Genomic DNA, 56125 nt, shown 5'->3' with positions numbered 1-56125 from the left:
TCCGCCGGGCTCGACCTTCAAGACCATCACCACCGCCGCAGCCCTGGCGTCCGGCGGGGTGCAGCCGACATCGCAGGTCCCGTGTCCGGGACGGACGACGATCGAGGGGAGGACGATCCCCAACGAGGACGAATTCGATCTCGGAACCGTCCCTCTACCAACGGCTTTCTCGCGCTCCTGCAACACCTCCATGGGTGCGCTCGCAAACAAGCTCCCCGCCGACGCGTTGACCTCGATGGCCCGCAGGTTCGGCATCGGCGCCGACTACACCGTTCCGGGCCTGACCACCGTGACCGGTTCCGTACCGAACGCCGACACCCCCGCCCTGCGCGTCGAGAACGGCATCGGCCAGGGCACAGTCACCGTCAGCCCGTTCGGCCTGGCACTGGCCGAGGCGAGTCTCGCGCGAGGTGAGACCGTCACCCCGACGCTGGTCGAGGGACGAGGAACCACCGGCGACACCGAACCCCAGCCGATTCCCGACGATGTGGTGCGCGCGCTGCGAAGCATGATGCGCGACACCGTCACCCGCGGAACCGCCACCGCGCTGCAGGACATCCCTGGCCTGGGCGGCAAGACCGGGACGGCTGAGTACGGCGACAACAAGAACCCGCACGGCTGGTTTGCCGGCATCGTCGGCGACCTCGCCTTCGCGACGCTGGTCGTCGGCGGCGGATCGTCGGCGCCCGCAGTTCAGGTCAGCGGCGAGTTCCTGCGGCCGCTGAGCAACTAGTTCAGCTTCTTCCTTGACCGATGCATCCCGATCGGTTCAGATGAACACATGAGCGACGAACTGTTCGAACACGAGACCAAGACCACGCTGACCCGCGAAGAGGCGGCGCAGCGGCTTCACGAACTCGCCGACGCGATCGCCCGGCACAACGAGGTGTCGTACGTCGAGAACAACAAGACCGTGCGTATCGACATCCCGGCGCAGGTGAAGCTGAAGGTCGAGTTCGAGCGCGGCGAGGACAAATCCGAGATCGAGATCGAGATCTCCTGGTAGTTGGATCTACAGGACCAAGACGCGGGCCGGTGACGGGTTGTCACCGGCCCGCGTCTTCGTCAGATCTGGCCGAGCTTCTCCATCACATCGAGGGCGACGTTCGACGTCTGGAACAGAGCATTGATCTCGGCCACGGTCACGCCGCGGGTTGCCGGATTCTGCAAGCCGAAACTGTTGACGAGTGCAGCGGTCCGGGTCGACTGGAAGAGGAGCGTCGTGGCCTGGCTGTCGCCGATCAGGTCGCCGACGAACCATGCGGTGAAGAGCGGCCCGAGGTCGACACCGTAGGTGCGCTTGACGTCCTTGACGATTGCCGGCGTGGCGTCGACCAGCGCACCGCCGAAGGTGTAGAAGTCCCGGGTGTGGCCGACGGTCGTGTCGATGTTCTCCAGCGCGTACGGGAAGTCGACGAGGAGATGGGCGAAGATCTGCCCGAGCAGGACCCGTCCCGGGCTGCGGTCGCACGCGGTGGTCAGAGCGAACGCCTGCGCCCAATGCGCCTGCGGCTTGCCGCCGATGACGTACTCGTGGAGGTTCCCGACGTAGAGGCGGACTACCTCCACCGCGAGATCCGAAGCCCACTCCGGGTGCTCGTAGATTCCGGACTCGATGCTGGGTCCGACGAGCTCGAGGATGTTGTCGAAGGCGATCGGGAACGTGCCGAGATAGTTGTTCGACTTGCTGAGCTCACTACGCAGGTCTCGCTGATCGTGGAGCGTGCATCGTCAAAGGTCTTGATCTCGGACGGATCGGTCAGTTCCGAGAGCCGCTGCGTCGTCTCAGGGGTCGAGGCGGGGGCACAGCGACTCGCGGGAGCAGCGTTCGCCGCCGGGGCCAGTACTCCGGCACCACCGACGAGGACAGCGACTGCTGCGAGGCCCGCACAGAGGGCGCGTCTGGCATTCATGCCGACGGAGCGTAAGGAGCTTCTCAACCGAACCAAACGGCTGTGAAGCCGGTGGACTCAAATCTTCTCGCCTTAGGTAACTAGGTCCCGGCACCCACACGCCATAAGTCCACTTATCCTCGGGACCAAAGTCCCATAGGGCGCGCGATCTCGTGCCAAATTAGGGCAAACGTCCTGGTCGGCGGCTTCTGTTTGCCTTGTCGAAGGCCGTCGTTCACCGCTGCCATCGTCTGTACGGGTCGGTTAGGCGATGCCGAGTTGTCGGGCGACCTGGGGTCCGCCGACCTCCCGCACGAACTCGGGATCACCGCAGACCACCAACTCATCACGGGCCCGCGACAATCCGACGTAGAGGCGTTCGCGAGACCGGTCCCACGCCTTCGTCTCGTTGAGCGCCAGCACCACGACGCGCCGTTCCAGCCCCTTGAACCCGAGGACGTGACCGTAGAAGACCTGCTCGCCGTCCCAGAACGACTCCCAGTACTCCTTGGTGCCCTCGGCCTGGCGCGCCTTCTGTTCGGCGTGGCGACTCCCGGTGGTCAGCAGCGCGATGTCCTCGGGACGCCATCCCTTGTCGAGCAACGGGTCGATCTGGTCGTCGGCGACGTCGACCGCCTCTGCTGCCGTGCACGGCACGAAGGTCACCGCCGGACCATCACCGCCGTGTAACTGCATTCGCTGTCCGACAAGCGGTTTGAAGGTCTGGGCGATCTGTTTGGTGTTACGCAGATTATGGTCGAGGACCAGCGGCACCAGGTCCACCGGCGGCGATCCCTGCCGGGCGAAGACACGTTGCGCCTCGTCGCTGAACACGTAGATGCCGCCGGACTCGGTGTCACGCAGGCACGCGAGCATCGGTTTCCACCAGTCGTCGGCGAAGTCCTGTGCCTCGTCGACGACGATCGAGTCGAAGCGCTTCCCCGGCGGGAGTTCCTGTGCGAGTTCGTCCATCAGTTGCGGCAACGTGTGTTCCCAGAAGTCCTGCGCCGCTTGGGTTCGTTCCTGTTCGTCGGGGCCGGTGGGCGCACCCCATTCGATGCCCAGCTCGTGGAACTCGCCGACGTACGCGGGCCGTTCCTTGTGTTTCCACGTGCCGGTGAGTCGACGGAGGAACGACGCCAGCCCGTGTGAGTAGCAGACGAGGGCAACCCTCTGCCCGTCCTTCGCAAGGCGTCGTGCCTGTTCGACGGCAAGGAATGTCTTCCCGCTGCCGGCACCGCCACGCACCTCGACGCGATTGAGCTGATGGATCGCACGGAGGATCACTGCCTGGTGGGAGGTGAGCGTGTCGGCGACGCTCTCGTTCTCCAGAGCACGGGCGACAACATCTCGTTGCGGTAAACCCCTGCCGCTCAGCGCGAGTCGAAGTCGACCGATCCCCTCGGCATCGATCCCGGGAACCTCGACGTCCTTCTTCAGCAGGACGTTCCGGATCAGGGGCATGAGCTGGTGGAGTTGGGTGCGGTCGACGACCTTCCATCGCGGGCACTCGGGAAGTGCGAAGGTGGAATCCACCTCCGAGTGCGGGAACACCACCACGTGATCCCATCGCACCCGCCCCTGCGTCCACCGGGGATCATGCTCGACGAAATCACGCAGCGAGTAGCAGCCGTCCCTGACCTGTGCGACCGGGTCGATCCGCTTCGGAGCCTGCCCGATGCGCTCCTGCCACCACGACTCGCCGTCGTGCCACACGTCGCCGCCCTTGACCTCGACACACACGACCCCGGCGCCCTCGATCGCGACGACGAAGTCGATCTCGTGATCCTTCGAGTGGTCGGTGACCCGCTGCCCTACGACGAGCAGGTCCTCGTCCAGGAGCTGCTCGTTCAGCGCGTTGAAGACGACTTCCTCGCTCGCCGCCGCGAACCGCGGGTTCTCGGGGATCACGCTCGGCATGGCGGGATCTTTCTTCCCAAGCCCCCACCAGGGGTGTCGTCCGTAGTCACTGGTCACCCTCGTGTCGTCGGTAGCCGGCCTTGCCGCAGGCTACCGCGCGGTCGCGACATGCCCGCCGCACGACCGGCAGGCAGATCTCGATTCCTTCGTTCGAACCAACTGAACGCATAGGTGGGCGCGGGTGCCCCTACGCGCCCAATCGTTCGGGGAGCGCCAGGCCGTTCGCTCCGCCGTGAAGATCGGCGAACCGAACAACTGCTGACCGGCCGGGCCGATCATCATGCTCCGGTTGCGGACCGCCGCCAAGACTTCGGCTCAGGATGACGCTGACTGGTGATCGCGGCGTCGTCGCCGGATAGCTTCGGCGAAGATCGACATTCTTCGCGAAGGAGCACCATGACCGAGACCGCCACCCGCCTCAACGACGTCGACATCGCAGTTGTCGGTCAGCTCGTCGAAGCCATCCGGGCCGACGACACCAAGGCTCAGACGACCTGGGCTGCTCACGTCCAGTGGAATGGCGCGTTCGCTTCCGAAGCCCGTGTCCGCAACTTCTCGCCGGTGGCATCCGACGAGCCGGCCGCGCTGGGCGGCGGCGACACGGCACCCAACCCGGTCGAGCAGCTCCTCGGTGCGCTCGGCAACTGCCTCGCGGTCGGTTACGCCGCCAACGCCACGGTGGCCGGCGTCGAACTGAAGGATCTCCGCATCGACCTCAAGGGCGACATCGACCTTCGCGTCTTCCTCGGCCTCGCCGAAGGTCACGCCGGTTTCAACTCGATCACCGCGAACGTCACCATCGACTCCGACGCCCCGCGCGAGAAGCTCGACGAACTGCACGCAAAGGTTCAGGCGAGCTCTCCCGTCGGCCATACCCTCGGCAGCGCAGTGCCGGTCGAGATCGTCTTGAGCTAGTTCCCGCGGCCTCGGGCTCGGCGACCGTTCGGCCGGGACCTGAAAGACGTTCGGCGAGCGCGCTTCTGCGTGTTCGCCGACCGTTCCTTTGAGTGGCTTCCAGATCACGTTGCGATCGGTGCCGCTTTCCGCGACAAGACGCAATCTGTAATTGCAGACCCGTCGCCCAAGGTGAGCGCAACTTACACAGTCAGTCACTCCGGGGTCGCCTGCTCGTCGAATAGAATGCGACCGTGCCGCATCCCACCGACCCGCTCGCCCTCGGGCAGCAACTGGTGGCGATCATCGAGGGTGGCCGGCGCACAGCAACGTACAAGCTAGCCGTCCTGATGGCTCTGCTCGACCTAGCAGTTGAATCCGTGCCCGACAACCCGGACGCGGCTGTCGACGTCGACCTGGATGATCTGACCAGCCGAGTCATCGAGCTGTACTGGCGCCAGATGCGACCCCTAGACGGCCATCTCCTGCGACAGTCCGCCGACGGGCGAGGAGTCATCTTCGATGCAGTCTCGGATTTGCGGGCCAAGGCCACGACTCACCGGACTCAAGGCCTCGATCTCGTTGTCGCACACGAGTCAGAGCGCTACAGGGCGACGCATGCCGTCGTCAAACGGACGCTGGTGCGGTATCCGTTGAAGCTTCTTCAGAACCTCACCTCGGGCGGCGAGCAGGATCGCTTCCTGTACGACGACTCCTGGATGGGTACGGACTCGCAGGGAAGAGTGGCTGACCACGGCAACAAACTGACGCTGTTCCCCGGCGTATGCGTGACTCTCGCGCGCCTTGCACCGTTGCTGAAGCCGGCCTTCCAGCTGGCGTGGGTCGATGACGTTCGAAGGATGAACAAGAACCTCCTCGACGAGGGTCCCGATCTCGCCCACCACCTGTTCGGTGCGGATCGTGTGTCCTTGCAGCGAGCCGGTGACGCGCTCACGGACCGGTTTGGCCGTGCCTGCTTCTACTGCGACACAATGCTCTACCGCCAACGCCACGTCGACCACGTTCTGCCGTGGTCGCGGGTCGGCATCGACGGGCTCGCGAACCTCGTTGTCTCGTGCCAGGGCTGCAACTCGAGCAAGTCAGACCGGTTGCCCGCGCCCGCGCACGTCAAACGCGCACTCAACCGAGGCCGGGATACGCTCGACGGTCTCGCCGCCGAGATCAATTGGCCCAGTCAGTACGACCGAGTGCTCGCTGCCGGTCACGGACTGTACTCGACCCAACCAGCCGGAACGCCGATCTGGCAGGGACGCAACCACATAACGTCACTCGGCCGCGTCGACATCAACTGGTTCGGGTAATCCCACCGGAACCCGCGGAGGCGAGCACGTGCCCGCACACCACCACGACGGCGCTGACTCCCGCGGCCACCGCGAAGACAGACCAGAGCGCAACCTTCACCAACAGCGCACCGACCAGGGCACCCACCAGAATCGTCACGATCGCAGCCAGCCGGCGGTTCAGGATCGTGGCCCGGCTGGGCCGGGCGAACATGTCGATCGCCCAAGCGGTGATCGTCGAGGTGACGACGACGGTGGTCACGTCTGCGACACCGATGTTGCGCGCCACGGCGGCCTGCATGCCCATCGCACCCGCCGTCATCCCGATCGCGAACATCACTGCGACGTGCTCGGTCGGCTGCAGCCAGACCAGGACCGAGGTGCCGGCGACCAGCGATGCCGACACCACCAGCACCGCGGTCAACCGCGGACTCCATCCACGCCGCCCCGAACGTAGGAACAGGCTCGCGATCCCGGCGCCGACGATGAACGCAATCAGGGCGAGGGCCAGCGAGAAGACCGGCAGTCCGTCGGCACCGGCCGCACCCATACCGAGGATCAGCACGTTGCCGGTCATGTTCCCGAGGAACACGGTGTCGAAGCCGAGAAAACCGCCCGCGTCGACCACGCCGGTCGCGAACGTGAGCACGAGCATCAAGGCGAGATTGCGCGTCGCCTCACGGTCGACGCCGACATCGGGGGGCCTCTCACTCATCGCCACGCGCGGCTCCTTCGGGCCCGGACTTCCGCCGGCGACGCTACGCGGAACGTTCGTGACCAGCGCTGTTGATCGCCCGATCGTAAGGCCGAGATGGTCCATGTGTCCTGCGTAGGCCGTTTCCCGCGCGAACTCGACCCGACCCGGTCCGCACCGCCGGGTATCGTCGTCGTGTGGTCGGAAGCGTCGACGAATCCGCGCGCGGGACAAAACGTTCCGACCACACCCCGCTCGACAACCCGGCCCGGGCCGCCCTGGCCGGCCCGCATGCGCGGTTCGCCGAAGGAGTCGGCACCGCCCTGCGATACCACCCCGACGTCTGCCCGATGGCTGCCCTCCCCGACGGCCCGACCGCCCAGGACTGGGCCGACGCCGCCCGTATGGTCGGACCGGGAAATTCGCTCTTCATCCCGGTCGTCGCCGACACCCCACCCGCCGACTGGCAGTCGAAGATGCATCTGCCCGGAGTCCAGATGATCGACGCCGGGGTGCCCGCGAGGCCCGACGACGCCGCGATCCGCCTGACCGCCGACGACGTCCCGCAGATGGCCGACCTGGTCAGCCGCACCCGTCCCGGGCCGTTCCGGAAACGGACCATCGAGATGGGCACCTACCTCGGGTTCCGACGCAACGGCCGGCTGATCGCGATGGGCGGCGAACGACTCACCCTCCCGGGATACACCGAGATCAGCGCAGTGTGCACCGACCCCGATCACCGTGGTGAGGGCCTCGCGTCGCGGCTGGTTCTCGCACTCGCGCAGGGCATTCGGGACCGGGGCGAAACCCCGATCCTGCACGCGGACGCGACCAACGTGAACGCCATCCGCCTCTACGAGCAGCTGGGATTCGAGGTCCGGAAGGAGGTCCTGTTCCAGGTGGTCACCACACCCTCGTAAGAGGTCCTACGATGCGTCACTCCGCTTGAGCGACTTCGCCAGCGGGGCGATCTCATCCAGGTAGATCGAGGCGAGGACCTCGGATTCGTCGGCCAGGTTGCGGACGCGGTCGCTCTCGGCGCGGTCCCACTCCGCGTCGACGACGTGCTCGAATTCGTCTATCGCACTGACCCTGTCGAGCCAGGCCTGCTTCTCCTGGCGCTGTTGGATGCGGGCGACGATCTGCTCGTAGCCGGCGAATGCCTCCAGACGTTCGACGAGGCCGTCCAGTCGCCCGGACAGCACCCGCGACTTCTCGGCGAAGGTGGCGATAACCTCGTCGTCGACGCCGAGGTGTCCCTCGGGTTTGTCGCCGAGGATGTCGAGCTGGTCGCGCAGTCCGGCGGCGGCGGTGGCGATGGAGGTGACCTCGCCGCCGAGGTCGACGCGGACCGCATGGCGGTCGAAGAAGTCCAGCTGCCAGGCCGGTTGACGGGCCACGCTGTCGGCGACCATCGCCGTCGTCCAGACGATCTGTCCGACGCGGTCGCCTCTGAGTTTGTCGAGGTCGCCGCCACCCCAGATGTCGAGAGCGAGGGAGACGTACTCGGATGTCTCGTTCACCTCGTCCTGCAGACGGCTCTGCACGGACTGGCACGACGCCCATCGGCGGGCCTGTGCCAGCCGCATGTCGTCGGCGAGCTCGGCGAGCGGGTCGGTCGAGTTCGACGCGACGGGGTCTGACACCGAGATCGGCGAATCACCGCGCCCAGCGCGCCGACGCGCGGAGTCGGCCTTCATCTCGCTGAACATCGCCGAGAAGGCACCGATGGCCATGGACATCAGCAGGACGAGCGCCACCGCGACCACCACCACGAAGACGGCCACCGCGACGAGCATCATGCTTCCAGTGAACCACTCCGCGCTGGTCCCGTCGCCGGTTCGAACTCAGGTCTGCGCACGCCGGGGATTGTCGGACCCGACCTCTAACGTCGGCGACACACATCAGCACCAGCCGGAGGCCGCACATGTCCCCCACCGTCACCCGGAACCAGTTGGAATTCGCTTTTCCCGATGTCCACCCCGACGCCCGACTGCACATCCGCGTGCATCGCACCCTCCGCGTTCCCGACGACGAGACCACCTACGGGCTGCCGCCCGGAATCGGCTCGTTTTCCCTGATCAATGCGGGCACCGTTGCCCACCGGCCTCGCACCTGGGCCGGCTCTGACGTACTCCTCCCCATGTGGCAGGCCGAGGCCGCCTGGTTCAGCTTCAACTCACCCGAGGACTACCCGTTTCTCGTCCGGATCGCGGTCGGCGGGATCAACGCGGTCACCGGCGACGACTTCTCCGACGCCGTCGACTTCCTGGGCGAGGACTACTTCGAGGTCCCCGAGCAGCCCTGGCTCGACGGCTTCCGGGTGGACGAGAAGACCGTCCGGCAGTTCGTCGCGATGCCACTCGGCGGCGGCTACACCGCTGCGGAACAGCTCAGCGGGGCCGACGACGGAAGAGTCCGCATCCAGGTCACCCCGCTTCGCTCGTCGACTTGGAACGAACGGGTCGCCGCACGACGCGTGGCGCTGCCTCTGCCCGCTCCCGACATGATGAAATTGTGCGCAGAGGCACCCGAAGCCACCGGCGCGATGGGCATGGGCGCAGGTGGATCGATCACGCAGACCATCGCGACGCCCGTCGAACCACGCACCAACTGGGACACCGACGCCACCGGCGCGGCCGTCCTGCGGATCATCAACAGCGCGGACTGGGAGGGACTGACCGGAACGGCTCCGCACCACGCGCCTCCCACCATCGAGGAGTATCTGCAGTACGGCTATCCGTGGTTCGAGTGGTACGACGACTCGCTCGCGCGGCGCGGCGGCTCGAAGCTCACCGACCTGAAGACAGTGAAGGAGATCGGTGACTCGAAGGGCGAATCGCCTCTCCCCGACAACCCGAGCTTCGATCCGCCCGCACCGCACATCGTCACGGCGTGATCACCCACCGACCCCGACCACCCGGCTTCGCCGCGGCCTTCTGAGCGTCGGCGACCCAGTCGAGCGGAAAGGTTCCCTCGACCCGGATCGGCAGGTCACCCACCGCGGCGAGTTCCAGCAGCCGCGCGAGGCGGTCGTCCGCGTGAGAGTCGACCACGTCGACCGTGATCCCACGTTCGGCGGCCGGGGCCCGACCGGGCATCACCCCGACCAACCGACCGCCGTTCTGCACCAGCGCGAGGGCGTCTTCCTGCATCGCGGCGGCATCGGCGACCGCGAACCAGCCGCCCAGCGGCCAGTCGAGGAAGTCCGCACCGAGACCCCGCACGAAGTCCTCGTCGGCCGGTCGGGCGAGCCCGGCCACGTCCCACCCTCGACGCCGGGCCAGAACCAGGAGGTATCCACCGACCACCCCGGCCGCACCGGTCACGAGTAGTCGGTCGCCGCCGGGCCCGGGCTCGCCGAGAAGGTCGAGGATCTGCTCTGCGGCAAGGGCATTGATGGCAACGGTCGCCGCGGCGACGAGGTCCAGCGATTCCGGCACGACTGCCACCGCGTCAGCCGGGACCACGACCTCGTCGGCGTAGGCGCCCGTCGAATGGTCGAAGCCGGGCAGGACCCCGGCGACCCGGGTACCCGGTGCGAGGTCGACGCCGACGCCGGACTCGAGGACCGTGCCCGCGAAGTCCATACCCAGCCCGACGGGCGTGTCGCCGCTGATCACCCCCACCGAGTGGAAGAACCCGGACGAGACCGCCAGGTCGACCGGATTGATCGACGCGGCAGCGACGGCGACGCGCACCTCACCGTCCGCGGGTTGCCGCACCGGGATGTCGACGATCTCGATCGAATCGGGTCCCGACGGCGTGGTCACGACGGCGGCGCGGAAAGTGTCTCGGTATGTGTTCATGACGTTCTCCTCCTTGTGTGTAGCCCTCCTATGAACCACCATGAGAGAGCAACTCTCTATTGGGAAGTAAGCACTTCGAAGTGCGTTACGCACCGGAACGAAAGGTGCCACCATGCCGACACAGACCGCGGCGGACAGACGGGCGGAAGCTCGCGCGCAGTACGACGCATTCCTCGCGCAGTGCCCCAGCCGCCAACTCCTCGACCGCATCTCCAACAAGTGGGTCGCGCTCATCCTCGCCGCGCTCGGAAGCGATGGTCCCGCGCCGGGCAACGACTGCCCGGGCGGCCCGCGGGCGATGCGCTACTCCCAACTCGCACAACGCCTGGCCGGCGTCAGCCAGAAGATGTTGACGCAGACGCTGCGGTCGATGGAACGCGATGGACTTCTCACCCGCACGGTGACTCCCACGGTTCCGGTCACCGTCACCTACGAACTCACCGACCTCGGGCTGTCCCTGCACGGCGTCATGGCGTCGATCAAGACCTGGGCCGAAGCCCACATGGACGAAGTGCACGCGTCCCGCGACAGATACGACACCGCGCACCAGTGACCCGGCCGCTCTGCCGCTCGCACGCCGCCGAGCCCGATCCGACCCCAAGCAATCGCTTGGTTTGTTACGTTCAGCGACGATGGGATTCCTGAAGCAGACCACGCCGGACATCGATTTTCCGACCTGGAGCCAGGGCACGCGGGCGGAGAAGATCCGACCGATGGCGCGACACTGGGCCGAGGTCGGATTCGGGACCCCGGTCGCCTTGCACCTGTTCTACGTCGGAAAGATCCTCGCCTACATCCTGATCGGCTGGGCGATCGTCATCTCGACACCCGGCATCGACGGCTTCTTCGCCGTCACCGACTGGTACAACGAGCCGATCGTCTTCCAGAAGGTCGTCCTCTACACGATGCTGTTCGAGGTCGTGGGCTTCGGCTGCGGGTTCGGTCCGTTGAACAACCGCTTCTTCCCGCCCTTCGGTTCGATCCTCTACTGGTTGCGCCCCAAGACGATCCGCCAGCCCCCGTGGCCGCGCATCCCCTTGACCACGGGCGACACCCGAACCCCGGTCGACGTCGCGCTCTACGGCGCGCTGATCGTCGTCGTGCTGATCGCGCTGTTCAGCCCCGGGTCCGGCGCCGTCCCCGCTCTCGACACGACCGTCGGAGTTCTGCCGGTGTGGCAGATCTGGACGATCCTCGCACTCCTCGCCGCGATCGGGCTCCGCGACAAGACGGTCTTCCTCGCAGCGCGCGGGGAGGTGTACGGCGCACTCACGGTGACCTTCCTGTTCAGCGGCGTCGACATGATCATCGGCGCCAAGCTCATGTTCCTGTGCATCTGGCTGGGTGCGGCGACATCGAAGCTGAACAAGCACTTCCCCTTCGTGATCGCGACGATGATGTCGAACAACCCGATCTGGCGGTCGCCGAAGATCAAACGCAAGTTCTTCGAGGACTTCCCCGACGACCTGCGCCCCGGACGACGGTCACGCTGGATCGCCCACTTCTCCACGGCAATCGAGGGACTCGTCCCCATCGTGCTGTTCTTCTCGCACGGCGGGTGGGTCGGCGGGATCGCCGCCGCGATCATGCTCGTCTTCCACTTCGGCATCCTGTCGTCGATCCCGATGGGGGTCCCGCTCGAGTGGAATGTCTTCATGATGTTCGGCATCCTGGCGATCTTCGTGGGACACCCGGGCATCGGCCTCACCGATCTCGAATCACCCTGGCCGATACTGTTGTTCGCAGTGTCGGCGACGACAGTCGTCGTCGGCAATCTGATGCCGCGCAAAGTGTCCTTCCTGCCGGGCATGCGGTACTACGCCGGCAACTGGGACACGGGGCTGTGGTGCATCAAACCGTCGGCGTCGGCGAAGATCGAAGCCGGTATCGTCGCCATCGCCTCGATGCCGGCCGCTCAGCTCGAACGCTTCTACGGCAGTCCCGAAGCCGCCCAGATCCCGCTGTACATGGGATATGCGTTCCGCGCCTTCAACAGTCACGGTCGGGCACTGTTCACATTGGCGCACAAGGCGATGACCCCCACCCCGGAGGAGCAATATGTCCTCACCGACGGTGAGCGGATCTGCAGCACCGCGATGGGCTGGAACTTCGGCGACGGCCACCTCTCGAACGAGCAGCTGATCGAATCACTGCAGCGGCGTTGCCACTTCGAGCCGGGTGAGGTCCGGATCGTCCTGCTCGACGCCCAGCCGATTCATCGCCAGACCCAGGAGTACCGCCTTGTCGATCCGGCCACCGGCATCTTCGAACGCGGGTACGTCCGGGTCGCCGATCTCGTCACCCGCCAACCCTGGGACGACGAGGTCCCGACGACGGTCACGTGGCGCGCCGACGGGACCCACACCGGCGTGCACAGCTAGGTCTGCGCACCTAAGTCGACGCCAGGTAGCTGTGGACGAAGGTGACCGCCATCGCCCCTTCGCCGACGGCGGATGCGACGCGCTTCACCGAGTTCCGGCGGACGGCGCCGGTTCTGGTGTCCTCGACACGAATCGACGTCAATCCCTGCGCTCCGCGGAGGCCGGCCACCCGGGTGTTCGTCCTGATCTCGACATTGGGCTGTCGGACGACCCGTTCCTCGAGATAGGCGGACAGCGTCGCTGACAAGGACGGCCCGCGGACCAGCATGGTGACGCGCTTGGCGTACGCCGACAAGTTCATCACCGCCTGGCCGGCGGAGTTGCCGCCGCCGACGACGAACACCTCGAGGTCGGAGCACGTCGGCGCCTCGCTGGTCGCCGCCCCGTAGAAGAGGCCGCAGCCCATGTAGCGGTCCTCGTCGGGGAGCCCGAGGCGCCGCCACTCCACGCCGGTCGTGCACACCGCAGTCCGTGAGACGACGGTCGTCCCGTCGTTCAGCGTCGTGTACACCCGGTCGTCGGCGAAGCGGGTCTGCATCCCGTCGCGCATGAGGAGGAGCTCAGCCCCTCCGACGCCGCGTAGACCGCTGCGGACAGCCCCGCCGGCCCGGCACCGTAGATCGCGACGTCGTATTCCTTCAGCTTGGGTTCTTGGACCCACCCGAGCCGGTCCGCGAGCTCGGCGACCGTCGGGGAGTGCAGCCGCGAACCGTCGCTCAGATCGACGATCGGGAGGTCTGTCTCGTCGAGCGGCACACCGAAGTGCTGTGTGCAGTCGACGTCGGTGTCGATCGGGATCCATTGGAAGTGGACGACGCTCCGGCTGAGGAGGTCGCGCAGCTCGAACGCACGCCGGCACTGGCTGCGACCGTAGACGCTGACGAGGTCGGTGGCGTGTGAGGTGAAGGCGGTGGACATGAGGGGCTCCGTGGTTCGTGAAGTGCGGTGGCGGGGAGGGTTTCGGGATTCAGCGGGCGTGCGCGTGGTTCAGCTGCCGGACCCAGTCGTCGGGCACGCGACCGTGTCTATCGATGTGTCGTTCATGGTGAGAGCCCCTCTCGCGCAGTGTCACCGCGGCGTCGGATTCGTCCTGGTGAGTCCTTGAATCGGTGACTACAACACTCGTCCGATGGGAACCAGATGTCGTCGATGCTGACCGCCAACCCGACCGGAGGCTGCCCGGTGACGGGATTACCGGTTAGCCGGTATCAGTGCTCCCCCGAACGAACGAGAACGGCGTGTCCGAGGTGCGGAGGCGCGGGTGTTGAGCCATGATCGGTGCACACGACGAGATCGCGGTCGAGCACCCGATCGTCGTTCGCGTCGGATCGGCGCCGGCTCCAGCGTGTGCAATCCAGTACGCATGTATCGTCAATTTTGTTGCTGTTCAACATTTTTCCGCCGCGTCGAGGTGCACAGCGCCCGGCCATCGGTCACACTGGGAGAACACAGTCCTTCGCCGAGAGGGGTCAGAAGTGACCAGAACCTTCGATGCATCCACCTGGGGAGCCCCGCTCAGCGCCGCCGGCGACGACATCCTCGCGGGCGAGGTCTCGTTGCGCGAGGAATCCCTGCGGCGCAAGGTCGCCTTCTACCTCGACGCCGACGGACTGCCGGTGAGCCAGTCCTCGTGCGAGCCGTCGGAGTGGTACTCGACGCTGGTGACCCGGATGACCTCGGTGGTCATCTCCCATGGACGCGCGGTCGTTTCCATCGATGCCGCGCTTCCCCTTCACTCGTCGATCCTCGATGTCGCGTTCCCCGGGTCCGGTTCGACGGGATCGATGCTCGACATCACCGTCGTCGATCTGTCCCGGCACCGCCGCACCCTTCATGCCGCGATCCCGTCGCACCTGGTGGTGACCGGCACCATCGCAGTCGCACTGTCTCCGGTCGCTGCGGCACGGAAGACCACCGCGCAGAGTCACCGGCCCGCGATCGGCTGACCTCGGCTGCTGCCGGACAGTCGCTCAGGTACCCGACTCGGCGGCGCGCGAGACGGCTGTCGTCCCAGCGGGCGTCGCCGGTGCGTCGGCGATCCCGGACAGCAGTTGAAGCGCGTGCCGCGAAGCGGACCGCGGCTCGGTCCGATAGACGAAGATCGTCTGCTCGGGATCGTCCCCCGGGGTCAGGGCCTGATAGGCAACCGTCAGGTCACCCACCAACGGGTGGTGATACCGCTTGGTGCCGACACTGCGTTCATGCACGCGGTTGCGTGCCCACAACTTGACGAACTCTGGGCTGTGGATCGACAGTTCACCCACCAGGGCACCGAGTTTCGGATCGTCGGGGTGCTTGCCCGCGTCCATGCGAAGCATGGCGGCGGTGTCTGCGGCGACGCCGCCCCAGTCGGCGTACAGGTCGCGTGCATGCGGGTCGAGAAAGACGAAGCGTGCCTGATTCCGTTGTGCTGCAGGCATGTTCTCGAAGTCGGCGACGAGCAGACCGGCAAGCCGGTTGTGTCCCAGCACATCCAGCCGACGTCCGAGCACGAACTCAGGTTGTAGCGCCGCGTCGAAGGTCACGAGCAGTTCCCGTGTCGACTCGTGAAGACGCTGTGGCCTGTCCGCACGTCGTCGGGCCGGTTCGCGGCGGGCGATCGTGTGCAGATGTGAGCGTTCGCTGTCGTCGAGCTGAAGGGCGTCGGCCAGGGCATCGAGCACTTCCAGGGACGCACTCTTGCTCCGCCCCTGCTCCAGTCGCGTGTAGTAGTCGACGCTCACCCCGGCGAGCATCGCCAGCTCCTCGCGTCGCAGACCGTTGACCCGGCGCCTCCCGGTGTCGGATATTCCGGCGGTCTCGGGCGTCAATCGGCCGCGGGCAGCGCGGAGGAAATCGGCGAGCGACGGTTCCAGCTGATCGGCCATGTCTCCATCCTGGGGATTCGGCCGACGTGCGTCAAAGGATGTGGGTGGCCCAGTTTGTCCCAGGAAGAACTCTCTCTTCACCGGTGCTCGCGGCATCGCAACCATGGATGTCATCGCCTCGACGGCGATTCACCACCATCCCAACGAAAGTGAGCACGAACATGTCTGTCTGGATGATCACCGGAGCCGGCCGCGGACTGGGCCTCGAGATGGCTCGGGCCGCACTGCAGGCCGGCGACCGAGTCGCGGTCTGCGCGCGCCGCACCGACTCCATCCCCGAGGACGTCCGAGCCGACGCCGATGTCCTACCGGTACCGCTCGACGTCACCGATCCCGACCAGGTCGCCACCGCCGTCGCCCTGACGGTAGAGCGGTTCGGAACCATCGACGTCCTGGTCAACAACGCCGGACGCGGTCTGCTCGGTGCGGTGGAGGAGGTCACCGACGCCGAGGCGCGGTCGGTGTTCGACGTCAACGTCTTCGGACTCCTCAACACCACTCGTGCGGTCGTGCCGCTGATGCGGGCCGCCGGTCGCGGCAAACTCGTGCACATCGGATCGCGCGGAGGCTTCGAGGGCGAGCCGGGCGTCGGACTCTATTCGGCCACCAAGTTCGCGGTCGCGGGCATCAGCGAATCCCTCGCCGGCGAGCTCGCGCCGTTCGGCATCCAGAGCACCGTCGTCGAACCCGGTGTGTTCCGCACCGACTTCCTCGACGCCAGTTCGCTACAACTCCCGGCGAATCAGATTGCGGCGTATGACGGCACCCCCGCTCACGCGACACTCGACTGGGCCGCGGAGACCAACCACTCGCAGCTCGGCGATCCGGTCAAGGGCGCCGCGTTCATCCACCGGATCGTGTCGTCGGACGGTCCACTGCCGCTGCATCTTCCCGTAGGCCAGGACGCGCTCGACCGGCGGGTGGCGATCACCGAACGCATCGAGAAGGAGATCGCGCCGCTGCGCGAGGCGTCCGCAGCCACCGCGTGTGACTGACGGTCAGCGGTCGAGCACCGTCGGGCCGAGGAACTCGCAGACCTTGAGGGCCAGGGCGAGGTCGAGGCGGTCGCGGTCGCGCGGCACCTCGGCCAGCGCCTTCCCGACGCGGTACTTCACCGTGTTGCGGTGCAGGTTCAGCCGTTCGGCGGTGTGGAGGTGACTTTCCTTCGTGGCGAAGTACACCGACAGCGTCTCGCGCAGCATCGCCGCGTTCGGGGTGTCCTCGGCGAGTCCGCCCAGCACCTCGTGGACCCAGGCACGTGTCGAATCCAGTTCGCGGGCAAGCAATGACACGACGGCGACACCCCGGTCGCCGAAGCCGACGACCTGTCCGGCCGAACTCCCCGGCGTCGTGGCGACCGAATAGGCGGCGCGGGCCTGCTCGTGTGTGCGCCGGAAACCACGCGCACCCGACGCCGGGAGGCCCCAGGCGACCCTGACCCCCGGCGGCACCGTTGCCTGCGCAACGCTGTCGTCATCGCCGCGAACCGCCAAGGGAATCCAGGCCCAGACGGTCGACCGGTCGATCGCGGTGACGATCGGGTCCCCTCCGCCACCGATCTGTACGGCCAGGTCTCGCGCCGCGCGGGTGAGCGCGCCCAGCTCGCGCGGATCGTCGTCGGCCGACCACACGATCAGCGCGAGATGCCGCCGTTCCAGGCGGTATCCGGTCTCGCTCTCGAAGTCGCGGTCGTCGGCGTCGAGGCTGTCGAGGAACGTGTGGATGGCGGCCGACTGCACGTTGCCCTCGACGCCGAGCCACCGGCGGCGCTCGTCCTCGTAGGCCTCGAACACGTAGAGCGTTATCCAGTCGATGTAGCCGAAGACGACATCTGAGATGTGCCGGATGAGCGCCATGGAGGCCTCGGCATCGAGGTCGAGTTCCTCGACCAGCCGGTAACAGCGGTGCATCATGCTGTTCTGTCCCATGTGGTACGCCCGGACGAGTGAGTTCGACGGCACGTCGCGCTGCGCCAGCCTGAGCGCATATTCCACTGCGGCAGTTGCCGGTTGGAGATGCTCGATGGGGATGTCGTTGGCCAGGACATGGATGATCGTCGACACGTTGCCGTGAACGCTGGCCGCGAGCAGTTCGATCAGCTTGGGGTCGGTGTCGAGTTGGTCGATGCCGCGGGTCATCATCGAGCTCAGCTCGGCGACGAGCTCGGACTCGCCCTCCCGCAACATCTTCGCGACCAGCGCGGCGTGTTCGAGCAGTTCGGAGCCGGCCGCGGCGGGCACCCCGGCCAGCCGGTCGCGGGCTGCGTCGCCCGCGGCCGTCGACATCGAGCGAAACGCACCCGAACCGGTCACCGGGCCGAACCCACCCGGGCGTGACGCAACGCCGACTCCGCGGCGTGGTACCCGCACAACCCGTGCACACCGGCTCCCGGCGGACTGGACTGAGAGCAGATGTACACGCCCGGGACGCCTGTCGAGTACGGATCGACCGCAAGGCGGGGACGCAGGACCATCTGCAGCCCGTTGTTGGCGCCGCCGATGATGTCACCGGCCGCGAAGTTGGCGTTGCCCTGGTGCAGAGCCTCGGTTCCCAGGCTCGTCGTGGCGACGATGCGGTCGCGGAAACCGGGGGCGAATCTCTCGATCTGCGCCACGATCTGTTCGGTGGCGTCGCCGTCGAAACCCCGCGGGACGTGGGCGTAGGCGTAGATCGGATTGATGTCACCCGCACTCCGACTGGGATCGGCGACGTACTGCTGACCGAGCAGGACGAAGGGCCGAGCCGGCATGACCCCCGCCGCGCGTTGCTTCTCCGTGTACGCGACCTCGTCGAAGTCGCCGCCGAGGTGCACGGTTCCGGCCCGAACACAGTCCGGATTGGTCCACGGGATGTCACCGTCGATGGCGAAATCGACTTTGAAGGCCGACGACCCGACGCGGTACCGCCGGTAGGAGCGACGGATTCGTGCGGGCATGGCGTCGCCGTAGATCGAAAGCACCTGCGCCGGAGACAGATCCAGCAGGACGAGGTCGGCGGTGGGGATGTCCGCACGGGAACTGACACGGACTCCGGTCTCGATCTTGCCGCCGGCGTCGAGCAGCGCCGCTGACACCGCCGCGATGATGGCGCCGGAACCGCCCTCGGCGACGGGCCATCCGTATCGATGCCCGCTCGCGGCGATCATCAGACCGAGAGAAGCCGTCAGCGGCCGGTCGAGGCGGGAGAACAGGTGCGCGGCGATCCCGCCGTAGAGCGCACGCGCCCGTCCGGTTCGGAACCACCGCGCGAGCACGGTCGCCGGCAGCACCGCACGAGGACCGAACGCCGCCAGACGGATCGGGTGTCCGGGGACGTTGACGATCGGCCGCAGCAGGTCCTCACCCAGGTCGTCGAAATGTTCGGCGAGGTCGCCGAACATGGACCGCCAGCGGACTCCGTCGTCGCCCAGACCGGCGGCGGTCTCGGCGATCGACTGGTACAGCAGCGCGGCGTCGCCGGAGTCCAGCGGGTGGGCGCAGTCGATCTCCGGCCACTTCCACACGAGCCCGTACTTCTCGAGTCCGACCTCGGCCCAGAACGGCGACCCCACCCCGAGCGGATGGAACGCCGAGCAGTGGTCGTGGATGACGCCCGGGACGGTCAGTTCGCCGGATCGTGCGCCACCCCCGACCGTGTCGGCGGCTTCCAGTACCTGCACCTGCACGCCGTTGCGGGCCAGGTGCAGGGCGGCGGCGAGCCCGTTGGGCCCGCCGCCGACCACGACAGCAGTGGTCACTGCTGCACCTGATCTGTCGCCTGCACGGGCGACGTGCCGCTGTCGTTGCGGCGCATCCGCGGTTCACGCACCACTTCAGGATCGGTGACCGCGCGACGAGCGTCAACGTCGAGAGTCCACTCGACGTCGAACGGGATCGGCCCGTTCGGGAGCCACGGCTGCTCGTTGATCGCGTCGACGACCCGGTAGGTGCCGGTCTCGATGACACCCAGCGCGGCGTCGATCACCTTGTAGGCCTGCGTGCCCTTGTGGATCGGCTGCGACTCGATCCACGCGACGGTGAACTCACCCGGCGCGAAGTTGCAGCGTCGCTGCAGGGCGGCGATCAGCTTCTCGTCGTGGAGGTGTCCGTCACCGAAGTTGAAGGCCACCAGTGAGTTACAGGAGAACTCGGCCTCGCGCAGGGTGTAGGTGTCGATGTCGGAGCCGAGATGGCGCATCATCAGCGAGTACAGCGCGCGGCCCTGGCTGTGCAGCGACCGCCACGCCAGCAGCTGGTGCATCACCACGTCGGCGACCTCCGGCGGGTACGACTCGAGCAGCTGCGTGCGGGTGTTCTTGGCCGGTCGCACAACATACTTGTCGAGCTTCTCCTCGGCGCCCGGCGCGAACGCCCAGGTCGCCGACGCCCAGTTGCCGGCGTACTGACGCATCGACGGCAGGAAGGAGACGAGGTCGGGCCGCAGGTTGCCCAGGATCGGGAAGAAGCAGAGCGCCGCGACGATCAACACCATGCCCCACGGGGTCGAGGTGTCGGTGAGGGCGTAGCCGTCCCAGGCCGGGAACCCGAGGAACAGGAACACCGACGCGTAGGCGAACAGCATGTTCCATTCGAGCGGAACGGCCAGCGGGAACGTCGACAGGATGAACAGGTGGAAGCACACCATGAGCACGACCGCGGCCACGGTGAGCGTCTTGTTGGTGGAGAAGAGCAGCACCAGGGGCGTGACGATCTCGACGATGGTGCCCAGCACGTGCCCGACGCCGCCGGCCAGCTTCGACGGCCGCGTGTCCTCGGGGAAGTTGCGGTAGTGCGCACGCTTGACCGTCTTGCTCGGCAACCACGGGGTGTTCGACAGCATCGGCGGGATCACCATCGAGAAGTGATGCCCCATCTTGGAGATTCCGGCACCGACCCAGACGGTCACGATCAGCAGCTTCAGCGCGAGGATCATGTCCACGAACGGCAGGATTCCGAAGAAGATGATCGCGGGCAGGTACTGCTCGGATCGTCCCGCGAGGAAGATGACCTTGTCCCGCAGACCCATGACGACGAGCAGAGCGATCAGCGGGTACATCAGCGTCGGGTTCACCAGGCCCTGGTTGTCGGCCATCGCGGCGTCCAGCGAGTCCGACGTGACACCCGGAAGAGCGATCGCGACAACGAGATTCGTGAGGATCAGGGCGTACACCGCGACGTCGAAGGGGGTGCGGGAGTCGCCCTTGGTGAAGGGCACCTTGCCGGGCCACGGTGGGAGCCGGATCGTCTTGGGGCGCAACCAGTACAGGATGCCTCCGGTCATCGGCTTGAAGTGGCCGGCCAGCGGACCCCACGAGCCGCCGATGCCGAGGATCTCCACCAGCACCGTCCACAGGATCGCCTTCTGGTAGACGATGGGTTGGTTCCACCACTCGGTGACGTGGAGCGGGTTGAGTCCGGACGTCAGGGTCGCGAGCGTGATCCCCACGCCGACGTAGAAGACGAAGACCTTCACCAGATAGATGATGTGCACCATCTTCGGTGTGCCGAATCCGTAATCGGCCCAATGGGCGCCGAGTGTGCGGATTCGGTCGAAGAACGGTCTCTGGAGGAATGTCTCCGGGTCCACTTGGGGGAAATCGGGTTGGGTGAGTCCCATTGCTGTGCACTCCTTTTCCGGTGGAATATCACCGGATTCGGGCGTCGCGGGGGTCCGTGGCGCGTGGGGTGTCGACTCGGCAGCCGGGACGGCTGCGAGGTGGTGGATCGTGTGGGGTCGTCAGATGGGCGCGGGGCTGCGCAACTCGTTGCGCAGGGTCGGCTTGTCGATCTTGCCGACGGGGTTGCGCGGCAAAGCGTCGATGACGTGGATCACGCTGGGCTGCTTGACCTTCGCGAGTCGGTCGGCGATGTGGTCGGCGAGTTCCTCGACCGACGGGTTCCGCTCCGGGTAGGCGACCACGAAAGCGACCGGCAGCTCGCCGTAGAGCTCGTCGGGGGCGCCGACGACGGCGCATTCGAGGACGTCGGGGTGGGTGGCGAGCGCGTTCTCGATCTCCTTCGGGTAGATGTTCTCGCCGCCACGGATGATCATGTCCTTGATCCGGTCGACGAGGGTCAGGTAGCCGTCGGAGTCGAGACGGCCGACGTCACCGGTGTGCAGCCGGCCGTCGACGATGGTCGAGGCGGTGGCATCGGGACGATTCAGGTAGCCGCGCATCACGTTCGGTCCGCTGATGACGACCTCGCCGATCTCACCGGTCGGCACCTCGGCGCCCGTGGCGTCGACGACGGCGATGTGCTGGCCGGGCAGCGCAGGCCCGACCGTGCCGAGTTTGCGCACACCGTCGACCGGGTTGCAGGCCGACGCACACGTCCCCTCGGTCAGGCCGTAGCCCTCGACGATCGGGATGCCGAAGGCCTGCTCGACCCGGTCGAGCAGTTCCTTGGAGATCGGGGCCGCCCCGCAGACCGCGAATCGCAGTGAAGCGACCGCGTCCGGGGTCAGACCGGGCTGCGAGACGAGGAGCGCGTAGATGGTCGGGACTGCGGAGAAGTACGTCGGCTTCAGTCGCTCGACGTCGTCGAAGAATCGGCTCGGCGAGAACTTGCCGGTGATGCTCAACTGCCCGCCGACCAGCATCGGCGCCAGGAAGCTCACGCAGATGGCGTTGACGTGGAACAGCGGCAGCACGAGTAGTGCGTGGTCCCGATCGGTGAGCGAGAAGTGCTGGGCCATCGCCGAACCCATGTGGTGCAGGTTTCCGTGGCAGAGGCGCACGCCTTTGGGACGGCCGGTCGAGCCGGATGTGTAGATGAGCAGTGCGTCGTCGTCGAAGCTCGGCGTGGCCGGGGCGCGCCAGCGCTGGGGCGGCGACGTGGCGAGGTCGTCGACGGGGAGGAAGTCACGATCGGGATCGGTGCCACCCGCGGTGAGCCCGACGACGAGGCGTGCGCCCGAGTCCGCGAGCTGGTACTCGGCCTCATCGGGCGTGAAGGCGGGATTGACCGGCGTAGCGACCGCGCCCAGCCGCCAGGCGGCCATCAGCGTGATCAGCAGTTCGACGCGGTTCGGCAGGAAGGTCGCCACCACATCGCCCCGGCCGACACCTCGACCGGCGAACTGCTCGGCCGCGGCGTCGACGCGCTCGGCGAAGCCCACGTAGTCGAGTGCGGTCGCGTCGTCGCGAACACACGGTGCGTCGCCACGCTCGGTCAGGTCCCAGGCGAAGTAGGAACTGGTCACGGGTAGGCCTCCAAGGCAGATCACGTTTGTCCTCCGGTATGTGATTCAGAACACTAAGCAACCGCAAAGTGATCTGAAACGGCCCGGGAGGCCAGACTTGGCAGAGGCGTTTGTCCTCGGAGCACAAAAGCCTCTGCCGGGATCGCGACGCAGCATCCCCGCTGCCGACGTGGGCGTCAGCCGTCCACGTCGGCGAGGAAGTCGGCGACCGCTGTCGCGAGCCGATCCGGGGCCTCGAGCGCGACGTGGTGGCCCACCTCGTCGAACTCCACCGCGGACAGCGGCCCGCCGGAGATCTGCGCGAGCGTCTGGACGGTGAACGCCCCTCCGGAGGATCCGACCGCGAGCATCGGCACGGCCAGCGGCACGGCAGCCCTGGCCCGGAACTCCTCCCCTTCGGCGAGCATGGACCGGTACAGACCCGCTGCCCCGCGCCAACCGCCGTCTCGGGCGAAAACCCGGACGAACTCGTCGAGATCCTCCTCGCCAACCGCCCCCTCGACAGTGGTCATCGTCGGAAAAGCCCACTCGCCGAGCACTTCCCGCTCGCGGCCGGCGATGAGCAGGTCGGGTATCCCCGGCGCGGCCAACGCACCGATGTGCCACGAACCACCCTGGGTGACATCCCCGAATCCCTCGAGTCCGAATCCGGCCAGCCCCATCTCCACGCCGACAAGGCTCCGCACGAGTTCGGGATGCCCCGAGACGAACCGATAGACCGCACCGCCCGAGATATCCTGCGCGAGAACATGTACGGGGCCGGCCGCGAGGTGTCTCACGAACTGGTGGATGTCCTCGGCGGCCATGGAACTGGTGAAGTCGTCGCCGGCGACAGCCGAATCGCCGAAACCGCGGAGGTCGAGGGCGAACACCCGATGGGTCCCCGCCAACAGCGGGATCAGCTTGTGGAACGCCCACCACGACTCGGGGAACCCGTGGACCAGGACGATCGGCGAGCCCTCCCGCCCCGCCGAAACGTAGTGCAGCACCGTTCCGTTCACCGCTGCATCGTGATGCTCGACGCCGGGGATCGTGGCCCGGACCGGGATCTGCGTGCCCATGATCATGATCGACTCCTTAGATTGACAACTAGGTTGTCAACATACGGTAGGAGTATGACAACTAGGTTGTCAACATCTCGAGGCGCGCAGTAATCTCCCGGCGTGGACGTTTCTCATGGCGCACAGTTCGCCCGCATGCTGGTCGAGACCTTCGACGCGATGACGCGCGAGGTCACCGAGAAACTGACCGAGGCCGGGCATGCGGGCCTCACGGTTTCCAATGAGCTCGCCATGGAGGCCATCGAGGAGGGGGCGGGCAACGCCGCTTCCCTCGCCCGGCACCTCGGCGTCTCCCGCCAGGCGGCCGCCAAGACCATCAGCACGCTCGAGGGACTGGGCTACGTGGAACGAGCGGCAGACACCGACGATGCGCGCCGCAAGAGTCTGCAGATCACCGCGCACGGTCGCGAGGCGATCGCGATCGGGAGTGCTGCGTTCGAGCAGATCCGTGTCCGATGGGAGGCGGCTGTCGGCGCGCACCGGGCCGCCGAGACCGAAGACGCCCTGCGAGCACTTCGGGACGACGTCGCCGGCAACTTAACGGCTCCCGGAGAAGCGAAATGACCCCCTACCTGAATCGATAGGGGGTCATTCCTGGCGGTGGCGGAGGGATTTGAACCCTCGGTACGGGGTTACCGCACACAGCATTTCGAGTGCTGCACCTTCGGCCGCTCGGACACGCCACCGCGAAAGACTGTACCGCAGCAGGGCGTTGAGTCTTAAATCAGCTGGTCAGAGCCATAAAACCGGGTGCAGCGGACAATCAGTGGCCGGTGAGCTTGTCCTTGACGTCGTCGATCTTGCCCTTGACGGCGTCGGCGGCCTCGGTGATCTTCTGCTTGCCCTGGGCGTGGGCCTGATCGCCCTTGCCCTCGTTCTTCAGACTCTGATCGTCGGTGAGGCTGCCGGCGGCTTCCTTGCCACGGCCCTTCAACTCTTCGGCCTTGTTCTTGGCGTCGTCAGTGGTTCCCATGAAGCCTCCTCGGTGAGGTTCGGCGCGGCCTGGTGCCGGCCGAGGTGGAAGAACTCGGCGACCTCACGCGCCGGTGGCTCGACGCGGGCGTCGCTCGAAGGAGCTGACTCCTGGTTCCCACCGTGCCACAGACATTCCCCGGCCTGCAGAACCGCAGGTCAGAGGATGATCAGCGGTTGTTGAACTTCTGGGCGACCTCGGTGATCTTGTCTTTGGCCGTGGTCACGGCCTCCTGGACCTTCTCGTTTTCGGCGAGTTCGCTCAGCTTGTCCTTGGCGGTGCCGAGCGCATCCTGGACCTGCTTGCTCTCGACGAACTCGTCGATCTTGTCGCGGGCGGTGCCCAGTGCTTCCTGCACCTTGCCGCTCTCGGCCAGTTCGTTGATCTTGGACTTGGCGGTGTCGAAGGCTGCGGTGACCTTGTCGGCCGGGTCGGACATGGCTTCTCCTCGAGGATCTGGTCGGTACCAGTCCAATCTGCCAGAGCAGCACAGCGCCGACCATCGGTCGCGACCCTGAGATCCCACCGATCTTTTTGTCGCCGGCCCCTGACAGCCGCCCTCAGCGCTCGCGCTTCGTCGCGAAGAAGTCGACCATCAGCGCCCGGCACTCGTCCTCGAGTACCCCGCCCTTCACCTGGGGGCGGTGGGTGAGTCGCGGGTCCCGCACGACGTCCCACAGGGACCCGACCGCCCCGGTCTTGGGCTCCCATGCCCCGAACACGAGTGCGTCGACGCGCGAGAGCGTGATGGCACCGGCGCACATCGTGCACGGTTCGACGGTCACCGCGATCGTGCAGCCGGGGAGTCGCCAGCCGTCACCGAACGCCTGGGCGGCGGCGCGCAGGGCGAGAACCTCGGCATGAGCGGTCGGGTCACCGTCTGCTTCCCGGCGGTTGGCCGCGCGCGCGAGTTCGACGCCCTCGGGGTCGAAGACCACGGCACCGATCGGGACGTCGTCGGTACCCGACAAGGATGCGGCGTCGAGCGCCGCGCGGACCATGTTCTCCCAGGCGGGGGCGCTCATCAGGAGCCGGTCAGTGTCCGAGCGAGTCGAGAACCTTGCCCAGTTCGTCGGCGAAGCCGAGTCGGGCGGCGATCATGCCGAGCTGTTCGTCGGCGTAGAGGTCGGTGTCGCCGACGATGATGCTCATGACCGCGTCGGGCAGGCCCAGGTCGGCGAGGACCGCCAGGTCTCCCTCTTCCCACGGGTCGACGGTGTCGAGCTCGTCCGGGTCGATGTCGGGGACGTCGAGGTTCAAGGCGTCGAGGACATCGGCCGCGACGTCGTAGTCGATCGCCGCAGTGGCGTCGGAGAGCAGTAGACGAGCACCCGTCGGCGCGGGACGAATGACGATGAAGAACTCGTCGTCGACGTCGAGCAGTCCGAAGACCGCACCGGCGGAACGGAGCTCGCGGAGTTGCCTCTCGGCGTCCTCGAGATCGGAGAGCGCCGACGGCTTGAGCGCAGAGACCTTCCATCCGCTCTCGTCACGGACCACCGCGACGGCGAAACCGTCGATGTCGTCGTCCACGTCCTGCGCGTTCGACCCCGACTTCCCAAATCCGGCACCGGCCATGGGAGAAACCGTAGCCGCTATCACCGGCAGTCCCAAGTCCCGGGACGAGCAGCGATCAAGGTATGGGAACGTTGTCGGCGTGACTGCTGACTCGTCGTCCTCGCGTTCTGTGCCCACGACGCCGGTGTGCGTGCTGGGTCTGGGTCTGATCGGCGGCTCGCTGCTGCGCGTCCTGCACGACGCCGGCCACGAGACGTTCGGCTACAACCGCTCGTCGGCGACCGTCGAGGCAGCGACCGCCGACGGGTACCAGGCGTCGACAGATCTCGTCGCCACCCTGCGCCGGGCGGCCGAGACGGGTGCCGTCGTGGTGCTGGCGACGCCGGTCACGACCATCGAGCCGATCCTCTCGGCCATCGCCGAACATGCGCCCGGCGCGTTGCTGACCGACGTGATCAGCGTCAAGCAGGAAGTGGAGAAGGTGATCGCGCGGGCGCATCCCGGTGCGCGGTACGTCGGCGGCCATCCGATGGCCGGGACGAGCCGGTCGGGCTGGTCGGCAACCGATCCGACGCTGTTCCAGGGGGCGATGTGGGCGGTCACCACGACCGATCACACCGACGCCGACGACTGGCTGGCCGTCGCGTCGATCGCCCGGCTGGCGGGTTCGCGGGTCGTGCCGGTGGCGCCCGACGCCCATGACCGTGCCGTTGCCGCGATCTCGCACATGCCGCATCTGACGGCGGCCGCGACCGCGGCTGTGGGTGCCGGCGAGAGCGACCTGGCTCTGCGTCTGGCGGCCGGCAGTTTCCGCGACGGCACCCGGGTAGCCGGTACCGCGCCCGCGCTGCAGCGGGCGATGATCGAGGCCAACGGCATCGCCGTCCTGAATGTGCTCAGCGAGACCATCGACCGGCTGATCGCCGCGCGCGACGAGCTGCGCGACCACGGGACCGCGGAGATCCTGGTCGACGACGGGCATCGCGCACGCGTCGCATACGAGCGACTGCACGATGGCGAGCCGGAGCCGATCAGCGGGGTGACCATCGGTGAGCCGGGCTGGCAGGAGGAACTCCGCCGCCAGGCGCACCAGGGCAGGGTCTGGGTGGGTTAGCTAGCTGTACTGCCCAGGGACGTTGGTCAAGCGGCTGAAGGGAACGTTCCGGCCGATGGCGGAGTGTTGCCGGTGGTGATTGTAGGTGTGCAACCATCCTGGCAACGCTGCGCGTCGGGCTTGTTCGGACCGGTAGTGCCGGGCGAAAGCCCATTCGGCGGCCATGGTCCGGTGGAACCGTTCGATCTTGCCGTTGGTTTGCGGCCGGTAGGGGCGTGTGTACTTCGCCGTGACTCCGAGCTCGGTGCAGGTGCGCTTCCACAACGCTGAGCGGTAGCAGCCACCGTTGTCGGACAAGACTCGTTCGACAGTGACGCCGCGGGCCGCGAACCAGCCCACGGCTCGCTGAAGGACTCCGGCTGCGGTGACAGCGGTTTCGTCGTCATGGATCTCGGCATAGGCGACGCGAGAGTGATCGTCGATGACGGTGTGCACGAAGGCATGTCCGAGTAGTTCGTTGTGGTGCTTGCTCCGGCGGGTTCCCGGCGTGGCCTGCCGATTCTTGCGTCCTTTGGCGCGTCCGACGAACCGCCAGCCGCCACCGACGGGGATGTTGCCGAGTTTCTTGACGTCGACGTGGATCATCGAGCCCGGATGAGGGTGCTCGTAGCGGCGGATCACTTCCCCAGTGCGGATGTCGATGTGGGAGAGCCGGTTGAGCCGGCATCGGACCAGCACCGCGTGCACGGTCGAGGCCGGCATCGACAGTCGGGAGCCGATCGCCTGGGGTGAGAGGCGCTGACGCCACCGCAGGGCCACGATCTTGCGTTTGATCGGCTCGGGGGTGCGGTTCGGACTGCGATGAGGACGACTCGAGCGGTCGTACATGCCCTCTGGGCCCATCTCGACATAGCGAGTGGCCCAGCGTTTGGCGGTCGGCCACGAAACGTTGAAGTGTTCGGCTGCCCTGACGATGGGCCAGCCGTCATCGACGATGCGACGGGCCAGCAGTAGTCGGCCCTTGGGGGTCAAAGGTGCGTTAGCGTGAACCACGAAGGTCTCCCGGTTGTGAAGTGTGTGTCGTAGCAGCTCCACTTCACGACGGGAGACCTTCGCTGTTCAACGACCCACTACCGCGTGTCGTCGCAATCCCTCAACCAACCTGCCTGGGCAGTACAGCTAGACCCGTCGGGCGAGTCCCGGGTAGTCGGTGACGAACCCGTTGTCATCGAGCGTGAGGGTCGTGGTGGCCAGTGGCGACACGAGGTCGATGCCCTTCGCGGTGGCGGTGTAGGACATCGTGGCCGCCTTGACCTCGCCGCTCGGCAGGTACATGTACACGACCGGGACGTCGACGGCCCCGTCTGCCTCAGTCAATGCCTTGCGGCGCAGCGGAAGCGCGTTGAACATCGGCGAGAGGGCGAGGTCGACGTCTTCGGCACCGTCGAAGTCCGACCGGATGATCTCGCCGTCGGGGCGCCGGATGAGCCAGGTGCCCTCGTTGTCGCGGGTGATGCCGAACTGGGTCTCCCCCGCCTCGCAGATGAGGTGCACAGTGAGGCGTTTGGTGACGCCGGACTCCGTGGTCTGCAATTCGTACGACGCCGAGAAGGCCTCATGGTCGTCGGTCTTGGCGGCGATGATCCGGCCGTAGGCCTTCATGCGCGCGCCGGAGACGACCAGGCGCACCTGTTCGAGTCGATCGGTGTCCTCACCACGCCACGTCAGCACTGTCTTGAACTCGTCCGTGGTGGCGGAGGACTGCCCGCTCTCGGGGGCTGTCTGCGGGGAACTCACACGTCTACGGTAGCGAGCCGACGGACCGATCACACATCGGACGTGCTGGTCACTCCACCAAGTGGACGACCGTGGAGACGCCGGTCAGGCGATACAGGAGGCGGTGCGTCGGGCCGACGACGCCGTCACGGTGTCCTCCACGACCACCTCGCCGTCGACGGTGATCGAGCACTTGGCGCCGCTCCCCGTCCCGGCGATCACGAGCAGACGCAACGGATTGTCGCTGCCGGTGAACTCGACACTCCACGGATTCGACGGCGCGAACTCCGACCGCAGGCCCATCGAGTCGACGTAGAGGATGGTCGCCTGGCCGTCGATGGCGACCTCGTAGGTCACCGGCTTGTCCTGCGGGTTGACGCGCTCATCGGGTCCGCCGGGCGCCGACCGGCCGGGACCGTCGGGGGTCAGCCGCGGCGGCTCGAACGTGCGGGGAAGCGGGACCGTGTCGATCGTGGTGGGCGGGTCGGCGAGCGGCGGCTCGGTGGGCTCGTTCCGGAATATGCCGCTGAACCCGACGATCGCCACCGCCACCAGCACGACGAGTCCGAGACAGACGATGAGCGACGTCGTGGACACCTTCGGGATGCGGGACTCGTCGTCCGCCCCGGCTGTCGACTCGGCGGCGGCCCGAGCCTCTTCGCGTTCGGCCTGCTCGGCGATCCGGAGTTCGGTGTTCGTCGGCTGGCCAGGCGTGAACAGGGCGGTGCCGTCCGGGGCGTAGCCGAGCGGCGGGTACAGCTGCGGCGACGCGGATGTCTGCGTATACGGATCGTTGCCGTGATCCCGCGGGTCGCGGGCGTCGCGGTTCGGCCCGCCGTACGGCTGTCCCATCGTCGGCCTCCGGTCGAAGTGTCGTCTGTCTTCGACCTTACGGCGGGTCGCGATGGTAGTGACCCCGCGCGGTCCGGAAATACAGGTCGCTTGGGGTTCGATCCGACGCGGATCCGGTTGACCAAATGAAATCGGCTGCTTCTCGAAATGACTTCCCACGCGCGGACAGCCGGCCTCTGGGGGTCGAGGCGTCCTCGACCGATGCCGGCGCTGCCGCCCCTACCCCCAGTATCTGGGGGCGGCAGCCCCCTGACAGGCCCCGCCGAAATAGTTCACCGAGTGAACTGATGCCACCTTCACACAACTGGAAACAGCGTGCAACAGATGGGCGCCGGCGCGTCGTCATCCGTGACCCGCTCGGTGTCCGAAAGTTTTTCCCTCTTCACCATAAGCGCTGGACGGGGCCTTGCCGCAAGACCCCCCACCGGGTGCAGAATCGCCTTCCCACCTGCCGGAAGTCCCACCCGCATCGCACCATCGGAGCCGCCTTGTCCGTGCCGTCCGCCCCGCTCGCCCCTGAACCCAGCACTGTCTTCGACCTGCCGCCCAGGCTGTCCGTCAAGGCTGACCCCGCTCTCATCGCCGACGACGAGCGACACTTCGCCTCGATCGCCACGAGCCTCGCCGAGAGCATCGCCGACGCGAACTCCCGGATCGCGGCGCTTCGCCGATCCGATGGCGGCGGCGGACGTCGAGCCCTGGATCGGGATCTGGAGATTCACGAGACCCTGTCCCGCGTGCGGGCTCTGAAACGCTTCGACCTCGAGGCTTGCCTGGGGCGCATCGTCGGCGCCGACGGTGAGGTGCTCTACATCGGCCGGCTCGGTCTCACCGATGCCGCCGGCCAAACCCTTCTCGTCGACTGGCGTACACCCGTGGCGGCACCTTTCTTCGCCGCGACCCTGCGTGATCCCGCAGGACTGGTCAGTCGACGCCGCTACCGCTGGACGCAAGGGCGGATCACCGACTACTGGGATGAGGTCTTCGTCGACGACCCGGCTGCTCTTGATCGTCACGCAGCTCTCGACGACCAGTCGGCGTTCATCGCCGACCTGGGCGCCGTCCGTTCGCCGCGGATGCGGGACGTGCTGGGCACTATCGCCGCCGATCAGGACGCGATCATCCGTGCCGGCTCCCACGGCGCGCTGGTCGTCGACGGCGGCCCCGGGACGGGCAAGACGGTGGTGGCCCTCCATCGGGCGGCCTATCTCGTCTACGCCGACCCTCGACTCGCCGGTAACCGCGGAGGGCTCCTCATCGTCGGTCCGCATCGCCCGTACCTCGCCTACGTCGCCGATGTGCTGCCGAGCCTCGGCGAGGAGAGCGTGCAGACGTGCACGCTCTCCGATCTCGTCGTCGAAGGGGATTCGGCGACAACGGAATCCGACGATCGCGTGGCACGACTGAAGTCGTCGGCGCGGATGGTCGGGGCTGTCGAGCCGGCGGTGGAGTTCTACGAGCAACCACCGACGACGCCGCTTGTCGTCGAAACGCCCTGGGCCGAAGTCACTCTCACTGCATCGGATTGGACCGAGGCGTTCGATGTGCCCGAGCCCGGCACGCCGCACAACGACGGCCGGGACGAGGTGTGGGAGGAACTCGTCTCGATCATCGCCTCGAAGCACGACGACGATGTTCCCTTCGGCGCACTGCGGCGTGCGCTCGCCACCGACCACGAGCTCACGTCGGCGTTCAATCGCGCGTGGCCGGTTCTGCAACCGGCGGACATCGTCGGCGATCTGTGGTCGGTGCCCGCCTATCTGCGCCGGTGTGCGCCGTGGCTGACACCTGACGAGGTGCGTGCCCTACAGCGCGACATCCCCGACGCCTGGACCGACGCCGACCTCCCGCTGCTCGACGCTGCGCGACGCAGGGTCGGGGACCCCGAAGCCGCCCTGCGCAGACGCCACCGTCGGGCGACCGTCGCGGCCGAGCGCGATCGCATGAACCAGGTGGTCGACGACCTGATCGCAGCCGGGGTGCACGACGACGGCGAGGGCCTCATGACCATGCTCCGCGGAGAGGATCTGCGCAACGCGCTCGACGACGGCGTCGTGGCCGACACCGGCACCGCGGACCCGCTGGCCGGACCATTCGCGCACATCGTCGTCGACGAGGCGCAGGAGCTGACCGACGCGCAGTGGCAGATGCTCCTCGACCGCTGCCCGTCGAAGAGCTTCACGGTGGTCGGCGACCGTGCACAAGCCCGTCACGGATTCACCGAGTCGTGGTCGGAGAGGTTGCGGCGGGTCGGGTTCGGCGACGTCGCCCTGGCGGGGCTGACCATCAACTACCGCACGCCCGAGGAGATCATGGGCGCCGCGGAACCGGTCATCCGCGCCACGCTGCCCGACGCCAACGTCCCGACCTCGGTACGCCGCACCGGCTTGCCCGTCCGTTACGGACGACGATCCGAGCTCGCGGGGGTCGTCGACGAATGGTTGTCCGCGCATGACGAAGGACTGGTCTGCGTCATCGGCGACCCGGGCTTCGCCGAGAACGAGCGGGTCCGGTCGTTGACCCCGACCTTCGCCAAGGGGCTCGAGTTCGATCTCGTGGTGCTCGTCGATCCGGAGTCGTTCGGTGACGGGATCGAAGGCGCCGTGGATCGGTATGTGGCGATGACGCGGGCGACGAACGAATTGGTGGTGCTCACCACAGACACGTAGATCACGTTCGTCGCAGACGAATGAACCCGCCACCGGGAGCCGGTGGCGGGTTCATTTTCTGTGCGCCCGTAGGGATTCGAACCCCAAACCTTCTGATCCGTAGTCAGATGCTCTATCCGTTGAGCTACGGGCGCGTGTTATTCAGTTGTACCGCCGTCGGCCGACTGCGGTGGCGGAGGCGAGAGGATTTGAACCTCCGGTCCCGTTTTAGCGAGACAACTCATTAGCAGTGAGTCCCATTCGGCCGCTCTGGCACGCCTCCTTGGCGGAGTCCTTTCGAACTGCCGGACGAAAGATTACACACCCGCTGCGTCCACAAGCAAACCGTTTGGTCAGAGCCGGTTTTTGCCCCTCTGGCGGGTCGGCCTACATTGGTCTGGTGAGCCTGCGAATCCGCCCCGATCTGGACACCCTTCCCGTCTACGTTCCGGGCAAGACGTTTCCCGGGGCCGTGAAGCTCGCGAGCAACGAGGTCACCGAGGGTCCGCTGCCGAGCGTCGTCGACGCCATCGCCGCCGCCGCGGCCGGAGTCAACCGCTACCCGGACAACGGGATCGTCGAACTCACCGCAGCGCTCGCCAAGAAACTCGGCGTCACCGAGGACGAGGTCCAGGTCGGCTGCGGATCGGTGATCCTCTGCCAGAACCTGATCACCATCACCAGCGGCCCCGGCGACGAGGTGGTCTTCGGCTGGCGCTCGTTCGAGACCTACCCGCTGGCCACCCGGGTCGCGGGCGCGACGCCGGTTCAGGTGCCGCTCACCGGCGACCTGACCCACGACCTCGACGCGATGGCCGCCGCCGTCACCGACCGGACCCGGTTGATGTTCGTGTGCAACCCGAACAACCCGACGGGCACTGTCGTCGAAGCGGCCGACCTCCGAGCCTTCCTGCAGAAGGTGCCGTCGGACATCCTGGTCGTGCTCGACGAGGCGTACTTCGAGTACCTGCGACTGCCGGAGAGCCAGGCCTACGACGCACTCGAACTGCGTCGTGAGTTTCCCAATCTCGTGATCCTGCGCACTTTCTCGAAGGCGTACGGCCTCGCCGGTCTCCGCGTCGGCTACGCGATCTCCGACCCCGAGGTCATCACCGCGCTCGGCAAGGTCCACGTGCCGTTCTCGGTGAGCAGCGTCGCGCAGGCGGCCGCGATCGCGAGCCTCGAGGCCGCGGACGAGCTCGTCGCCCGGACCGACGCCGTGGTCGCCGAACGTACCCGCGTGACCGATCGGCTGCGGGCCGCCGGCTACCGGGTGCCCGACTCGCAGGCCAACTTCGTCTGGCTCGATCTGGGCGAGGCCGCGATGGACTTCGCCCGGGCCGGCGTCGACGCCGGTGTGGTGATCCGTCCGTTCGACGGTGACGGCGTGCGCGTGACGGTCACCAATGCCGTCGAAGGTGACGTCTTCCTGGCGTTCGCCGAGAACTGGGGCGGAGCACGGGCCTAGCTGGCGGACCCGGCTAGAGACCGCGCGCGAGGGTCGGCCACGCAACCGCGAGGTCGCGTTCCCAGTAACCCCAGGTGTGGGTGCCGATGAGGCGGAAGCCATTGGTGTACGGGATGCGGGCGGCTCGCAGGGTCACCGCGAACTCGAGCGAGCAGCGGTAGGCACCCAGCTCCAAGGCCGACGACGAAGCCGTCACGACGTCGCGGGTGCCCTCTTCGGGGTCGATCCGGCGCTGCAGGTCCAGGGGACCGATGGCCCCGGACCCGGCGGAGAGGAAGATGTTCTTCCCGCGGAGTTTGTCCAGATGGTGAGTCGGGTCGTGAGCGCGCCATCCGGCCGAGCCGAACGGTCCCCACATGTTGGTCGCGTCGCCGCCGTCACGGCCGACCGTCGAGCGCACATACGCCTCGTTGAACGGCCCCGACACCGGCGGACAGCCGCTGAGCGACGCGACGCCGGTGTACATCGCCGGGTTCCGGACGGTGAGCGCGAACGCCGCCTGCCCGCCCATCGACAGACCGATGATCGCGTTGCGCCCGTTGCCGTTGAACCGCTCGTCGACGAGCGGGGGCAGCTCCTTGGTCAGGAACGTCTCCCACATCGGCTTGCCGAGCTTCGCGTCCTTGCGCTTCCAGTCGGTGTAGAAGGTGCCCGACGCTCCGGCGGGGAGCACCACGTTGACGTTCTTGTCGGCGAAGAACCGGCCGGCACGGCCCTTGGTGATCCAGTCGCTCACGTCCTTGTAGTTGCCGGCACCGTCGAGCATGTACACCGTCGATCGCGGACCCGTTGCGCCTGGCGGGGTGAGGACGGAGACGCGGATGCGGTCCTTCATGGCCGGGGAGTACACCCAGACATCGGTGCGCTGCGCACTCAGCTTCACGGTCTTCGCGATACGCGCGACCGGTTTCGGCTCGGTCGTGCGCGGTGCCGCCTGGGCCACCACGGGGGTCAGCGCAGCCGTCAACACCAGACTGGCGAGACCCGCGATCAAACGCCTCGATATCACGTCAAACTCCCTACCCGGCAGAACCCCGACCGCACCGGAAGTCACCGTTCGCCATGTAACTGCACCGCACCGGACAACCGGACACGTGGCGGACATCTAGACTGTCAGACTACCTGCTGGTCGGCACGGCGAGACGCCGCGGAAGTGGCCGATCCGATACCAATCGCCACACAATCTCTGTCCCCGAGCGAAAGTCACGATGAACGCAGCGAAGACCGGTCTCGAGGACGGCGGGCTCGACGACTCCGCGTACGCGTTCGTCGCGGAGGTCGGGGTCCGGTGGTCGGACATGGATGCCTTCGGGCACGTCAACCACGCGCGCATGGTCACCCTCATGGAGGAGGCGCGCATCGCCTGGCTCCTGAGCGCCGGCGAGGAGTACACCCCGCTGATCACCAGCGCGATGATCGTCCACGTCGACATCCGGTACCAGGCCCAACTCAGACACGACGACTCGCCACTGCGAATCGGCATGTGGATCAAGAACTTCCGGTCGGTCGACTTCACCATCGGCTACGAGATCCGCGGTGCACATGCCGACCCGGTGAGCCGCCCGGCGTGTGTGGCGAGCACCCAGATGGCCGTCGTCGACGTGGAGAAACACACTCTCCGGCGTCTCAGCCCCGGCGAGAAGGACTACCTCAAGGCCTGGTCACGACGGCTCGTAGCGAGCCGGTAGCTCCCGCGGTACGGCCGGTGATATCCGGGCGATGTTGCCCTGCAACACATCCCGGTAGATCCGAAGCTGCTCTTCGCCGCTGCGCACCTGCTCGGTGAGACGCATGGTGTTGTCGACCGAGATCTCCCGATCTCCCGAACGCGCGATCAGCGCGTCGATGCGGTCGTCCAACGTCATCGCCTTGTTGTATTCGGCGAGCACCTGGAGTTCGACGGCGGCCGACTCGACGACGTGCGCGACCTCGCCGAGTGCCTGGACGCGATCGATGAGTTCACTCCACACCGGGCGGAGCGTCGTCTCTCGCTGGTCTATCTGGGCCGCGAAGGTGCGGTCGAATCCGCCGTTGCGCTTCGCGCGGTCGAGGTCGATGCGAACAGCTCGCAGGCCGATCACGTCGGCGGCGATCTCGGCCAGCTCGGCGTGGAGGTTGACCTGGGTGCGCTGCACTTCGAAGTGGTCCGAACGCCACGCGGGGTTGCCGACGATGCGGTCGTAATAGTGGCCCGCGATGAACAGCAGTGTCTCGTAACCGTCGACGAAGGTCGCCGATCGCGGGGCGCCCGCCTGCGCCGAGTCGCGACCGGCGGTCAGGAGCTGATCGGCCCACTGCCCGGCCTGCGGGTTGCCCGACTTCGCGGCGACCTGCCCGACGACGCCGGCGATGCGGTCGATGGCCGCGGTGCCCGCGCGTCGGACGTAGCCCGAGGAGTTGACGTTCGGGGTCGGCGTGCACAGCAGACCGGAGAAGAGCCGCTCGCGTTCCTCGATCTCGAGGTAGATGTTCTCGCGGCGCTCGCGACGGATCGCGCGCGTCCCCGAGGCGAGGACGCCCTTCGCGGTCACGATGTGCTTGCGCGCGTCCTCGCGGCGTCGTTGGAGACCGTTCAGCCGGTTGCGCATGACTGCGCCGACGACGCTCGGGACGACCGGGCTGGACAGCTGGTGTTCGAGCTGGACGATCGCGCGCTGCAGACGGCGCAGGTCGCCGAACCCGGCGGGGACCGTCGGCATCGGGCGGCCGGTGGAGATCCTGCGCACCACGATCGCGCGGCCCCCGGGAGTCAGGTAACCGGCCGCGACGAGCAGCGCGGCGGTGTCGGACAGTTCGCGACGCTCACCCGGCAGTGCCGACCGGTCGCACCACTCGCGGATCTGCTCGCTGCTGCGCGCAGGCATCCGCCTCTGCCCTCTCGAGCCGTTCTCGACCATGCCATTGCCGCCTTACCTGGGAGAATCGGTGCGCCCCCGTTTCCGCAAACACCGATTTCGATGCTACCCGCGGTTTCCGACACGCCGGGGTGACCGTGATCTCCTCACCTGGGTTCGCCCGAGGCGTTCGTGCTGTCACGATGTGGGCATGACCGACTCCGTCGAGGCCGATACCGGACGACACGCGAACGAGCGGATACGCGGCCAGCTCTGGCGCGACGGCGAGGCCGTCGACGGGTTCGACATCGAGGCGATCTCGGACTGCCTCGACGCCGACCAGGACGGCACCCTCATATGGGCCGATCTCGAATGCCCCACGCACGAGACACTGTCGCGGGTCGCGGCCGAACTCGACCTCGATCCCTTCGCCGTGGAGGACACCGTCGCGGCGGCCGAACGTGTGAAGACGGTGATGTACTCGGGTCACACGTTCGTGATGGTCTACGCGATCACGCTGCACGACGGCGAGTCCGGTGAGGAGTCGTCCGACGATGTCGCGGAACGAGCCGCGGGGACCGCCGTCCGGGCATCACCGGACGGTCGGCCGCGGCTGTTCGACCTGCACCGCATCTCGATCTTCGTCAAGCAGAACGTCCTGATCACCGTGCGTCCGACCCCGGACTTCGACATGGACGAGGTGGTCCGGCGCTGGTCGGAGAGCGGCGCGATGCAGTACGGCGTGGGCGCCCTCGTCCACGGCCTGCTCGACGTCGTCGTCGACGGGCATTTCGACGCGGTCCAGCTGCTCGACGACGAGATCGAGGACCTCGAGGCGCTGCTCTTCGACGAGCGCGTGCCGGGCCGGGAGCTCCAGCGCCGTACCTACGATCTGCGCAAGGACCTCGTCGTGCTGCGGCGCGTGGTCCTGCCGATGCGGGAGGTGATCGCCGGTATCCAGCGGCGCCGCTTCGACAACCATGCACCACCCGAACTCGATCCCCACTTCTCGGATCTGTATGACCACGCCCTGCGCGCCACCGAGTGGACGGAATCGTTGCGGGACATGATCACCACCGTTTTCGAGACCAGCCTGACGCTCGCCGACGCACGGCTGAACACGGTGATGAAGAAGCTGACGGCCTGGGCGGCGATCATCGCGGTACCGACGGCCATCACGGGCTTCTACGGACAGAATGTGCCGTTTCCGGGTTACCTCGACACGCTTGGTTTCGTCATGAGCATCAGTTTGATAGTTGTTGTCGTGCTGGGCCTGTACATCTCCTTCCGACGCCGCGATTGGTTGTGACCCGACGTTGAACTCCCCTGCCATCACGATCGATGGTCTGACCAAGCGCTTCGGCGCGGTCACCGCGGTCGACGAACTGTCGTTCACGGTCGCGCCGGGGCGCGTGACCGGCTTCCTCGGACCGAACGGTTCGGGCAAGACGACCACCCTCCGGATGCTGCTGGGTCTCGTCGAGCCGACGGCCGGCCGCGCGCTCATCGGCGACCGTCCGTACCGGCAGATCCGTCGGCCCGCACAGCAAGTCGGGGCGGCGCTGGAGGCGTCGAGCTTCCACCCGGGCCGCACCGGACTCGGGCACCTCGAGGCCCTGGCACCGCAGGTCGGAGTGTCCACCACACGGTGCCGGGAGTTACTGGACTTCGTCGGACTCACCGGGGCCGTGGACCGTCGGGTCGGTGGCTACTCGATGGGCATGCGCCAGCGCCTGGGCCTGGCGACGGCACTGCTCGGCGATCCGGGCGTGATCATCCTCGACGAACCGGCGAACGGTCTCGATCCACAGGGCATCGTCTGGCTGCGCGGACTCCTCCGATCGCTGGCACGCGAAGGTCGGACGGTGCTGCTCTCGAGTCACGTTCTGGCAGAGGTGCGCAGCACCGTCGACGACGTGGTGGTCATCAGCAACGGCCGGCTCGTTCGCGCCTCGACCCTGACCGAGTTCGAGGACCTCGCCGTCCACGCCGTTGGGGTCCGGACCCCGAGCCCCGCGTCGTTCGTGGCACTGGCACGCGAACGCGACTGGCGGATCGAGGACGCCCCCGGCGGTTTCCGTGTCCATGGTGTCGACACGGCCACCGTCGGCTCCGCGGCATTCGGCGCCGGGATCGAGTTGCACGAACTCACCGACGCCGGAGCCGATCTCGAGACCGTCTTCCTGCAACTTACCGGTTCGGCCACGCCGTCGATGGGAGCTGAGCGATGAAGGCGGCGCTGGTCGCGGAATACCGCAAGTTCGTCTCCACCAGGATGTGGTGGGTGCTGCTCATCGCGATGGTCGGATACCTGGCGTTCATCGGTGCCGTCCTTGCCTTTTCGATGACCGCTGACGATGCGATGAATCAGCCGGTGCTGCTCTCGGGTGGCGACCTCGCGCGGTCGATCTACGCACTGACCTCACCGATCGGATATGTCTTCGCGCTGGTGATCGGCAGCTTGGCGGTGACCGGCGAGTTCCGGCACAAGACCATCACCGCCAGCCTCCTGGTGGAACCGCGACGCGGAATCCTGTTGGTGGCCAAGTTGATCGCGGGTATTCCGATCGGCGCGCTGTACGGCATCCTCGGCACGCTCGCGGTGGTGGCGACCGCCGCGCCGGTCCTCGCGCTCCTCGGGGACGGCGCCTTCCTCGGCGACACGTCGACCATCGAGGTCATCGTCCTGTCGATGCTCGTGATGGTGTTGTGGACGGCGCTGGGCGTCGCCTTCGGGGCGGTGGTCTCAAATCAGGTCGCCTCGATCGTCATCCTGCTGGCGTTCACCCAGCTCGTCGAACCGATCGCCCGGATCGCGCTGGCCTCCTTCGACGCCACCACGTCGGTGTCGAAGTTCCTGCCCGGGTCGGCGGCCGACGCCCTGGTCGGCACGAGCTTCTACGCCAGCATGGGTGAGGGCGCCGGGGATCTGCTCCCGCAGTGGGCCGGTGCTCTCGTGATGCTGGTGTACATCGCCGCGTTCGCGGTGATCGGGCGGTACACCACGCTGCGACGCGACATCGCTTAGCTCCCGCATCAACGGGGCGTATGCCGAGCCCGTCGTTGCAATCCGGTCACAACACCTGTCCCATCCGTCACATCTGCCCCATACTCGACGGGTTACTCGACCCACGACGAGGGGATGCCGCATGCGACGACACCGAACGCTGACCGGGGCACTGGTGGCGGTCGGGGTGTCACTCGTCGCGCTGACACTCACCCCGGGAGTCCCGTCCGCCGTCGCCGACCAGGACACCGCCCGCATCGTCTCGACCACCGCCTTCGACGGACGCGAGCGCCTCAAGATCTGGTCGCCGTCGATGGGTCGCGAGATCACCGTCGACGTCCAGCATCCGGCCGGGGACACCAAGCGACCGACGCTGTACATGCTCGACGGCGCCGAAGCACACGACGAGGAGTCCGGCTGGTACGCGATGACGAACCTGCAGCAGCTGGCCGCGGGCGAGAAGCTCAACGTCGTGACGCCGGTCGGCGATCCGCACAGCTACTACACCGATTGGCGCGCAGTCGATCCCGGCGTCGGCAAGAAGTACATGTACGAGACGTTCCTGACCGAGGAACTGCCCCCGCTTATCGACGAGGAGTTCGGCGGCAACGGTCGCAACGCCATCGCCGGGGCGTCTATGGGCGGGGTCGCGGCCCTGACCCTCGCCACCCGACGCCCCGCGCTGTACCGCGGGGTGGCCGGGTACAGCGACTGCGCCAACATCTCGAGCCCCCAGAACCAGCTGCTCACCCGATGGGACGTGAGCCGCGGCGGCGGCAACGCGAACAACATGTGGGGCCCGATGGGCGACCCAGAGTGGAGCGCCCACGATCCCTACGTGAACGCGGAGGAGCTGCGCGGCAAGACCATCTACATGTCGTCGGGAAACGGCCTCCCCGGGAAGTACAACAACCTGCTCTCCGACCCGATCGACGAGACCTTCCAGGGCATGATCGGCGAGTTCGGCAGCTGGACCTGCACCGGACAGATGAGCAACCGCTTGAAGCAACTCGGCATCCCCTACACCTCCAACCTGCGACCCAGCGGCACCCACAAGTGGGGCTACTGGAAGGACGAACTGGCTGTGTCCTGGCCGATCCTGATGCGCTCGATCGGACTGCGCTGATTCACGCGGGACGCGGGATGGCCGCCGAGAGGCTCTGCCCGATCCACGACGGGATCTCGCGGGCGATCTCCGCCGGGGCGTGGACCTCGGCTCGATCGGCGCTGAGCGCGTACCGCCAGTCGATGTCGCCGCGCCAGATCTCGGTCAGGGTTCTCAAATCGGTCACGATGGTGGCGTCGACCTCGTAACCGGGATCGAAATCGCACACCTGCGCGTCGTCGCCCGACACGACGAGCCACCAGGTTCCCGACCTACCGATGACATCGCGAAACCTGAACTGCACCATGGTCCGTCGCCGTGGCCATCGTTCGACGGCGATGGTGCGGCGCATGTCCCACATCAGCAGGTGAGGGTCGAGGTCGGCGTCTCCGAGTTCTCCGACCCAGCGAATCCCCCACTGGCTCAACGCCTCCACCACAGTGGTCAGCTCCTGGCCCATGTCGGTCAGTGAGTACACCGAACGACCACCGATGTCCGAACGCCGAATGACCCCGGCTCGTTCCAAACTGCGGAGCCGCTTGGTGAGCAGCGCCGGCGACATCTTCGGTACGCCGCGTCGTAGTTCGTTGAAATGACGGCTGCCCAAGAGCATTTCGCGGACGATCAGGATCGTCCAGCGTTCATCCAGGAGCTCCATGGCCTTGGCGACCGGGCAGAACTGTCCATACGACGTCATCGCATCCTCCCTTGCGTCGTTGAATCCCAGTACACACCCGCGGCACGTCGATGACCAGTACAGAATGTGAACCGGAACCGGTACAGATGTTGGTCTAGAGGGAGCGGAGGAGACGGCGGAAGCTCGAGTTGTCCGGATTTGCACACGACACCACGAGCACGAGGTTCACCACCATGACCACGATCCAACCCACCCCGTTCGACGCCGAGATCAAGGCGCGCCACCGCAAGCTGTGGGCGTCGGGCGACTACCCCGCCGTCGCCGACCTGATCGCACCGCTGGGCAGGCGCCTCGTTGACGCCCTGCACATCCAGTCCGGCGAGAAGGTCCTCGACGTCGCGGCCGGTGCCGGCAATGCCGCGGTTCCCGCGGCCCGGGCCGGCGGTCACGTCGTCGCCACCGACCTCACCCCCGAGCTGCTGGAAACCGGCGAGGCGCGGCACAAGGATCTCGGCATCACCTGGCGCACCGCCGATGCCGAGGACCTCCCGTTCGACGATGACGACTTCGACATCGCGACCTCCTGCGTCGGCGTCATGTTCGCGCCCAACCACCAGCGGTGCGCCGACGAACTCGTCCGCGTCGTTCGACCCGGCGGCAGGATCGGCCTGATCAACTGGACGCCAACGGGTTTCATCGGCGAACTGTTCGGCGTCATGAAGCCGTATGCACCGCCGCCGCCTCCCGGAGCACAGCCCGGACCGCTGTGGGGCAGCACCGACCATGTGCGATCGCTGTTCGACGGCCGCGTGACCGATCACCGGTTCACCACCACGACGGTGGAGATCGACAAGTTCCCCGACGGCGCCGCGTTCCGGGACTTCTTCAAGGCCCACTACGGCCCGACGATCGTGACCTTCCGCAACATCGCCGACGACCCGACCCGCGTCGCCGAACTCGACTCCGCCATCGCCGAGCTAGCCGACCGGCACATCACCGACGGCCGCATGGAGTGGGAGTACCTGCAGGCTGTGCTCACCGTCGTGTGAGCCCCGTCCCCGCCGCGTGGCACAATCGCGACTTCCCCTCAGATGCGCCACTTCCGGCTGGCGCTTCTGGCCGGAACCAGCGAGTGTGCCCGGGCGCGGGTCACGCGTGCGCGAACGCCGCCTCCGATTCCGGGTTGCGCGCGACGTAGCGCCGGCCGATAACGAAGCAGACCGCGGTGAGGATCGACGAGACGATCATGATGCAGGCCATCGGTACGGCGGTGTCGTCGCCGGCGAGGCCGCCCAGCGGGGACAACGCGCCACCCACGAGGAACATGATCCCGCCGAGCATGGCACTGCCGGCGCCCGCGGCGTCGTGGGTGTGCTCCATGGCCAGGGCGGCCGCGTTGCCGAAGATGAAGCCGATGGCCGTGGCGAGGACAAACAGCGGGACAACCAGCAGGACCGGCACCGACGACACCGCCGCGCCGAGCACCCCGCACGCGGCGAGGATCAACACGGGAAGACTGCGCTTGATGGTCGTCGCGGGATGGACCTGCCGACGCGCCAGCCTCGACGAGATCAGTCCTCCACCCATCATCCCCAGCGCGTTGACCGCAAAGGCGCAGCCGTACACCAGCTCCGACGTTCCGATGACGTTCTGGTACACGAATGACGAGCTCGAGATGTAGGCCATCAGCGCGCCGAACGCGAAGGCCTGCGTCAGTACGTAGGCCATGAACGCCGGGCGCTTCAGCCGACCGAGTAGGTCCCCGAACCGAAGTCGCGGTGCACGACGCTCCTGCGGCAGGGTCTCCGGCACCGAGGTCACCGCACCGATCAGCTGCGATACGGCCGTAGCCAGGATCACCGCGAGGATGCCGCGCCACGGAACATGTCCTGCGAGAACACCTCCCACGAGCGGTGCGATGACCGGTGCGAGACTCTGGATACTCATCATCAGCGTCATCGACCGGGCGCCGGCGAATCCGCGGAGGAGATCGGCGATGACGGCGCGGGCGATGACCATGCCGGACGCCGCCGCGAGCGCCTGCACGAACCGGGCGCCGATCAGCACCTCGATGTTCGGTGCCGCGACCACCACCACACCGGCGATGACTGCGCCGGCAGAGCCGATGATCAGCGGGAGACGCCGGCCGAACCGGTCCGAGATCGGACCCCAAATGACCTGGCCGACACCCACACCGATCAGGAACGCGGTCAGCGTCAACTGCACGTGCGTGGCGTCCGTGTGCAGAGCGTCCTGGACGTCGATGAACGAGGGCAGGTACAGATCGGTCGCGATCGGTGCGGTCGCCGACAGGAGCGCCAGAGTGAACAGGAGGCGCGCACCCAGGCCGTCGCGGGTGGTCGGAGCAGAGCTTGTCACCGGCGGGAGATTATCAGCCCAGCTGAGTACCTGCGGGTCGCGGACCGTCTGACAACCCCTTCTCCCCGTCGTTGACCTCGGCGTATTCGACGACGAGGGGCGCGTGGTCGGAGAGCCGGACATCCGGCGTCGGTTCCTTGTCGACCTCGACCCACCGCGCCCGACGCGCGAGCCCCGGTGTCGCGAGATGGTGGTCGATGCGCCACCCGACGTCCTTGACGAAGGACTCCCCCGCCCAGCTCCACCAGGTGAGCGGGCCCGGCCGGTCGCCGTGCAACGCACGCACCACGTCGACGAGCCGGCGCTACCCGGTGATCTCACCGAACCACTCTCGTTCCTCGGGCAGGAAGCCCTCCATCTTGCGGGCCGCACGCCAGTTGGTGACGTCGTGTTCGAGGTGGGCGACGTTGAGGTCGCCGAGAAGAAGGAACTCCCGCCCGGCGCGGCGTGCCGCGAGCCGGCTGCGCTGCAGTTCGTGGGCGAACGCCGCCAAGAACCGTTGTTTGCGTGCATGTTTGGCGCCGCCATCGGGCTTCTCCCGCATCGAACCGGGCCGCTGCAACTCCGCGGGCAGACCGCCCTTGGGTAGGTAGATGTTCGCGACGGTGAGGGGCCGGTCGGCCAGATCGACCTCGACATACCGCCCTTCGAGCGCGAAAGCGTTCAGCCCGCGCGCCTTCGGTGGATGCGTCAGCCAGGTACGCACTGCGGCGGGCGCGGTGCGGGTCAGGATCGCCACGCCGTTTCGTCCCGGGATCGTGCCGACGTCGACTGCCGCGGTGTAACCGGCGAACTCACCGACATCGTCGATGCCGCACCGCAACTCCTGCAGGCCCACGACATCGGGATCGCGCTGTGCCAGCCAGACGTCGAAGCCGCGCCGACGCGCCGCCCGAATCCCGTTGACGTTGAACGACGCAACGGTGAATCCGGCTCCCTCAACCTCAGACATCCCGAACGACGATCGAGGTGAGTGACGGCCGCTTGGGATCGCGGCCGTCGCCGAGGGAGACCCCGCGGAGCTTGCGTATGAGCCACGGCGTGAAGAACTCGACCGCCCACCGGGTGTCGCGAACGAGGGCGGCCACCGGATGCGAAACCGGTGCGGGTGGCAGCGGATTGCCCCAGTCGTCGGTCGCGTCGGGGAGACCGAGGGCATGCGCGGCAGCGTCGGCAAACCTCTCATGCCCGAACGGCGAGGCGTGCAGTCGGTCCGACGACCACGATCGCGGGTCCGTCAACACCGGTGCGGCGTGGAGGTCGACGAGGATAAAACCGTAGGTCGCGGCGAACTCGCGATTCATCGCGTTCAGCTCCAGCAACCGGTGCTCTTTTCGGGCGGCAAACGGGATGGTGCGGACGATGTTCGGGAAGGTCGAGACGATCACAGTGACATCCGAATCGGCGAGTCGCCGATAGATCGCATCGAGGTCGGCGCGCACCTGGGTGAGGTCAGAGCGGCCGATCACGTCGTTCATACCGAGCGGTGCGGCGACGAGATCCGGTTCGAGAGCGAGCGCCGGTTCGAGCTGATCCTCGAGAACCTGCCGCGTCCGCTTCCCACGGATCGCCAGATTGGCGTACTGCAGATCCGGGTTGAGTACCGCCATCCGCTCGGCGAGGCGATCGGCCCACCCGCGGAATTCGTACTCCGGGTGCGGGTCTCCCAGACCCTCCGTCTGACTGTCACCGATGGCGACGAACCTCGAGAACTGCACGGCGAAGATCTTAGGACGCCGCGTGCCGTGTCGTGCCTCACGTACAGATTCGCGAAGGCGCCACACGGCGATCCTGGCGGAAGCGGAGGGATTTGAACCCCCGGTGGTTTTACCCACGCTCGCTTTCAAGGCGAGTGCATTCGGCCGCTCTGCCACGCTTCCCTGACCAGCAAGAGTACGTCAAACACGGACATCGGCCGTCAGCACCCCATTGCGCCGCGCTGATCTGGTGGTAGGCGGCTCCGAGTCAGTCCTCCTCGGCTTCGCGCTCCCGCCGCGCCGCTTCGATCACCTCGGGTGGAGCCGGCTTCCGCAGCCAGGCCTGCATGCGCAGCAACCCGCCTGCGATCGTGCCGATGGCAACCACGGTGATGATGATCCAGAACAGAGTGGACATGAGCCCATTGTCCGCCCACCGAAGCCGAGTGAACACCGGTTCGGCCCGGGACGTCGCGGGACACCGTGGTTCTGGTGCCCCATGTGGAACCATCGACAGGGTGAAAGCCATCGTCGTCGAATCCGAGAACCTGTCCGTGCAGGACGTGCCCGACCCGTCGCCGGCTGCCGGTGAGGTGGTGATCGACGTGGTCGCGGCCGGTGTCAACCGTGCCGACATCCTCCAGCGAGCCGGGAACTACCCGCCGCCGCCCGGTGCCTCGGAGACGCTCGGTCTCGAGGTGTCCGGCCGGATCTCCGCGCTCGGTGACCAGGTGTCCGGTTGGGCGGTGGGCGACGAGGTGTGCGCACTCCTGGCCGGCGGCGGCTACGCGGAGAAGGTCGCGGTTCCCGCCGAGCAGGTCATGCAGGTCCCGCGTGGCGTCGACCTGGTGTCGGCGGCCGCGCTCCCCGAGGTCGCGTGCACCGTGTCGTCGAACGTCTTCGACACCGCGCACCTGAGCACGGGCGAGCTGCTTCTCATCCACGGCGGATCGAGCGGCATCGGCACCCATGCGACACAACTCGCGCATGCGATGGGCGCCCGGGTCGCGGTCACCGCCCGCACCCAGGCCAAGCTCGACCGGTGCCGCGAATACGGCGCCGAGATCCTGATCGACTACACGCGAGACGATTTCGCCCAGATCCTCAAGGACAACGGCGGCGCCGACGTGATCCTCGACATCATCGGCGCGAAGTACCTGTCGTCGAACATCAAGGCGTTGAGCACCGACGGACGTCTGGTGATCATCGGGATGCAGGGCGGCACGAAAGCCGAACTCCCGATCGGCCTGCTGCTGGCCAAGCGGCTGTCGGTGATGGGCACGACGCTGCGCGCCCGTCCCGTTCACGGGCCGGGCGGCAAGGCCGAGGTGGTCGCGGCGACCATGGCCCGCACGTGGCCGTTGATCGAAGCCGGGAAGGTCGAGCCGGTCGTCGACCGCACTTTCCCCCTGGCCGACGCCGCCGCGGCGCACGACCACCTCAACAGCGGTGACGCCATCGGAAAGGTCCTGCTGACGGTGGAGTAGGTCAGCGAGCGGGGGCCGACTCCTCGTCGGCGGCGGCGACCGCCTCCTTGATCTTGCGGAACGCGATCCCGAGACAGGCGAACTCATCCGGGCTCATCGCGTCGACGACGAACCTCCGGATGACCCGGTCGCGGAGATGGACGTGGGTGGCAAGAGTCTCGCGGCCCTGATCGGTGAGGTGAACAAGTCGATGGCGCCCGTCCGCCTTCGACTCGAGTCGTTCGACGTCGCCGACCTCGCTGAGTCGCGCGATCATGCGCGACACGGTGCTGACGCGCATGTGCACGGTGTCGGCCACCTCGCTGACACCCAGCTTCGGCGATTGCGAGATCGCCTCGAGGATGCGCAGGTCCGACAGCGACAGGCCGCGCCTTACGAACTCGTCGTTGACGCGCGCGAACAACGCCCATCCACCGTCGACGAGGTAGAACCAACTCTCGGCCTCGGCAGAGGTGAGTGACCGCGGAGGACCTGATGCTCGATCATCCTTGTTTCCCGACACAACAGGACAACATACATTGTTGTTAATTCGGGACGCGCAATAGTGAATACCGTGCGGGGTTGCGCTGTCCTCTGTTCAGGCGAGTGAACCCAGGGTCCGGACCAGGTGGTCCACCTCGTACGGCGTCGAATACGGTGCGAGACCCACGGTGACGGCACCCCCGAACTCGGGTGCGCCCATCCGCACCAGCGCTCGGTGAGGGACGTCGGCAAGCGCACACACCCCGTTGTCGGCGAGGCGACGCACCACCTTGTCGGCGCTCACCCCGTCAACGGTGAAGCTCACCAGCGGCACCCGGTTCTCCTCGGTGCCGACCACATTGACGTGATTGAGCTGGGTCAGCGTCGTGACCAGGTAATAGGTCAGCCGCTGCAGGTACTCGTAGACGCCGTCGAGGGACGTGATCAGACGGCGCCGGCGTTTTCCGATGCCATCCTCGTCCAGTCCCGCGATGTGTTCGACCGAGGCCACCAGTCCGGCGAGCATCGACCCCTGGTGGGGTTCCGGTTCGAGTCGTGCCGGCCCCTTGGCGCCCGGGTCCATCGACATCAGTCGTAACCGGTCGATGACCTGGGGTTCGCGAAACACCATCGCCGACATCCGCGGGCCGCCCCAGCGTTCGGCGGAGACCACCAGGACGTCGGCCCCGAGCTCGTGGATGTCCAGCGACAGGTACGGCGCGGCATTGGTGGCGTCGACGACGAACAGCGCGCCCGCCTCGCGGACCAGCGGCGTGATCTCGCCGATGTCGGTGATGGCACCCGTCGTCGACGAGGCGAGGGTCACGGCGACGACCTCGGTCTCCGGAGTGATGAGATCACCGAACTGCCAGGCGGGCAGCGCACCGCTCTCGACGTCGACCTCGGCCCACCTGATCCGACCGGCATACCGCTCGGCCGCGCGGACCCACGGAACGATGTTCGGCTCGTCGTCCTGCCGGGTCACCACCACATCGCCGCGCAGGAACGCGTGCGGGGAGAGCGCCTCGGCCAGGCAGGCCAGCAGCGAGTAGCGCGACGGACCGAGGACCACGCCCGCGGCGTCGCCGCCCACGAGATCGGCGATCGCGCGTCGAGCGCTGTCGGTGACATCCGCGGAGGCGCGGGCCGACGGGTACACGCCACCGGGAGCCGCCGCCAGATGACGGAAGCTGGTGGTCACCGCCGTGGCGACCGAATCCGGAACCTGCATACCCGCCTGAGGGTCGAGGTGAATCCAGCCGTCGCCGAGCGATGGAATCAATCCACGCACATAGGCGACGTCGAAAGCCATGGCACGAGGATAGACGCCCTTACTCGCGCCGTTCACCGCCTCTGGTGAGTGCCGGTACCCGAACGATCCGCGCCCGGCGAGGTCTCGGTCGATCTGGATGGGCACAATGGGAGCCATGGCAATCGATGGCACTCCAGGACCCGGTTCGACGCCCGGCAGCCCCTTCGGCGCCGGCGACTCCGAGAACGTGATCGTGGTGGGCGCAGGCGTGGACGGCCCGAAATCCGGCGACGAGTCGTCGGAGTCGACGAGCGTCGCCGACATGGTCGAGCAGCCCGCCAAGGTCATGCGGATCGGCACGATGATCAAGCAGCTGCTCGAGGAGGTGCGGGCCGCACCTCTCGACGAAGCCTCGCGCAACCGGTTACGCGAGATCCACGAGTCGTCGATCCGCGAACTCGAAGAGGGCCTCGCGCCCGAGCTGCGCGAAGAGCTCGAGCGCCTCGCACTGCCGTTCTCCGACGATCAGACTCCGTCCGACGCCGAGCTGCGGATCGCGCAGGCCCAGCTCGTCGGCTGGCTGGAAGGCCTCTTCCACGGAATCCAGACGGCACTGTTCGCCCAGCAGATGGCGGCCCGCGCCCAGCTCGAACAGATGCGTCAGGGTGCACTGCCCCCGGGCATGCCCGGACCCGGCGGTGGCCCTGGCCACAGCACCGGCCAGTACCTCTGAGTCCCGGCGCGGGTACGCTGACTCCTCGTGTCAGCGGTAGTAGACGACGACGCGATACCCGCGCGTCCCGAGAGTTCTGAGTCACGCACCTTCGCGCGTGCGGTCAAGGACCTCCGCGACGGTCTCGCCAGCCGCGAGCTGTGGTTCCATCTGGGTTGGCAGGACATCAGGCAGCGGTATCGCCGGTCGGTGCTGGGCCCGCTCTGGATCACCATCGCCACCGGCGTCACCGCGACCGCGATGGGCCTGCTGTACGGCGAACTGTTCGGCATGGACATCAAGGTGTTCCTGCCGTACGTCGCGCTGGGCTTCATCTTCTGGAACTTCATCCAGACCTCGATCCTCGACGGCGCGGAGGTGTTCGCGAAGAACGAAGGCCTGATCAAACAGCTCCCGGCCCCGGTCAGCGTCCACGTCTACCGGGTCGTGTGGCGGTCGCTGATCATCTTCGCGCACAACGTGGTGATCATCGTGATCATCTTCGCGATCTTCACACCGCCGCTGAACTGGACCGTGTTCCTCATCGTCCCGGCCATCGGCCTGTACGTGCTGAACGCGGTGTGGGTGACGATCGTCTTCGGCATCCTGTCCACCCGCTTCCGCGACATCGGTCAGCTCCTGACCACCGCGGTGCAGCTGGTGTTCTTCATGACGCCGATCATCTGGACGACGTCGAGCCTGAGCAGCGCGACCGGCGAGACGTCGTCGCGGCTGAAGCTGGTCGAGCTGAACCCGATGTTCCATTACCTCGAGATCGCGCGCGGACCGCTGCTCGGCGAACCGGTGGAGTTCTACCACTGGGCCGTCGTCCTCGGATGCACCGCCGTCGGCTGGGTTCTGGGCATGCTGGTGATGCGCAACTACCGCGCCCGCGTGGCGTACTGGGTGTAGGGACTCAACTGATGGCCAGAAACAACAACCTCGAGGACAACCGGGTCCGCGTCGACACGTGGGATGCCTGCGTCGACTTCCCGATCTTCGACGCCAAGACGCGTTCGCTGAAGAAGTCCGTCATCGGCGCCGCCGGCGGTGTCATCGGATCCAACGCGTCGAACGTGGTGGTCGTCGAGGCTCTCAAGAACATCAACCTGCACCTCAAACACGGCGACCGCATCGGTCTCGTCGGCCACAACGGCGCCGGCAAGTCGACGCTGCTGCGCCTGCTGTCGGGTATCTACGAACCGACCCGCGGCGCCTGCCGGGTGCATGGTCGCGTCGCCCCGGTCTTCGATCTCGGCGTCGGCATGGACCCCGAGATCTCGGGCTACGAGAACATCATCATCCGCGGCATGTTCCTGGGCATGACCCGCAAGGAGATGCTGAAGAAGATCGACGACATCGCAGAGTTCACCGAACTCGGCGACTACCTGCAGATGCCGCTGCGCACCTACTCCACCGGTATGCGCGTCCGCATCGCACTCGGCGTCGTGACGTCGATCGACCCGGAGATCCTCATCCTCGACGAGGGCATCGGCGCGGTCGATGCCGACTTCATGAAGAAGGCGCGCGGTCGTCTGCAGGCGCTCGTCGAGCGTTCCGGAATCCTGGTCTTCGCCAGCCACTCCAACGAGTTCCTCGCCCAGCTCTGCGATCGCGCGCTGTGGATCGACAAGGGTGAGGTCCGCATGGAGGGCGGCATCGAAGAGGTCGTCGAGGCCTATGAGGGCCCGGGCGCCGCAGCCCACGTCCGCAAGGTGATCGCCCAGGTCCAGGCCGATTCGCAGAAGGCTTCCGAGTGAGCGGTTCCCGGCCGAAGAAGGTGATCGCGGTGGTGGTGACCCACCGTCGCGTCGAACTGCTCGCCGAATCCCTCGCGGTGGTGTCCGGCCAGGACAGGCCCGTCGACCACCTTGTCGTCGTCGACAACGCCGACGAGCCCGAGGTCGCCGAACTCGTTGCCGCTCAGCCCGTTCCCACCACGTACCTGGGGTCGCAGCGCAACCTCGGTGGCGCCGGCGGGTTCGCGCTGGGCATGCTGCACGCACTCGCGCTCGGCGCCGACTGGGTCTGGTGCGCCGACGACGACGGCCGGCCCGACGGATCGTCGGTGCTCTCCACACTGCTCGACTGCGCGAAGCGTCACGACCTCGACGAGGTGTCGCCGGTGGTCGCCAACCTCGACGACCCGGATACCCTTGCCTTCCCGCTGCGACGCGGGCTCGTGTGGCGCCGCAAGCGTTCTGAGCTCTTCGCCGACGGTGAGGCCCAGTCTGACGATCTCCTGCCCGGTATCGCGTCGCTGTTCAACGGCGCGCTGTTCTCGGCGAAATGCCTCGAGCAGGTCGGCGTCCCCGATCTCCGGTTGTTCTTCCGCGGCGACGAGGTCGAGGTGCACCGCCGTCTGGTTCGCTCCGGGGTGAAGTTCGGTACCTGCCTGCGAGCCGGCTACCTGCATCCGGACGGTTCCGCGGAGTTCCGCCCGATCCTGGGTGGCCGCATGCACACCCAGTACCCGGACAACGACACCAAGCGCTATTTCACCTACCGCAACCGCGGCTACCTCATGAGCCAGCCCGGTATGCGCAAGCTGCTCCCCCAGGAGTACGCCCGCTTCGGCTGGTTCTTCCTTGTGCAGCAACGTGACCCGAAGGCGTTCGCCGAGTGGGTACGACTGCGCGGATTGGGTCGTCGGGAGCGGTTCACAAGGCCCTGAGTCGGCGCGAATTGTTGCGGCAGTCGGTCCCGTATTCCGGTACCAACTGCCGCAACTTTTTTCAGAGCCCGGCGCGCGGGGTCATGCCGAGCGCGGCGACACCACCGACCACCCCGATTCCGGCGAGCACCCACCACGCCGAGACGAACCCGTCGTGCACGTCGTCGTAGAGAACCGCGGTGCCGACGATCGCGACGAACACGCTGACACCCAACGACATTCCGATCTGGCGGTTCATGCTGACCACCGCACTGCCGGTCGCCGCCTGATGGGCGGGTAGGTCGGCCGTCGCGGAGGACAGGATCGACGGCAGCGCGAATCCGACACCGGCACCGCCGATGAGCCAGCCGGGCAGCATCTCGGTGGCGAAGTCCGGGGTCGCGTCGACCGACAGCGCGACCATCCCGATCCCGACCGCGAACAGGACACAGCCCGCGGCCACGATGACGCCCACCGGAATCCTCGCATTGAGGCGATCGGCGACCGCCGCGAAGATCGGGACCATCAGCGGTCCGGTGGACACCGCCAACCCGGTCGTGATCGCCGAGAACCCCCAGACCTGTTGTAACCACAGGATGTTGGCGAGCAGCGCGCCGGCGAACGGAATCGAGACGAGCAGGATGGCCACGTTGGCGTAGGAGAAGGCCCGAACCCGCAACAACGCGGGGTCGATGACCGGTTCGGCGTGGCGTCGGGAACTCAGCACGAACCCGGCGAACGCCACCAGCGCAACGAGCCATGCACCGATGATGCGGGAATCCGACCAGCCCCATTCACTCCCCTGCACCAGACCCAAGGTCAGCCCACCCACGGCCACCACGAGCAGACCGGCGCCGAGAGCATCGGGAAACGCAGTCACAGAATCGTTTCGGGAGCGGACGAGAACGAGCGCACCCGCGATGAGAGCGGCGATGCCCACCGGGATGTTCACCAGGAACACCCACCGCCACGACGCCTCCACCAACACGCCTCCCACAGCGGGACCGAAAGCGGCGGCGAGCGCACCGGTGGCCGCCCAGATCTTCACACCGCGCGCACGACGCTCCGGCGGCAATGTCGACACCACCAGCCCGAGGCTTGCCGGCGTCAGGATCGCCGCACCGACGGCCTGCAGCGCACGGAATGCGACGAGCCACCAAACACCCTGTGCTGCAGCGCAGGCTGCACTGGCGACGGTGAACAGTGCGAGACCCAGAAGGAACCCACCTTTACGGCCATAGCGATCGACGATCCGGCCCGCCGGGACGAGGAGCGCCGCATAGAGAAGCGCGTACGCGTTGAGGATCCACGACATCGCGGACAGGCTCGCGCCGTCGAAGTCGGCACTGATGTCGTCGAACGCGACGTTGACGATGAACACGTCCAGGCTGGCCATGAACGCGGCGCCGGACAGGATGAGCAGCGTGAGCCCGGGACGGGCGAGAACCGGTGACGCTGCGGCGGAGTCGGTTTCGGTACGCGTGGAGGTCATCGGGCCGACCACCCCACGACGCGGCGGCTCTGGCGCGCGGAAGCGAGGAGCCGCCCGTTGCGGTCACGGAGGGTGGTGTCGTCGACGGACCAGCCGCCCGACGTGGAGATGTTGCGGGTGTGCACGAGGACCGGCGCCGGTTCGGGATCGTCGAGCGCTGCGGTGATGTGCATCGAGAAGGCGACGGTGGGGATGGCCAGGGGTGCGGTCAGTGTGGGGAAGACCGCGGGCGGCAGACAATCGGCGAGCAGGCCGAGGTAGGCCGCGTCGAGCGCCATGGGGGCACGCGTCGAGATCCACGCACGCATCCACGGGTCGTCGGCGCCGGTCAGCGGCAGCGGGCCATCGACCGGGCGAAGGTCGAGGTGACCGCCCATGGGGACGATCTCCGGCGGGATGTCGAACTGCGCGAGCCCTTCCGGACCCGGCACGGCCGCCGTGAAGTCGACGATGTCATCGGCAGCGGCGTCGCCGACCCGCCCCGCCGTCACCGAGGCGATCGCGATCTCGGCGGTTCCCTGCGTGACGGCCACGTCGACGATCCGCGTGTGCCGGCCGACCTCACGGACCGACGGCGTCAGGATGAGTTCGCCGCCGGCCGGTTTGCCGACGAACCGCAGGTCCACCGCGCGGACCGACGCCCCCGGCACCGCATCGGCTGAGACGTGTACGGCGAGCGCGACGATCGCCCCGCCGAACGGGCCCGACCAGCCCCACCAACTCTCGTCGATGGTTGCCGCCCACCTCCCCGAACCGACCGGCAACGCCCCGAATTCTCCCGCCAGACCACCGGCAGCGTTCCACTGCCTGCTGAGTTGTTTCATGCAACTCAAGCAAGCAGGTTGAGTTGCTTCACGCAACCCACTATCGTCGAGGGCATGCGCCGCGCCTCTTTCACCGACATGAACTGCTCGGTCGCCCAGAGCCTGGAGATCGTCGGCGAGTGGTGGACCCTGCTCATCGTTCGCGATGCCCTGTTCGGCGTGACTCGGTTCGACGAGTTCTCGACGCGGCTCGGTATCGCCCGCAACGTCCTGACCCAGCGTCTCGACACCCTCGTCGAGCACGGCGTGATGACCAAGGAGCCCTACCAGGACAACCCGGTCCGCTACGACTACCGCCTCACCGACAAGGGGCGTGACCTGTGGACCGTCGTCACCGCGCTACGGCAATGGGGCGACAAGTGGACCACCGACGACGGCGCGCCGGTGGAGTCGACGCACACCTGCGGCGACACGATGACCGTCGAGCCGCACTGCTCGGTCTGCGGCGAGCACGTCGAACTCGCCGACCTCCGCGTTCGCCCGGGGCCGGGCGCGCGGGAGAACAACCCGCTTTCCGGGTTGCATCGATAGCTCCCAGCTGCGTCGATGGCGGACTCTTCCCGAGCAAACTAGAACGTGTTCTACTGTGGGGAGAGTTCCGTCTGGACGTCCTTGAGGAGCATGATGCGGTTCACTTTCGCCGAGGCCATGACCGACCCGTCGTACTACGCGCCGCTCGCGCAGGCCGCGGAGAAGGCAGGGTACGCCGGCTTCACCATCCCCGACTCGCTCGCCTATCCCGAGGAATCGGACGCCAAATACCCGTACACCCCCGACGGCAATCGCGAGTTTCTCGACGGCAAGGCGTTCATCGAGACCTTCATCCAGGCCGCGGCACTGGGCGCGGTCACCTCGACTATCCGCTTCACCCCGTTCGTGTTGAAACTTCCCGTCCGTCCGCCGGCCCTGGTCGCCAAGCAGGCCAGTTCGGTCGCCTTCCTCACCGGTAACCGCCTCGCCCTCGGCGTCGGCACGAGCCCGTGGCCCGAGGACTACGACTTCATGGGTGTCGACTTCCGCCGCCGCGGCAAGCGGATGGACGAGTGTATGGACATCATCCGCGGCCTCACCACGGGCGAGTACTTCGAGTTCCACGGCGAGTTCTACGACATCCCGAAGATCAAGATGACGCCCGCGCCCACCGAGCCCATCCCGCTGCTCGTGGGCGGCCACGCGGACGCCGCACTCAAACGAGCGGTGATCCGTGGCGACGGCTGGATGCACGGCGGCGGCCCGCCCGAAGAGCTCGACGCACTCCTCGAGCGCATCAACGAGATCCGCAAGGCGGAGGGCA

The 56125-nt window shown here is 67.1% G+C and carries 57 protein-coding genes, 4 tRNA genes and 1 pseudogene (2 of these 62 running past the window's edge); 27 read left to right on the top strand and 35 right to left on the bottom strand.

The features are described from left to right. Together PWF70_RS01760 and PWF70_RS01755 are read left to right on the top strand one after the other, a co-directional pair. On the top strand, window positions 1-733 hold the end of the coding sequence (locus tag PWF70_RS01760; RefSeq protein WP_035754369.1) for a penicillin-binding transpeptidase domain-containing protein. The gene continues 1040 nt to the left of window position 1, outside the view; 733 of the gene's 1773 nt are visible here — the last part of the coding sequence; its start codon lies beyond the left edge, outside the window; it ends in the stop codon at window positions 731-733. A 48-nt stretch (window positions 734-781) separates the two neighbouring features. Next, on the top strand, window positions 782-1006 hold the full coding sequence (locus PWF70_RS01755; RefSeq protein ID WP_286352819.1) for an amphi-Trp domain-containing protein: 225 nt from the start codon (window positions 782-784) through the stop codon (window positions 1004-1006). 59 nt (window positions 1007-1065) lie between these two features. On the opposite strand, the gene PWF70_RS01750 is transcribed toward PWF70_RS01755, so the two are convergent. Both PWF70_RS01750 and PWF70_RS01745 read right to left on the bottom strand, forming a co-directional pair. Next, window positions 1066-1656: a DUF5995 family protein gene (locus PWF70_RS01750; protein WP_230461980.1), complete on the bottom strand. Its 591-nt coding sequence runs from the start codon at window positions 1654-1656 to the stop codon at window positions 1066-1068. A 500-nt stretch (window positions 1657-2156) separates the two neighbouring features. Then, window positions 2157-3812, bottom strand: a complete 1656-nt coding sequence (locus PWF70_RS01745) for a nuclease-related domain-containing DEAD/DEAH box helicase (protein ID WP_035754366.1) — start codon at window positions 3810-3812, stop codon at window positions 2157-2159. A gap of 396 nt (window positions 3813-4208) precedes the next feature. Here PWF70_RS01745 and PWF70_RS01740 point away from each other — a divergent pair, with 396 nt between their 5' ends. Together PWF70_RS01740 and PWF70_RS01735 are read left to right on the top strand one after the other, a co-directional pair. Further along, window positions 4209-4727: an OsmC family protein gene (locus PWF70_RS01740; protein ID WP_035754364.1), complete on the top strand. Its 519-nt coding sequence runs from the start codon at window positions 4209-4211 to the stop codon at window positions 4725-4727. A 233-nt stretch (window positions 4728-4960) separates the two neighbouring features. Next, window positions 4961-6028, top strand: coding sequence for a DUF8808 domain-containing protein (locus tag PWF70_RS01735; protein WP_035754362.1), 1068 nt, complete (start codon window positions 4961-4963; stop codon window positions 6026-6028). Here the strand turns inward: PWF70_RS01735 and PWF70_RS01730 are convergent. Further along, on the bottom strand, window positions 6012-6728 hold the full coding sequence (locus PWF70_RS01730; protein ID WP_081724856.1) for a YoaK family protein: 717 nt from the start codon (window positions 6726-6728) through the stop codon (window positions 6012-6014). The genes PWF70_RS01735 and PWF70_RS01730 overlap by 17 nt on opposite strands. 170 nt (window positions 6729-6898) lie before the next feature. On the opposite strand from PWF70_RS01730, the gene PWF70_RS01725 reads away from it, so the two are divergent. Then, complete coding sequence (locus PWF70_RS01725) at window positions 6899-7621, top strand: GNAT family N-acetyltransferase (protein WP_035754358.1); 723 nt, start codon at window positions 6899-6901, stop codon at window positions 7619-7621. 6 nt (window positions 7622-7627) lie between these two features. On the opposite strand, the gene PWF70_RS01720 is transcribed toward PWF70_RS01725, so the two are convergent. Continuing rightward, the gene (locus PWF70_RS01720; RefSeq protein WP_006358912.1) at window positions 7628-8503 is read right to left on the bottom strand and encodes a hypothetical protein; all 876 of its coding nucleotides are present in this window, start codon (window positions 8501-8503) and stop codon (window positions 7628-7630) included. A 125-nt stretch (window positions 8504-8628) separates the two neighbouring features. On the opposite strand from PWF70_RS01720, the gene PWF70_RS01715 reads away from it, so the two are divergent. After that, window positions 8629-9600: a hypothetical protein gene (locus PWF70_RS01715; protein WP_042377078.1), complete on the top strand. Its 972-nt coding sequence runs from the start codon at window positions 8629-8631 to the stop codon at window positions 9598-9600. Here PWF70_RS01715 and PWF70_RS01710 read toward each other — a convergent pair. After that, window positions 9590-10510 carry an NADP-dependent oxidoreductase gene (locus PWF70_RS01710; protein WP_006358910.1) on the bottom strand — a complete coding sequence of 307 codons (921 nt, stop codon included), beginning with the start codon at window positions 10508-10510 and terminating at the stop codon, window positions 9590-9592. The genes PWF70_RS01715 and PWF70_RS01710 overlap by 11 nt on opposite strands. 112 nt (window positions 10511-10622) lie before the next feature. On the opposite strand from PWF70_RS01710, the gene PWF70_RS01705 reads away from it, so the two are divergent. Beyond that, complete coding sequence (locus PWF70_RS01705; protein ID WP_006358909.1) at window positions 10623-11063, top strand: winged helix-turn-helix transcriptional regulator; 441 nt, start codon at window positions 10623-10625, stop codon at window positions 11061-11063. A gap of 79 nt (window positions 11064-11142) precedes the next feature. Further along, complete coding sequence (locus tag PWF70_RS01700; RefSeq protein ID WP_042377077.1) at window positions 11143-12891, top strand: DUF3556 domain-containing protein; 1749 nt, start codon at window positions 11143-11145, stop codon at window positions 12889-12891. Between the two features lie 10 nt (window positions 12892-12901). On the opposite strand, the gene PWF70_RS01695 is transcribed toward PWF70_RS01700, so the two are convergent. Beyond that, window positions 12902-13441 (bottom strand): NAD(P)/FAD-dependent oxidoreductase, encoded by a 540-nt coding sequence (locus PWF70_RS01695; protein WP_231380955.1) that lies wholly within the window; start codon window positions 13439-13441, stop codon window positions 12902-12904. After that, entirely contained in the window at window positions 13387-13809 is a 423-nt protein-coding gene (locus PWF70_RS01690) for an FAD/NAD(P)-binding oxidoreductase (protein WP_231380953.1), read from the bottom strand. Before PWF70_RS01690 ends, PWF70_RS01695 begins: the two co-directional genes overlap by 55 nt. A gap of 557 nt (window positions 13810-14366) precedes the next feature. On the opposite strand from PWF70_RS01690, the gene PWF70_RS01685 reads away from it, so the two are divergent. Continuing rightward, a complete protein-coding gene (locus PWF70_RS01685) occupies window positions 14367-14837 on the top strand; it encodes a hypothetical protein (RefSeq protein ID WP_042377076.1) in 471 nt (156 codons plus the stop codon). A 24-nt stretch (window positions 14838-14861) separates the two neighbouring features. Here PWF70_RS01685 and PWF70_RS01680 read toward each other — a convergent pair whose 3' ends face one another. After that, a complete protein-coding gene (locus PWF70_RS01680; protein ID WP_042377074.1) occupies window positions 14862-15758 on the bottom strand; it encodes a helix-turn-helix transcriptional regulator in 897 nt (298 codons plus the stop codon). Between the two features lie 161 nt (window positions 15759-15919). On the opposite strand from PWF70_RS01680, the gene PWF70_RS01675 reads away from it, so the two are divergent. After that, window positions 15920-16753, top strand: coding sequence for an SDR family oxidoreductase (locus tag PWF70_RS01675; protein WP_006358904.1), 834 nt, complete (start codon window positions 15920-15922; stop codon window positions 16751-16753). 3 nt (window positions 16754-16756) lie between these two features. On the opposite strand, the gene PWF70_RS01670 is transcribed toward PWF70_RS01675, so the two are convergent. The 5 genes from PWF70_RS01670 to PWF70_RS01650 form a co-directional block, all read right to left on the bottom strand. Further along, the gene (locus PWF70_RS01670) at window positions 16757-18043 is read right to left on the bottom strand and encodes a PucR family transcriptional regulator (protein ID WP_035754475.1); all 1287 of its coding nucleotides are present in this window, start codon (window positions 18041-18043) and stop codon (window positions 16757-16759) included. Between the two features lie 23 nt (window positions 18044-18066). Next, complete coding sequence (locus PWF70_RS01665) at window positions 18067-19494, bottom strand: phytoene desaturase family protein (RefSeq protein ID WP_035754348.1); 1428 nt, start codon at window positions 19492-19494, stop codon at window positions 18067-18069. Next, on the bottom strand, window positions 19491-21353 hold the full coding sequence (locus PWF70_RS01660) for a DUF3556 domain-containing protein (protein WP_286352818.1): 1863 nt from the start codon (window positions 21351-21353) through the stop codon (window positions 19491-19493). Before PWF70_RS01660 ends, PWF70_RS01665 begins: the two co-directional genes overlap by 4 nt. 120 nt (window positions 21354-21473) lie before the next feature. After that, on the bottom strand, window positions 21474-22940 hold the full coding sequence (locus PWF70_RS01655) for a class I adenylate-forming enzyme family protein (RefSeq protein WP_006358900.1): 1467 nt from the start codon (window positions 22938-22940) through the stop codon (window positions 21474-21476). 176 nt (window positions 22941-23116) lie between these two features. Continuing rightward, entirely contained in the window at window positions 23117-24007 is an 891-nt protein-coding gene (locus tag PWF70_RS01650) for an alpha/beta fold hydrolase (RefSeq protein ID WP_006358899.1), read from the bottom strand. Between the two features lie 96 nt (window positions 24008-24103). Between PWF70_RS01650 and PWF70_RS01645 the strand changes: the two genes are divergently transcribed. Beyond that, the gene (locus tag PWF70_RS01645; protein ID WP_127961910.1) at window positions 24104-24565 is read left to right on the top strand and encodes a MarR family winged helix-turn-helix transcriptional regulator; all 462 of its coding nucleotides are present in this window, start codon (window positions 24104-24106) and stop codon (window positions 24563-24565) included. A 31-nt stretch (window positions 24566-24596) separates the two neighbouring features. On the opposite strand, the gene PWF70_RS01640 is transcribed toward PWF70_RS01645, so the two are convergent. The 5 genes from PWF70_RS01640 to PWF70_RS01620 form a co-directional block, all read right to left on the bottom strand. Then, a tRNA-Ser gene (locus PWF70_RS01640) sits at window positions 24597-24687 on the bottom strand. A gap of 77 nt (window positions 24688-24764) precedes the next feature. Continuing rightward, a complete protein-coding gene (locus PWF70_RS01635; RefSeq protein WP_006358717.1) occupies window positions 24765-24974 on the bottom strand; it encodes a CsbD family protein in 210 nt (69 codons plus the stop codon). A gap of 169 nt (window positions 24975-25143) precedes the next feature. Beyond that, window positions 25144-25413: a hypothetical protein gene (locus tag PWF70_RS01630; protein ID WP_006358718.1), complete on the bottom strand. Its 270-nt coding sequence runs from the start codon at window positions 25411-25413 to the stop codon at window positions 25144-25146. 121 nt (window positions 25414-25534) lie between these two features. After that, window positions 25535-25999: a nucleoside deaminase gene (locus tag PWF70_RS01625; RefSeq protein WP_006358719.1), complete on the bottom strand. Its 465-nt coding sequence runs from the start codon at window positions 25997-25999 to the stop codon at window positions 25535-25537. A gap of 10 nt (window positions 26000-26009) precedes the next feature. After that, window positions 26010-26552 (bottom strand): tRNA adenosine deaminase-associated protein, encoded by a 543-nt coding sequence (locus PWF70_RS01620; RefSeq protein ID WP_006358720.1) that lies wholly within the window; start codon window positions 26550-26552, stop codon window positions 26010-26012. 79 nt (window positions 26553-26631) lie between these two features. Here PWF70_RS01620 and PWF70_RS01615 point away from each other — a divergent pair, with 79 nt between their 5' ends. Beyond that, on the top strand, window positions 26632-27606 hold the full coding sequence (locus PWF70_RS01615) for a prephenate dehydrogenase (RefSeq protein ID WP_035754337.1): 975 nt from the start codon (window positions 26632-26634) through the stop codon (window positions 27604-27606). On the opposite strand, the gene PWF70_RS01610 is transcribed toward PWF70_RS01615, so the two are convergent. The 3 genes from PWF70_RS01610 to PWF70_RS01600 form a co-directional block, all read right to left on the bottom strand. Next, complete coding sequence (locus PWF70_RS01610; protein ID WP_035754036.1) at window positions 27607-28599, bottom strand: IS481 family transposase; 993 nt, start codon at window positions 28597-28599, stop codon at window positions 27607-27609. 126 nt (window positions 28600-28725) lie between these two features. Further along, window positions 28726-29376, bottom strand: a complete 651-nt coding sequence (locus tag PWF70_RS01605) for a putative glycolipid-binding domain-containing protein (protein ID WP_035754335.1) — start codon at window positions 29374-29376, stop codon at window positions 28726-28728. Between the two features lie 51 nt (window positions 29377-29427). After that, window positions 29428-30174, bottom strand: coding sequence for a hypothetical protein (locus tag PWF70_RS01600; RefSeq protein WP_035754333.1), 747 nt, complete (start codon window positions 30172-30174; stop codon window positions 29428-29430). Window positions 30175-30662: 488 nt separating this feature from the next. Here PWF70_RS01600 and helR point away from each other — a divergent pair, with 488 nt between their 5' ends. Beyond that, the gene (helR, locus tag PWF70_RS01595; protein WP_081724859.1) at window positions 30663-32843 is read left to right on the top strand and encodes an RNA polymerase recycling motor ATPase HelR; all 2181 of its coding nucleotides are present in this window, start codon (window positions 30663-30665) and stop codon (window positions 32841-32843) included. A gap of 61 nt (window positions 32844-32904) precedes the next feature. Here helR and PWF70_RS01590 read toward each other — a convergent pair. Next, window positions 32905-32977: transfer RNA gene (locus tag PWF70_RS01590), tRNA-Arg, on the bottom strand. A gap of 36 nt (window positions 32978-33013) precedes the next feature. After that, window positions 33014-33105 (bottom strand) — tRNA-Ser (locus PWF70_RS01585). 117 nt (window positions 33106-33222) lie between these two features. Here PWF70_RS01585 and hisC point away from each other — a divergent pair. Continuing rightward, window positions 33223-34290 carry a histidinol-phosphate transaminase gene (gene hisC / locus PWF70_RS01580; protein ID WP_035754329.1) on the top strand — a complete coding sequence of 356 codons (1068 nt, stop codon included), beginning with the start codon at window positions 33223-33225 and terminating at the stop codon, window positions 34288-34290. Between the two features lie 13 nt (window positions 34291-34303). Here the strand turns inward: hisC and PWF70_RS01575 are convergent, their stop codons facing one another. Continuing rightward, window positions 34304-35296, bottom strand: coding sequence for an alpha/beta hydrolase (locus tag PWF70_RS01575; protein WP_286352995.1), 993 nt, complete (start codon window positions 35294-35296; stop codon window positions 34304-34306). 202 nt (window positions 35297-35498) lie between these two features. Between PWF70_RS01575 and PWF70_RS01570 the strand changes: the two genes are divergently transcribed. Continuing rightward, window positions 35499-35978, top strand: a complete 480-nt coding sequence (locus tag PWF70_RS01570) for an acyl-CoA thioesterase (RefSeq protein ID WP_006358728.1) — start codon at window positions 35499-35501, stop codon at window positions 35976-35978. Here the strand turns inward: PWF70_RS01570 and PWF70_RS01565 are convergent. Next, window positions 35952-37187 carry a hypothetical protein gene (locus PWF70_RS01565; protein ID WP_286352817.1) on the bottom strand — a complete coding sequence of 412 codons (1236 nt, stop codon included), beginning with the start codon at window positions 37185-37187 and terminating at the stop codon, window positions 35952-35954. The genes PWF70_RS01570 and PWF70_RS01565 overlap by 27 nt on opposite strands. A 148-nt stretch (window positions 37188-37335) precedes the next feature. On the opposite strand from PWF70_RS01565, the gene PWF70_RS01560 reads away from it, so the two are divergent. The 4 genes from PWF70_RS01560 to PWF70_RS01545 all read left to right on the top strand — a co-directional run bounded on the left by PWF70_RS01560 (window position 37336) and on the right by PWF70_RS01545 (window position 41257). Further along, window positions 37336-38433 carry a magnesium transporter CorA family protein gene (locus PWF70_RS01560; RefSeq protein ID WP_286352816.1) on the top strand — a complete coding sequence of 366 codons (1098 nt, stop codon included), beginning with the start codon at window positions 37336-37338 and terminating at the stop codon, window positions 38431-38433. Between the two features lie 7 nt (window positions 38434-38440). After that, window positions 38441-39355, top strand: coding sequence for an ABC transporter ATP-binding protein (locus tag PWF70_RS01555; RefSeq protein WP_286352815.1), 915 nt, complete (start codon window positions 38441-38443; stop codon window positions 39353-39355). Further along, window positions 39352-40152, top strand: a complete 801-nt coding sequence (locus tag PWF70_RS01550; RefSeq protein WP_035754319.1) for an ABC transporter permease subunit — start codon at window positions 39352-39354, stop codon at window positions 40150-40152. Before PWF70_RS01555 ends, PWF70_RS01550 begins: the two co-directional genes overlap by 4 nt. Window positions 40153-40273: 121 nt before the next feature. After that, a complete protein-coding gene (locus tag PWF70_RS01545; protein WP_006358733.1) occupies window positions 40274-41257 on the top strand; it encodes an alpha/beta hydrolase in 984 nt (327 codons plus the stop codon). Window position 41258: 1 nt separating this feature from the next. Here PWF70_RS01545 and PWF70_RS01540 read toward each other — a convergent pair whose 3' ends face one another. Then, the gene (locus tag PWF70_RS01540) at window positions 41259-41933 is read right to left on the bottom strand and encodes a winged helix-turn-helix transcriptional regulator (protein ID WP_006358734.1); all 675 of its coding nucleotides are present in this window, start codon (window positions 41931-41933) and stop codon (window positions 41259-41261) included. Between the two features lie 173 nt (window positions 41934-42106). Here PWF70_RS01540 and PWF70_RS01535 point away from each other — a divergent pair, with 173 nt between their 5' ends. After that, on the top strand, window positions 42107-42922 hold the full coding sequence (locus PWF70_RS01535; protein ID WP_241549250.1) for a class I SAM-dependent methyltransferase: 816 nt from the start codon (window positions 42107-42109) through the stop codon (window positions 42920-42922). A gap of 100 nt (window positions 42923-43022) precedes the next feature. Here PWF70_RS01535 and PWF70_RS01530 read toward each other — a convergent pair whose 3' ends face one another. The 5 genes and pseudogenes from PWF70_RS01530 to PWF70_RS01510 all read right to left on the bottom strand — a co-directional run bounded on the left by PWF70_RS01530 (window position 43023) and on the right by PWF70_RS01510 (window position 46367). Next, window positions 43023-44252, bottom strand: coding sequence for a multidrug effflux MFS transporter (locus tag PWF70_RS01530; RefSeq protein WP_075863536.1), 1230 nt, complete (start codon window positions 44250-44252; stop codon window positions 43023-43025). Between the two features lie 13 nt (window positions 44253-44265). After that, window positions 44266-45204, bottom strand: a pseudogene (locus PWF70_RS01525) (exodeoxyribonuclease III). Then, window positions 45197-45970: an SGNH/GDSL hydrolase family protein gene (locus tag PWF70_RS01520; RefSeq protein WP_035754312.1), complete on the bottom strand. Its 774-nt coding sequence runs from the start codon at window positions 45968-45970 to the stop codon at window positions 45197-45199. The pseudogene PWF70_RS01525 and the gene PWF70_RS01520 overlap by 8 nt, the downstream one beginning before the upstream one ends. Window positions 45971-46044: 74 nt before the next feature. Beyond that, window positions 46045-46132: transfer RNA gene (locus PWF70_RS01515), tRNA-Ser, on the bottom strand. 85 nt (window positions 46133-46217) lie between these two features. Continuing rightward, window positions 46218-46367 carry a hypothetical protein gene (locus PWF70_RS01510; protein ID WP_006358739.1) on the bottom strand — a complete coding sequence of 50 codons (150 nt, stop codon included), beginning with the start codon at window positions 46365-46367 and terminating at the stop codon, window positions 46218-46220. Window positions 46368-46467: 100 nt separating this feature from the next. Here PWF70_RS01510 and PWF70_RS01505 point away from each other — a divergent pair, with 100 nt between their 5' ends. Further along, window positions 46468-47436 carry an NAD(P)H-quinone oxidoreductase gene (locus PWF70_RS01505; protein ID WP_035754307.1) on the top strand — a complete coding sequence of 323 codons (969 nt, stop codon included), beginning with the start codon at window positions 46468-46470 and terminating at the stop codon, window positions 47434-47436. Window position 47437: 1 nt separating this feature from the next. On the opposite strand, the gene PWF70_RS01500 is transcribed toward PWF70_RS01505, so the two are convergent. Together PWF70_RS01500 and PWF70_RS01495 are read right to left on the bottom strand one after the other, a co-directional pair. Further along, entirely contained in the window at window positions 47438-47938 is a 501-nt protein-coding gene (locus tag PWF70_RS01500) for a MarR family winged helix-turn-helix transcriptional regulator (RefSeq protein ID WP_006358741.1), read from the bottom strand. Window positions 47939-48013: 75 nt separating this feature from the next. Next, window positions 48014-49210: a cysteine desulfurase-like protein gene (locus PWF70_RS01495; protein ID WP_035754467.1), complete on the bottom strand. Its 1197-nt coding sequence runs from the start codon at window positions 49208-49210 to the stop codon at window positions 48014-48016. Window positions 49211-49325: 115 nt separating this feature from the next. On the opposite strand from PWF70_RS01495, the gene PWF70_RS01490 reads away from it, so the two are divergent. The 4 genes from PWF70_RS01490 to glfT1 are packed head-to-tail and all read left to right on the top strand — an operon-like array spanning window position 49326 to window position 52536. Further along, window positions 49326-49883, top strand: a complete 558-nt coding sequence (locus PWF70_RS01490) for a bacterial proteasome activator family protein (RefSeq protein ID WP_006358743.1) — start codon at window positions 49326-49328, stop codon at window positions 49881-49883. A 27-nt stretch (window positions 49884-49910) separates the two neighbouring features. Continuing rightward, window positions 49911-50774 (top strand): galactan export ABC transporter permease subunit Wzm/RfbD, encoded by an 864-nt coding sequence (wzm, locus tag PWF70_RS01485; RefSeq protein WP_006358744.1) that lies wholly within the window; start codon window positions 49911-49913, stop codon window positions 50772-50774. An 11-nt stretch (window positions 50775-50785) separates the two neighbouring features. Then, window positions 50786-51622: a galactan export ABC transporter ATP-binding subunit Wzt/RfbE gene (wzt, locus tag PWF70_RS01480; protein WP_006358745.1), complete on the top strand. Its 837-nt coding sequence runs from the start codon at window positions 50786-50788 to the stop codon at window positions 51620-51622. Next, window positions 51619-52536 carry a galactofuranosyltransferase GlfT1 gene (gene glfT1, locus PWF70_RS01475; RefSeq protein ID WP_075863534.1) on the top strand — a complete coding sequence of 306 codons (918 nt, stop codon included), beginning with the start codon at window positions 51619-51621 and terminating at the stop codon, window positions 52534-52536. The genes wzt and glfT1 overlap by 4 nt, the downstream gene beginning before the upstream one ends. A 61-nt stretch (window positions 52537-52597) precedes the next feature. Here the strand turns inward: glfT1 and PWF70_RS01470 are convergent, their stop codons facing one another. Both PWF70_RS01470 and PWF70_RS01465 read right to left on the bottom strand, forming a co-directional pair. Further along, complete coding sequence (locus PWF70_RS01470) at window positions 52598-54007, bottom strand: DHA2 family efflux MFS transporter permease subunit (protein WP_035754465.1); 1410 nt, start codon at window positions 54005-54007, stop codon at window positions 52598-52600. Further along, on the bottom strand, window positions 54004-54831 hold the full coding sequence (locus tag PWF70_RS01465) for an acyl-CoA thioesterase (protein WP_035754462.1): 828 nt from the start codon (window positions 54829-54831) through the stop codon (window positions 54004-54006). Before PWF70_RS01465 ends, PWF70_RS01470 begins: the two co-directional genes overlap by 4 nt. Before the next feature lie 54 nt (window positions 54832-54885). Between PWF70_RS01465 and PWF70_RS01460 the strand changes: the two genes are divergently transcribed. Then, window positions 54886-55362 carry a winged helix-turn-helix transcriptional regulator gene (locus PWF70_RS01460; RefSeq protein WP_006358750.1) on the top strand — a complete coding sequence of 159 codons (477 nt, stop codon included), beginning with the start codon at window positions 54886-54888 and terminating at the stop codon, window positions 55360-55362. 93 nt (window positions 55363-55455) lie between these two features. Next, window positions 55456-56125: the 5' portion of a TIGR03619 family F420-dependent LLM class oxidoreductase gene (locus tag PWF70_RS01455; RefSeq protein ID WP_035754460.1), read on the top strand. It continues 209 nt past the right edge of the window; the window shows 670 of its 879 coding nt (coding positions 1-670); the start codon lies at window positions 55456-55458; the stop codon falls past the right edge of the window.

It is taken from the genome of Gordonia sp. Swx-4, from assembly GCF_030316175.1.
GTDB lineage: Bacteria > Actinomycetota > Actinomycetes > Mycobacteriales > Mycobacteriaceae > Gordonia > Gordonia alkanivorans.
This window is presented reverse-complemented; position numbering and strand designations above follow the sequence as displayed.

Bases quoted from the DNA above. Each gene is read 5' to 3' on its own strand.
- PWF70_RS01700 (WP_042377077.1), top strand. From the start codon at position 11,143: ATGGGATTCCTGAAGCAGACCACGCCGGACATCGATTTTCCGACCTGG.
- PWF70_RS01540 (WP_006358734.1), bottom strand. From the start codon at position 41,933: ATGACGTCGTATGGACAGTTCTGCCCGGTCGCCAAGGCCATGGAGCTC.
- PWF70_RS01690 (WP_231380953.1), bottom strand. From the start codon at position 13,809: ATGTCCACCGCCTTCACCTCACACGCCACCGACCTCGTCAGCGTCTAC.
- wzt (WP_006358745.1), top strand. From the start codon at position 50,786: ATGGCCAGAAACAACAACCTCGAGGACAACCGGGTCCGCGTCGACACG.
- PWF70_RS01630 (WP_006358718.1), bottom strand. From the start codon at position 25,413: ATGTCCGACCCGGCCGACAAGGTCACCGCAGCCTTCGACACCGCCAAG.
- PWF70_RS01680 (WP_042377074.1), bottom strand. From the start codon at position 15,758: ATGGCCGATCAGCTGGAACCGTCGCTCGCCGATTTCCTCCGCGCTGCC.
- PWF70_RS01495 (WP_035754467.1), bottom strand. From the start codon at position 49,210: ATGGCTTTCGACGTCGCCTATGTGCGTGGATTGATTCCATCGCTCGGC.
- PWF70_RS01510 (WP_006358739.1), bottom strand. From the start codon at position 46,367: ATGTCCACTCTGTTCTGGATCATCATCACCGTGGTTGCCATCGGCACG.
- PWF70_RS01695 (WP_231380955.1), bottom strand. From the start codon at position 13,441: ATGCGCGACGGGATGCAGACCCGCTTCGCCGACGACCGGGTGTACACG.
- PWF70_RS01560 (WP_286352816.1), top strand. From the start codon at position 37,336: ATGACCGACTCCGTCGAGGCCGATACCGGACGACACGCGAACGAGCGG.
- PWF70_RS01715 (WP_042377078.1), top strand. From the start codon at position 8,629: ATGTCCCCCACCGTCACCCGGAACCAGTTGGAATTCGCTTTTCCCGAT.
- PWF70_RS01675 (WP_006358904.1), top strand. From the start codon at position 15,920: ATGTCTGTCTGGATGATCACCGGAGCCGGCCGCGGACTGGGCCTCGAG.
- PWF70_RS01625 (WP_006358719.1), bottom strand. From the start codon at position 25,999: ATGAGCGCCCCCGCCTGGGAGAACATGGTCCGCGCGGCGCTCGACGCC.
- PWF70_RS01710 (WP_006358910.1), bottom strand. From the start codon at position 10,510: ATGAACACATACCGAGACACTTTCCGCGCCGCCGTCGTGACCACGCCG.
- PWF70_RS01670 (WP_035754475.1), bottom strand. From the start codon at position 18,043: ATGTCGACGGCCGCGGGCGACGCAGCCCGCGACCGGCTGGCCGGGGTG.
- PWF70_RS01535 (WP_241549250.1), top strand. From the start codon at position 42,107: ATGACCACGATCCAACCCACCCCGTTCGACGCCGAGATCAAGGCGCGC.
- PWF70_RS01720 (WP_006358912.1), bottom strand. From the start codon at position 8,503: ATGATGCTCGTCGCGGTGGCCGTCTTCGTGGTGGTGGTCGCGGTGGCG.
- PWF70_RS01570 (WP_006358728.1), top strand. From the start codon at position 35,499: ATGAACGCAGCGAAGACCGGTCTCGAGGACGGCGGGCTCGACGACTCC.
- PWF70_RS01550 (WP_035754319.1), top strand. From the start codon at position 39,352: ATGAAGGCGGCGCTGGTCGCGGAATACCGCAAGTTCGTCTCCACCAGG.
- PWF70_RS01660 (WP_286352818.1), bottom strand. From the start codon at position 21,353: ATGGGACTCACCCAACCCGATTTCCCCCAAGTGGACCCGGAGACATTC.
- PWF70_RS01755 (WP_286352819.1), top strand. From the start codon at position 782: ATGAGCGACGAACTGTTCGAACACGAGACCAAGACCACGCTGACCCGC.
- PWF70_RS01460 (WP_006358750.1), top strand. From the start codon at position 54,886: ATGCGCCGCGCCTCTTTCACCGACATGAACTGCTCGGTCGCCCAGAGC.
- PWF70_RS01745 (WP_035754366.1), bottom strand. From the start codon at position 3,812: ATGCCGAGCGTGATCCCCGAGAACCCGCGGTTCGCGGCGGCGAGCGAG.
- PWF70_RS01740 (WP_035754364.1), top strand. From the start codon at position 4,209: ATGACCGAGACCGCCACCCGCCTCAACGACGTCGACATCGCAGTTGTC.
- PWF70_RS01465 (WP_035754462.1), bottom strand. From the start codon at position 54,831: ATGAAACAACTCAGCAGGCAGTGGAACGCTGCCGGTGGTCTGGCGGGA.
- PWF70_RS01545 (WP_006358733.1), top strand. From the start codon at position 40,274: ATGCGACGACACCGAACGCTGACCGGGGCACTGGTGGCGGTCGGGGTG.
- PWF70_RS01705 (WP_006358909.1), top strand. From the start codon at position 10,623: ATGCCGACACAGACCGCGGCGGACAGACGGGCGGAAGCTCGCGCGCAG.
- PWF70_RS01620 (WP_006358720.1), bottom strand. From the start codon at position 26,552: ATGGCCGGTGCCGGATTTGGGAAGTCGGGGTCGAACGCGCAGGACGTG.
- PWF70_RS01490 (WP_006358743.1), top strand. From the start codon at position 49,326: ATGGCAATCGATGGCACTCCAGGACCCGGTTCGACGCCCGGCAGCCCC.
- PWF70_RS01600 (WP_035754333.1), bottom strand. From the start codon at position 30,174: ATGGGACAGCCGTACGGCGGGCCGAACCGCGACGCCCGCGACCCGCGG.
- PWF70_RS01565 (WP_286352817.1), bottom strand. From the start codon at position 37,187: ATGGTCGAGAACGGCTCGAGAGGGCAGAGGCGGATGCCTGCGCGCAGC.
- PWF70_RS01650 (WP_006358899.1), bottom strand. From the start codon at position 24,007: ATGATCATGGGCACGCAGATCCCGGTCCGGGCCACGATCCCCGGCGTC.
- PWF70_RS01635 (WP_006358717.1), bottom strand. From the start codon at position 24,974: ATGGGAACCACTGACGACGCCAAGAACAAGGCCGAAGAGTTGAAGGGC.
- PWF70_RS01470 (WP_035754465.1), bottom strand. From the start codon at position 54,007: ATGACCTCCACGCGTACCGAAACCGACTCCGCCGCAGCGTCACCGGTT.